Source organism: Micromonospora sp. NPDC023737 (assembly GCF_040639715.1).
Lineage (GTDB): Bacteria > Actinomycetota > Actinomycetes > Mycobacteriales > Micromonosporaceae > Micromonospora.
The window spans coordinates 113,443-171,113 of sequence record NZ_JBFAAL010000001.1; the positions used below are offsets into that span (position 1 = coordinate 113,443).

The 57,671-nt window shown below is 71.1% G+C and carries 46 protein-coding genes and 1 riboswitch (2 of these 47 only partly in view); of the genes, 20 read left to right on the forward strand and 26 right to left on the reverse strand.

Features of this window, described 5'->3' with window-relative positions:
* Both AB0F98_RS00515 and glgB read left to right on the forward strand, forming a co-directional pair.
* Window positions 1–229, forward strand: partial view of a maltotransferase domain-containing protein gene (locus AB0F98_RS00515; RefSeq protein ID WP_357726390.1) — the 3' end only. Its footprint begins 1,868 nt before the window's first position; the window shows 229 of its 2,097 coding nt (coding positions 1,869–2,097); its start codon lies off the left edge, out of view; the stop codon is at window positions 227–229.
* A complete protein-coding gene (gene glgB / locus AB0F98_RS00520; protein ID WP_357726393.1) occupies window positions 217–2,322 on the forward strand; it encodes a 1,4-alpha-glucan branching protein GlgB in 2,106 nt (701 codons plus the stop codon). Before AB0F98_RS00515 ends, glgB begins: the two co-directional genes overlap by 13 nt.
* Before the next feature lie 290 nt (window positions 2,323–2,612).
* On the opposite strand, the gene AB0F98_RS00525 is transcribed toward glgB, so the two are convergent.
* The 4 genes from AB0F98_RS00525 to AB0F98_RS00540 all read right to left on the reverse strand — a co-directional run bounded on the left by AB0F98_RS00525 (window position 2,613) and on the right by AB0F98_RS00540 (window position 5,025).
* Window positions 2,613–3,056, reverse strand: a complete 444-nt coding sequence (locus AB0F98_RS00525; protein WP_357726396.1) for a hypothetical protein — start codon at window positions 3,054–3,056, stop codon at window positions 2,613–2,615.
* 66 nt (window positions 3,057–3,122) lie between these two features.
* Window positions 3,123–3,662: a hypothetical protein gene (locus tag AB0F98_RS00530; protein WP_357726399.1), complete on the reverse strand. Its 540-nt coding sequence runs from the start codon at window positions 3,660–3,662 to the stop codon at window positions 3,123–3,125.
* The gene (locus AB0F98_RS00535) at window positions 3,626–3,865 is read right to left on the reverse strand and encodes a hypothetical protein (protein WP_357726403.1); all 240 of its coding nucleotides are present in this window, start codon (window positions 3,863–3,865) and stop codon (window positions 3,626–3,628) included. The genes AB0F98_RS00530 and AB0F98_RS00535 overlap by 37 nt, the downstream gene beginning before the upstream one ends.
* Before the next feature lie 116 nt (window positions 3,866–3,981).
* Complete coding sequence (locus tag AB0F98_RS00540) at window positions 3,982–5,025, reverse strand: phosphatase domain-containing protein (RefSeq protein ID WP_357726406.1); 1,044 nt, start codon at window positions 5,023–5,025, stop codon at window positions 3,982–3,984.
* Between the two features lie 132 nt (window positions 5,026–5,157).
* Between AB0F98_RS00540 and AB0F98_RS00545 the strand changes: the two genes are divergently transcribed.
* From AB0F98_RS00545 to AB0F98_RS00555, 3 genes are all read left to right on the forward strand, one after another.
* Complete coding sequence (locus tag AB0F98_RS00545; protein ID WP_357726409.1) at window positions 5,158–6,771, forward strand: hypothetical protein; 1,614 nt, start codon at window positions 5,158–5,160, stop codon at window positions 6,769–6,771.
* A 10-nt stretch (window positions 6,772–6,781) separates the two neighbouring features.
* Window positions 6,782–7,579 carry a peroxide stress protein YaaA gene (yaaA, locus tag AB0F98_RS00550; protein ID WP_357726412.1) on the forward strand — a complete coding sequence of 266 codons (798 nt, stop codon included), beginning with the start codon at window positions 6,782–6,784 and terminating at the stop codon, window positions 7,577–7,579.
* 159 nt (window positions 7,580–7,738) lie between these two features.
* Complete coding sequence (locus AB0F98_RS00555) at window positions 7,739–8,413, forward strand: hypothetical protein (protein WP_357726415.1); 675 nt, start codon at window positions 7,739–7,741, stop codon at window positions 8,411–8,413.
* Between the two features lie 9 nt (window positions 8,414–8,422).
* Here AB0F98_RS00555 and AB0F98_RS00560 read toward each other — a convergent pair whose 3' ends face one another.
* A complete protein-coding gene (locus AB0F98_RS00560; protein WP_357726418.1) occupies window positions 8,423–9,388 on the reverse strand; it encodes an SDR family NAD(P)-dependent oxidoreductase in 966 nt (321 codons plus the stop codon).
* Window positions 9,389–9,470: 82 nt separating this feature from the next.
* Between AB0F98_RS00560 and AB0F98_RS00565 the strand changes: the two genes are divergently transcribed.
* Both AB0F98_RS00565 and AB0F98_RS00570 read left to right on the forward strand, forming a co-directional pair.
* The gene (locus AB0F98_RS00565; protein WP_357726421.1) at window positions 9,471–10,382 is read left to right on the forward strand and encodes an AraC family transcriptional regulator; all 912 of its coding nucleotides are present in this window, start codon (window positions 9,471–9,473) and stop codon (window positions 10,380–10,382) included.
* A 128-nt stretch (window positions 10,383–10,510) separates the two neighbouring features.
* The gene (locus tag AB0F98_RS00570) at window positions 10,511–11,461 is read left to right on the forward strand and encodes a TAXI family TRAP transporter solute-binding subunit (protein ID WP_357726424.1); all 951 of its coding nucleotides are present in this window, start codon (window positions 10,511–10,513) and stop codon (window positions 11,459–11,461) included.
* Window positions 11,462–11,501: 40 nt separating this feature from the next.
* On the opposite strand, the gene AB0F98_RS00575 is transcribed toward AB0F98_RS00570, so the two are convergent.
* The 3 genes from AB0F98_RS00575 to AB0F98_RS00585 all read right to left on the reverse strand — a co-directional run bounded on the left by AB0F98_RS00575 (window position 11,502) and on the right by AB0F98_RS00585 (window position 14,111).
* Window positions 11,502–12,953: a HAMP domain-containing sensor histidine kinase gene (locus tag AB0F98_RS00575; protein ID WP_357726427.1), complete on the reverse strand. Its 1,452-nt coding sequence runs from the start codon at window positions 12,951–12,953 to the stop codon at window positions 11,502–11,504.
* Window positions 12,954–12,962: 9 nt separating this feature from the next.
* On the reverse strand, window positions 12,963–13,622 hold the full coding sequence (locus AB0F98_RS00580; RefSeq protein ID WP_357726430.1) for a response regulator transcription factor: 660 nt from the start codon (window positions 13,620–13,622) through the stop codon (window positions 12,963–12,965).
* A gap of 177 nt (window positions 13,623–13,799) precedes the next feature.
* Window positions 13,800–14,111: a hypothetical protein gene (locus AB0F98_RS00585; RefSeq protein WP_076470118.1), complete on the reverse strand. Its 312-nt coding sequence runs from the start codon at window positions 14,109–14,111 to the stop codon at window positions 13,800–13,802.
* A 137-nt stretch (window positions 14,112–14,248) separates the two neighbouring features.
* Here AB0F98_RS00585 and AB0F98_RS00590 point away from each other — a divergent pair, with 137 nt between their 5' ends.
* The gene (locus tag AB0F98_RS00590) at window positions 14,249–14,587 is read left to right on the forward strand and encodes a DUF952 domain-containing protein (protein ID WP_357726434.1); all 339 of its coding nucleotides are present in this window, start codon (window positions 14,249–14,251) and stop codon (window positions 14,585–14,587) included.
* Window positions 14,588–14,752: 165 nt separating this feature from the next.
* Window positions 14,753–15,295 carry an acyltransferase gene (locus AB0F98_RS00595; RefSeq protein WP_357726437.1) on the forward strand — a complete coding sequence of 181 codons (543 nt, stop codon included), beginning with the start codon at window positions 14,753–14,755 and terminating at the stop codon, window positions 15,293–15,295.
* A 99-nt stretch (window positions 15,296–15,394) separates the two neighbouring features.
* On the opposite strand, the gene AB0F98_RS00600 is transcribed toward AB0F98_RS00595, so the two are convergent.
* The 4 genes from AB0F98_RS00600 to AB0F98_RS00615 form a co-directional block, all read right to left on the reverse strand.
* Window positions 15,395–17,140 (reverse strand): CDP-glycerol glycerophosphotransferase family protein, encoded by a 1,746-nt coding sequence (locus AB0F98_RS00600; protein ID WP_357726440.1) that lies wholly within the window; start codon window positions 17,138–17,140, stop codon window positions 15,395–15,397.
* Window positions 17,141–17,342: 202 nt separating this feature from the next.
* Entirely contained in the window at window positions 17,343–18,626 is a 1,284-nt protein-coding gene (locus AB0F98_RS00605; RefSeq protein WP_357726444.1) for a nucleotide sugar dehydrogenase, read from the reverse strand.
* Window positions 18,627–18,630: 4 nt separating this feature from the next.
* On the reverse strand, window positions 18,631–20,199 hold the full coding sequence (locus AB0F98_RS00610) for a glycosyltransferase (protein WP_357726447.1): 1,569 nt from the start codon (window positions 20,197–20,199) through the stop codon (window positions 18,631–18,633).
* Window positions 20,196–21,761: a glycosyltransferase family 4 protein gene (locus AB0F98_RS00615; RefSeq protein WP_357728956.1), complete on the reverse strand. Its 1,566-nt coding sequence runs from the start codon at window positions 21,759–21,761 to the stop codon at window positions 20,196–20,198. The genes AB0F98_RS00610 and AB0F98_RS00615 overlap by 4 nt, the downstream gene beginning before the upstream one ends.
* 282 nt (window positions 21,762–22,043) lie before the next feature.
* On the opposite strand from AB0F98_RS00615, the gene AB0F98_RS00620 reads away from it, so the two are divergent.
* Complete coding sequence (locus AB0F98_RS00620) at window positions 22,044–23,372, forward strand: hypothetical protein (protein ID WP_357726450.1); 1,329 nt, start codon at window positions 22,044–22,046, stop codon at window positions 23,370–23,372.
* A 3-nt stretch (window positions 23,373–23,375) separates the two neighbouring features.
* On the opposite strand, the gene AB0F98_RS00625 is transcribed toward AB0F98_RS00620, so the two are convergent.
* From AB0F98_RS00625 to AB0F98_RS00635, 3 genes are all read right to left on the reverse strand, one after another.
* Window positions 23,376–25,205, reverse strand: a complete 1,830-nt coding sequence (locus AB0F98_RS00625; protein ID WP_357726453.1) for a hypothetical protein — start codon at window positions 25,203–25,205, stop codon at window positions 23,376–23,378.
* A gap of 295 nt (window positions 25,206–25,500) precedes the next feature.
* On the reverse strand, window positions 25,501–26,757 hold the full coding sequence (locus AB0F98_RS00630) for a nucleotide sugar dehydrogenase (protein ID WP_357726456.1): 1,257 nt from the start codon (window positions 26,755–26,757) through the stop codon (window positions 25,501–25,503).
* 154 nt (window positions 26,758–26,911) lie between these two features.
* The gene (locus AB0F98_RS00635; RefSeq protein ID WP_357726459.1) at window positions 26,912–28,471 is read right to left on the reverse strand and encodes a glycosyltransferase family 4 protein; all 1,560 of its coding nucleotides are present in this window, start codon (window positions 28,469–28,471) and stop codon (window positions 26,912–26,914) included.
* Between the two features lie 294 nt (window positions 28,472–28,765).
* Between AB0F98_RS00635 and AB0F98_RS00640 the strand changes: the two genes are divergently transcribed.
* A complete protein-coding gene (locus tag AB0F98_RS00640; protein WP_357726462.1) occupies window positions 28,766–29,938 on the forward strand; it encodes an acyltransferase in 1,173 nt (390 codons plus the stop codon).
* A gap of 128 nt (window positions 29,939–30,066) precedes the next feature.
* Here the strand turns inward: AB0F98_RS00640 and AB0F98_RS00645 are convergent, their stop codons facing one another.
* From AB0F98_RS00645 to AB0F98_RS00660, 4 genes are all read right to left on the reverse strand, one after another.
* Complete coding sequence (locus tag AB0F98_RS00645; RefSeq protein WP_357726465.1) at window positions 30,067–32,640, reverse strand: glycosyltransferase; 2,574 nt, start codon at window positions 32,638–32,640, stop codon at window positions 30,067–30,069.
* Between the two features lie 80 nt (window positions 32,641–32,720).
* Entirely contained in the window at window positions 32,721–33,755 is a 1,035-nt protein-coding gene (locus AB0F98_RS00650) for a Gfo/Idh/MocA family oxidoreductase (protein ID WP_357726468.1), read from the reverse strand.
* A gap of 67 nt (window positions 33,756–33,822) precedes the next feature.
* A complete protein-coding gene (locus AB0F98_RS00655) occupies window positions 33,823–34,932 on the reverse strand; it encodes a DegT/DnrJ/EryC1/StrS family aminotransferase (RefSeq protein WP_357726471.1) in 1,110 nt (369 codons plus the stop codon).
* A gap of 139 nt (window positions 34,933–35,071) precedes the next feature.
* Entirely contained in the window at window positions 35,072–35,707 is a 636-nt protein-coding gene (locus AB0F98_RS00660) for a TetR/AcrR family transcriptional regulator (protein WP_357726474.1), read from the reverse strand.
* 163 nt (window positions 35,708–35,870) lie between these two features.
* Here AB0F98_RS00660 and AB0F98_RS00665 point away from each other — a divergent pair, with 163 nt between their 5' ends.
* The 4 genes from AB0F98_RS00665 (at window position 35,871) to AB0F98_RS00680 (ending at window position 40,997) form a co-directional block, all read left to right on the forward strand.
* Window positions 35,871–36,776, forward strand: coding sequence for an ABC transporter permease (locus tag AB0F98_RS00665; RefSeq protein WP_357726477.1), 906 nt, complete (start codon window positions 35,871–35,873; stop codon window positions 36,774–36,776).
* Window positions 36,777–36,780: 4 nt separating this feature from the next.
* Window positions 36,781–37,566: an ABC transporter ATP-binding protein gene (locus AB0F98_RS00670; protein WP_357728959.1), complete on the forward strand. Its 786-nt coding sequence runs from the start codon at window positions 36,781–36,783 to the stop codon at window positions 37,564–37,566.
* Window positions 37,567–37,756: 190 nt separating this feature from the next.
* Complete coding sequence (locus AB0F98_RS00675; RefSeq protein WP_357726480.1) at window positions 37,757–39,253, forward strand: bifunctional cytidylyltransferase/SDR family oxidoreductase; 1,497 nt, start codon at window positions 37,757–37,759, stop codon at window positions 39,251–39,253.
* A gap of 43 nt (window positions 39,254–39,296) precedes the next feature.
* The gene (locus tag AB0F98_RS00680; protein ID WP_357726483.1) at window positions 39,297–40,997 is read left to right on the forward strand and encodes a CDP-glycerol glycerophosphotransferase family protein; all 1,701 of its coding nucleotides are present in this window, start codon (window positions 39,297–39,299) and stop codon (window positions 40,995–40,997) included.
* Between the two features lie 18 nt (window positions 40,998–41,015).
* On the opposite strand, the gene AB0F98_RS00685 is transcribed toward AB0F98_RS00680, so the two are convergent.
* From AB0F98_RS00685 to AB0F98_RS00705, 5 genes are all read right to left on the reverse strand, one after another.
* Window positions 41,016–41,759 (reverse strand): alpha/beta fold hydrolase, encoded by a 744-nt coding sequence (locus AB0F98_RS00685; protein WP_357726486.1) that lies wholly within the window; start codon window positions 41,757–41,759, stop codon window positions 41,016–41,018.
* A 122-nt stretch (window positions 41,760–41,881) separates the two neighbouring features.
* Window positions 41,882–42,700 carry a C39 family peptidase gene (locus AB0F98_RS00690; RefSeq protein ID WP_357726489.1) on the reverse strand — a complete coding sequence of 273 codons (819 nt, stop codon included), beginning with the start codon at window positions 42,698–42,700 and terminating at the stop codon, window positions 41,882–41,884.
* A 240-nt stretch (window positions 42,701–42,940) separates the two neighbouring features.
* Window positions 42,941–43,083: riboswitch (cyclic di-AMP (ydaO/yuaA leader) on the reverse strand.
* Window positions 43,084–43,389: 306 nt separating this feature from the next.
* Window positions 43,390–44,160 carry a hypothetical protein gene (locus AB0F98_RS00695; RefSeq protein ID WP_357726492.1) on the reverse strand — a complete coding sequence of 257 codons (771 nt, stop codon included), beginning with the start codon at window positions 44,158–44,160 and terminating at the stop codon, window positions 43,390–43,392.
* A gap of 151 nt (window positions 44,161–44,311) precedes the next feature.
* Window positions 44,312–44,761, reverse strand: a complete 450-nt coding sequence (locus AB0F98_RS00700) for a hypothetical protein (RefSeq protein ID WP_357726495.1) — start codon at window positions 44,759–44,761, stop codon at window positions 44,312–44,314.
* A 202-nt stretch (window positions 44,762–44,963) separates the two neighbouring features.
* On the reverse strand, window positions 44,964–46,265 hold the full coding sequence (locus AB0F98_RS00705) for an acyltransferase (RefSeq protein WP_357726498.1): 1,302 nt from the start codon (window positions 46,263–46,265) through the stop codon (window positions 44,964–44,966).
* Window positions 46,266–46,553: 288 nt separating this feature from the next.
* Between AB0F98_RS00705 and AB0F98_RS00710 the strand changes: the two genes are divergently transcribed.
* The 4 genes from AB0F98_RS00710 (at window position 46,554) to AB0F98_RS00725 (ending at window position 51,851) form a co-directional block, all read left to right on the forward strand.
* Window positions 46,554–47,879 carry a polysaccharide pyruvyl transferase family protein gene (locus AB0F98_RS00710; RefSeq protein WP_357726501.1) on the forward strand — a complete coding sequence of 442 codons (1,326 nt, stop codon included), beginning with the start codon at window positions 46,554–46,556 and terminating at the stop codon, window positions 47,877–47,879.
* A gap of 86 nt (window positions 47,880–47,965) precedes the next feature.
* Window positions 47,966–48,601 carry an alpha-ketoglutarate-dependent dioxygenase AlkB gene (locus AB0F98_RS00715; RefSeq protein ID WP_357726504.1) on the forward strand — a complete coding sequence of 212 codons (636 nt, stop codon included), beginning with the start codon at window positions 47,966–47,968 and terminating at the stop codon, window positions 48,599–48,601.
* A 247-nt stretch (window positions 48,602–48,848) separates the two neighbouring features.
* Window positions 48,849–50,174: a polysaccharide pyruvyl transferase family protein gene (locus AB0F98_RS00720; protein ID WP_357726507.1), complete on the forward strand. Its 1,326-nt coding sequence runs from the start codon at window positions 48,849–48,851 to the stop codon at window positions 50,172–50,174.
* Between the two features lie 330 nt (window positions 50,175–50,504).
* Window positions 50,505–51,851 carry a solute carrier family 23 protein gene (locus tag AB0F98_RS00725; RefSeq protein ID WP_357726510.1) on the forward strand — a complete coding sequence of 449 codons (1,347 nt, stop codon included), beginning with the start codon at window positions 50,505–50,507 and terminating at the stop codon, window positions 51,849–51,851.
* A gap of 172 nt (window positions 51,852–52,023) precedes the next feature.
* Here AB0F98_RS00725 and AB0F98_RS00730 read toward each other — a convergent pair whose 3' ends face one another.
* Both AB0F98_RS00730 and AB0F98_RS00735 read right to left on the reverse strand, forming a co-directional pair.
* Window positions 52,024–54,507: a DNA topoisomerase IV subunit A gene (locus AB0F98_RS00730; RefSeq protein ID WP_357726513.1), complete on the reverse strand. Its 2,484-nt coding sequence runs from the start codon at window positions 54,505–54,507 to the stop codon at window positions 52,024–52,026.
* 31 nt (window positions 54,508–54,538) lie between these two features.
* On the reverse strand, window positions 54,539–56,632 hold the full coding sequence (locus tag AB0F98_RS00735) for a DNA topoisomerase IV subunit B (RefSeq protein WP_357728962.1): 2,094 nt from the start codon (window positions 56,630–56,632) through the stop codon (window positions 54,539–54,541).
* A gap of 360 nt (window positions 56,633–56,992) precedes the next feature.
* Here AB0F98_RS00735 and AB0F98_RS00740 point away from each other — a divergent pair, with 360 nt between their 5' ends.
* On the forward strand, window positions 56,993–57,671 hold the 5' portion of the coding sequence (locus tag AB0F98_RS00740; protein WP_357726516.1) for a hypothetical protein. The gene runs 581 nt beyond the window's last position; the window shows 679 of its 1,260 coding nt (coding positions 1–679); its start codon is at window positions 56,993–56,995; its stop codon lies beyond the right edge, outside the window.

A 57,671-nucleotide genomic window follows, 5' to 3' on the forward strand; every position in this document is an offset into this window, starting at 1 on the left:
ACTGACCGGCGCCAGCTACGACTGGGGGCAGCGCAACGCGGTGCGGCTCGACCCGTACCTGCAGCCCGCGCACGTGCTGACCGTGCACCGCCCGGTCCCACCGGAGACGCCGGCCGAGTTCGCCACCGCCCCGGGAGAACTCACCACCGAGTCCGTTCCCGACGACCTTTCCGGCGGCACCGCCCCGACCGCTCCCGCCCAGAAGGACGACCTCCGATGGACCAGCTGATCGCCGGGAACTTCCACGATCCGCACTCCGTGCTCGGCGCGCACCCGGCCGATGGCCGGACCACCATCCGTACGCTGCGCCGCGGCGCGGCCGACGTGGCCGTGCTGGTCGACGGCGAGCGGCACCCGATGAAGCGGGTCCACGACGCCGGGGTCTTCGAGACCACCGTGCCGGGCACCGTACTCGACTACCGGGTGGAGGTCGACGGTACGACGCACGACGACCCGTACCGTTACCCGCCCACCCTGGGCGAACTGGACCTGCACCTGATCGGCGAGGGGCGGCACGAGCGGCTCTGGGAGGTGCTCGGCGCGCGGGTCTTCGACGAGGGTGTGGCGTTCGCCGTGTGGGCGCCGAACGCACGCGGTGTGCGGGTGATCGGCGAGTTCGCGGGCTGGGCGCCGGACGACGGCTGGCCGATGCGGTCGCTCGGCGCCAGCGGGGTGTGGGAGATCTTCGTGCCAGGGGTGTCGGTCGGGGCCCACTACAAGTACCGGGTGCTGGGTGCCGACGGACGCTGGCGCGACAAGGCCGACCCGCTCGCCGCGTACGCGGAGGTGCCGCCGGCCACCGCGTCGGTGGTGCACCGCTCGACGTACGAATGGTCCGACGCCGCCTGGCTCGACCGGCGGGCGAAGACGCAGCCGCACCAGGAGCCGATGAGCGTGTACGAGGTGCACCTCGGCTCGTGGCGGCCCGGTCTCGGCTACCGGGAGTTGGCCGAGGAGCTGACCGAGTACGTCACCGGGCTGGGCTTCACCCACGTGGAGTTCCTACCGGTGATGGAACACCCGTTCGGCGGCTCCTGGGGCTACCAGGTCAGCGGCTACTACGCGCCGACGTCCCGCTTCGGCGACCCGGACGACTTCCGTCACCTGGTGGACCGGCTGCACGCCGCCGGGATCGGCGTGATCCTCGACTGGGTGCCGGCGCACTTCCCCCGCGACGAGTGGGCCCTGGCCCGCTTCGACGGCACCCCGCTGTACGAGCATCCCGATCCGCGCCGGGGCGAGCACCCCGACTGGGGCACGTACGTCTTCGACTTCGGCCGCCGCGAGGTGCGCAATTTTCTGGTCGCCAACGCGCTCTACTGGCTCGACGAGTTCCACGTCGACGGGCTGCGGGTCGATGCGGTCGCCTCGATGCTCTACCTGGACTACTCCCGGCCGGAGGGGCAGTGGGCGCCCAACCAGTACGGCGGCCGGGAGCACCTGGAGGCCATCGCCTTCCTCCAGGAGGTCAACGCGACCGTCTACAAGCACCACCCGGGGGTGCTGATGGTCGCCGAGGAGTCGACGGCCTGGCCGGGGGTGACCCGACCGACCTCGGACGGCGGGCTCGGTTTCGGATTCAAGTGGAACATGGGCTGGATGCACGACACCCTGCTCTACACCTCGAAGGACCCGATCTACCGCCAGCACCATCACCACCAGCTGACCTTTTCCCTGGCGTACGCCTGGAGCGAGAACTACGTGCTGCCGATCAGCCACGACGAGGTGGTGCACGGCAAGGGCTCGCTGGTCGGCAAGATGCCCGGCGACACCTGGCAGAAGCTCGCGAACGTCCGTGCGCTGCTGGCGTACATGTGGGCGCACCCGGGCAAGCAGCTGCTCTTCATGGGCTGCGAGCTGGGCGACGACCGGGAGTGGAGTGAGGAGCGCGGCCTCGACTGGTACCTGCCGCACGACCCGGCGCGGGCCGGCGTGCAGCGCCTCGTCGCCGACCTGAACCGCCGCTACCAGGAGACCCCGGCGCTCTGGGCGCAGGACACCGACCCGGCCGGGTTCCGCTGGATCGCCGGCGACGACGTCGCCAACAACACCGTCTCGTTCATCCGGATCGCCCCGGACGGGCAGACGCTGGTCTGCGTGGCCAACTTCTCCGCGCAGCCGCTGCCCGACTACCGGATCGGCCTGCCCGCCACCGGCAGCTGGCTGGAGATCCTCAACACCGACGCCCAGCCGTACGGCGGCTCCGGGGTCGGCAACATGGGCGAGGTGCGCGCCGAGGACGTGCCGTGGCACGGCCTACCGGCGTCCGCCGCCCTCCAGGTGCCGCCGCTCGGTGTGCTCTGGCTCCGCCCTGCCGCCTGATCTCCGGCTAGTCCATCTCCCGCCGTTGATCGACTCGCCTTCCTGGATGTCGGGGTGTCGCAGGCGCGCGGATACCCCGATTTCATGGAAGGCGAGTTGACCGTCACGTGTGAACCCGAACCGAATCCCTGTCCTTCGGAGCGGATCTGCGTAGGACCTGCTGGACGACGATCGACCGGAACACAGGAGCGAAGCAGACGGCGGCGGCGAGCAGGCCGAGCACATTGAGAAACTCCGCTAGGCCAACGGACATTCAGCCACCGAACCTCTCCGCGGCTCGTCCACCGCCATCACCCGCACTTGAGGAACTTGACGGTGTAGCCCAGGTCCGGGTCGATTTCGTAGCCGTACAACCCGGCGCGCCGCTGGTCGTCACGCCGAGCGGACAGTTCGATGTCCCAAACTTCCTTGGACAGGCCGAGGGATTGGAAGTTCAACCACAAGCCAGGTGAATCGGAGCCCGGGTCGAATTCCCAGGTGCCGCTGCCGGCGGTGGGGACCTCGCCGCCGAAGTCGCGCTTGATGATGAACTCCTCTACGTACCCCTCGTCCAAATCGAAGAGGGTGAAGAACGCGGGTGAGAGATCGTCCAGTGTGAAGTCTCCGGATTCCGCCGGCGACAAGCTGTCGCCCTCATCGGAACACCAGCGACCAGCCATGTCGCCGATGACGATCGGCACGCTCGGCGGCGAACTACAGGCGCCCAGAAGCGCGCCCGCGGTCACACAGACCATCGACATCAGGATCGCAGTGACCCTACTGAGGGCAGACCTCATAACCCCCGCCGACATCATCGATCGTCACCTGTCCCTACGTCGGCGCCAGGGCACCACCAAGACGAACCCAGAGACCAGAAGCGCCGCGGAAGCCGCCAGGAACCCGGCGGGCTCCCGCCACGCCTGACTGTCGCCGCCTTGATAGATCTGGGTCCAGCTACCGGTGTCGCGAGCGGGAACGGCGTCGCCGATCTCCGCACCCGGCGGCAGCCCGCCGGCGAGTTCCCGATGACGTCGCACGACGGAACCGTCGTCGCTGAGGAAGTCGCCGAACCAGCCGCATCGCTGCCGCGGCGTCTGCCGCCTGTCACACGAGATCGGTTCCGTCAGGACGAAACTTCCCGTGCGGCCGCCCTCGTGCGCGGCCCGCCAAGCCGGCACGAAAAGCGTGGTCGCGCCGAACGTGCCGAGGAGCCCGATCAACACGAACCCCACCGCGACAGCACGAAGCCGGCGCAGCTCGGTCCGACCGGTCACGTCGCGGCCACGAGGAGTCCTCGATCGAGTCCCGGTCGATGCCTCGCCATCTAGTCGAGCCGGTAGAAGACGGTCATGCTCGGCCACTCACCGTGCTCGTTCACTTCGTTGTTGCTGTACATCAGGCCGGCGATGTCGACCGGGCCGTACGCGGCGAGATCGTCGATCGAGTTCGCCACGTGCCGCAGCAGCGCGGCCACATCGCCCTGCCCCTCCCCGAACGGCAGGTTGATCCCGTAGTGGTAACAGGTGGCATCCCTGGGCGCGGTCTTGCCGTCCTCGACGTCCATGCCGTCCTCCTCGTCGCCCGCCGACCCGCCAGAGGATACCGAAGATGATCAACCCGGCGGTGGCACCGATGACGGCACGACGCCACGCCACGACGCGCCATCGCCGCACGCGTACGTCAGACCAGGTCCGCCTCGTCCAGCAGTTTCCACAGGCCGGCGCCGTCCGGGGCGGAGAACCACCGCTGCCCCGCCGGCCCGGACGCGTGCGGACGCTCGGCCGGGGCGGGCAGGCTACCGGCGAGCACCGACTGAGCCGGCGAGAGGCGGCGGATCGCCACCCCGGCCACGTTCTCCGGGTGGGCCGCGGCGAACTCGCGGTAGATCTCCTGATCGTGCTGGCCGTCGTCGCCGACGAGCAGCCAGCGCACGTCGGGGAACTCGCGGGCCAGCCGGGCCAGGGTCTTGCGCTTGTGCTCCATGCCGCTGCGGAACCAGCGGTCGGCCGTCGGCCCCCAGTCGGTGAGCAGCAGCGGACCGGCCGGGTAGAGGTGCCGGGACAGGAACCGGGTGAGCGTGGGCGCGACGTTCCACGCGCCGGTGGAGAGGTAGAAGACGGGTGCGCCCGGATGCGCGGTGACCAGCCGTTCGTAGAGCACGGCCATCCCGGGCACGGCGGCCCGGGCGTGCTCGTCGAGCACGAACGTGTTCCAGGCGGCGAGCAGCGGCCGGGGTAGCGCGGTCACCATCACCGTGTCGTCGATGTCGGAGAGGATGCCGAAGCGTACGGCCGGGTCGAGGATGCGGACGGGCGCCTCGACCGGCTCGGCGTCCGGCATGCTCAGCCGTACGGTGCCCCAGCCCGGCGGCAGTTCCGCCTCGACCACGGTGTCGATGAACCCGCTGCGGTCCGTCTGCGTCTCGTGCCGCACCCCGCCCGCCTCGACGGTGACCGTCACGTGCTTCGCCGGGAGCGTGGTGAAGCTGCGCCAGCCACGGACCTTCTCCAGCCGGGCCCGCTGGCGGGTGTCCGGGCGGCCGATCAGCACCCGGCACATCACCCGCACCCAGCCGGGAGCGCCGTAGCAGGTGTACGCGACGATGTTGATCCGCCAGCCCGTGCGCCGCAGCCGGCGCTCGAAGAACTGGTGGACGGCATCCTCGATCCGCGCCGCCCGGTGCAGGCGTGGAACGGCCAGCTGGCCGGTGGGGGTCGGTGGCACGCTGACACCCTGCCACACCGATGTGGCGGCGGCCACGCGGGCGATCGCAGCCCGACGGGTCTGCCCCGATCGACCACGCCCACCGGGGCAGACGTGAAACACTCCGGTCGGGACGACGACGGGGGCGTGGTCGTGTCGCAACCAGTGCAGCACCGCCGGCGTCGGCGGCTCGACCGGCCGGCGCTGGTCGCGCTGCTGCTCGGCCTGGCCGGGTTCGGCTACCGGCTGGTCCTGACGCTGCTCACGGTGCCGGTCTCGAACAGCGACGAGGCCACGTTCGGTCTCGCCGCCCTGCACATCGCGCAGGGCCGGGCGCATCCGGTCTTCCTGTACGGCCAGCGCTACATGGGGATGCTCGAGTCGTACCTCGCCGCTCCGCTGATCGCGCTGTCCGGTCCGAGCTGGCCGGTCCTGCGGCTGCCGATGCTCGTCCTCTACGCGATCTTCCTCTACCTGATCCACCGGCTCATGAGACGGATCTGCTCGCCCTGGTTCGCCGCGTTCGTGGTCGGTCTGCTGGCGCTCGGTCCCGAACGGGTCGTCCGTGACCAGTTGACCGTGGTGGGCGGCCGGGCCGAGGTCAAGGCGGCGGTGTTGCTGATGCTGCTGATCGCGGTGGGGCTGGCCACCGGCACGATCCGGCGCCGCCGGCTGGCCGTCGGGCTCTTCGGGCTGCTCGCCGGCCTGGCGCTCTGGTCGGACTGGTTGATCGTGCCGTACCTGGCGGTGGCCGGACTGCTGCTGCTCTACGCGGCGCGCCGGCACCTTCTCGGTTGGGCCGGGGTGCTGCTGGTCGTCGGCTTCGCGGTCGGCGCCGCTCCGATGATCTGGGACAACCTCGTCGCGCCGCCCGGCGAGGACTCACTGTCGGTGTTCCGGGAGATCAGTACCCGGGCGGGCCCGTCACCGCCGTGGTCGCAGCGGCTGCAGGGCGGCGTGCTGGAGGGGGTGCCGCTGGCCAGCGGCCTCTGCCCGATCGGCGGCTGCACCGCGTCGCAGCGATGGTTCGGGGCGATCTACCCGCTGCTGCTCGTCGTCTCGGCGGCGTTCGCGCTGATCGCGTACCGGCGCACCGCGGGCGGGCCCCGCGCGGTGCGGGTCCGGTGGGTCGCGCATCTCGCACTGGTCCTCGGTGCGGTGCTCACGCTGCTGTCGTACGTGCGCAGCCCGCTCTCCGCCACCGACCCGCTCGCGAACGCCCGGTACCTGGCGGTGCTCCAACTCTCCCTGCCGACGGTGCTCTGGCCGCTCTGGCTGGCGGCGGAGGCCTGCTGGCGGGGGACGGTGGGGGCGCTCGGCCGGTTCACCGGCGCGGTGGCGACCGGAGTGCTGGCCGGGCTCGCGGCGGCCATGCTGGTGGTCACCGTGCAGTTCGCCGCGACCGGTCTGCGGGCGTCCCGCATCGAGGAGCGGGAGGCCCGGGAGTTGGCAACCGCGCTGCGCGCCGACGGTCCCCACGAGGTGTACGCGGACTACTGGGTCTGCAACCGGCTCGTCTTCAACACCGACGAGGACGTGATCTGCGGGGTGGTCGACGCCACCCTGATGCCCGGGCAGAACCGGTACCCGCCGTACTGGCGGCAGGTGGGACGGGCCGACCGGCCCGGCTACGTGGTGGAGGCCGGTTCGCCGGCGGAGCGGCACCTGCGGGGGCTGCTGGGCGACCGGGTCGAAACCACACCGGTACGGGACGTCGGCGACTACCGCATCTACCACCCGGCGACTCCGTTGCGGCCCTGGCGGTAGATTTCACCGGGTGCTCATCCTGCTACCGCCCTCCGAGGGGAAGGCCGACGCCGGCACCGGCCGGCGGCTCGACCTGGACAGGCTCTCCCTGCCGGAGCTGAACCCGGCCCGCGCGGAGGTGCTCGCGGCGCTGGTCGCCCTCTGCGGCGGGCCGGACGAGGCGGCGGCCCGGGCCGTGCTCGGGCTCAGCGAGGGTCAGCGGGACGAACTCCGGCGCAACGCGCGGCTGCCGCAGATCGCCACCGCACCGGCCGCCCGCATCTACACCGGGGTCCTCTACGAGGCGCTGGACCTCCCGTCGCTGCCGCCGGACGCCACCCGCGCGGCCCGCCGCTCGGTGCTGATCAGCTCGGGGCTCTGGGGTGCCGTACGCCTCACCGACCGGATTCCGCCCTACCGCTGCCCCATCGGTTCGAAGCTGCCGGGGCCGGGTGCGCTGGCGGCGTACTGGCGGCGGGTGCTGGGGCCGGTGATGAGCGAGGCGGCCGGTGACCGACCGGTGCTCGACCTGCGCTCCGGCGCGTACGCGGCGACGTGGGCGGCACGTGGTGACGTCGCCGACCGGGCGGTGACCGTGCGGGTGCTGCACGAACGCGAGGTGGACGGGGTGCCGGTCCGCTCCGTGGTCAGCCACTTCAACAAGGCGACCAAGGGGCGGCTGGTCCGCGACCTGCTGCTCGCCGGAGTGCGGCCGCGTACCGCCGACGAGTTGATCGGCGCGCTGCGGGACCTGAAGTACACCGTGGTGGAGCAGCCGGTGCCGACCGGCCGGCCACGACAGGTTGATCTGGTGGTCACGCAGCTGTAAGAGCCTGCCGGGGACCATCGCCGCAGCTGCTGCGGGGTTCCCCCCACGGTCCCTCCGGGCGTGCGCAAGATTTCCTCAAGGCTGGGCCGGATCGGTTCCGTGTCCGGCGCGTACCGGTCACGGTAGGAATACCCCGACTCCGGCAAGGGAGCACCTCCGTTGGCCCGCGAACCCGCCCTACTCGAACGGCCGCGCCGCACGGCGACGCCGCCCCCGCTGGACTGGCTGACCCTGGCCGACGCGTTCGAGGCCGCCTGCCTGCTGCGCTGCATGCCACCGCCGGCCGGATCCCGCCCGCAACGCGCGGCAGGCCGGTTTCCGGCCTCGACGGTGGAGTTCAACCGGGAGGACGCCGCCCAACGGATGCGGCAGCTGCTGGAGCGGCTGGACGTTCCCGTCGAGCACGATATGACCTTCGGTGGCCTGCGCCGCCGCTACGAACTGCACCGGCTCCGGGTGCCGCCGACGCACCGCGTGCGCTACTCGCGTCTGATGGAGGCCGGTTGGTGGCAGGGACGCCGCGAGCTGCTCGCCGCTCCGGTGCCCGGCGCGTCCACTCTGCGCCGGATCTGGGTGCCCCGGCTGGCCGCCGCGGCCTGGCGCTCGGCGCTGCTCGCCGGAGGGCGGCACGTCCGCCGGCACATCCTGGGCGTACGGCTCACCGACCGGGAGTTGGCCGCCGTGCTGATCCGCAGCGCCGCCCTGCTCCGCGTGCCGGCGGAGCTTCGACCGGGCACCGGCTGCTTCCTGGTCAGCGTGGCCGACGGCCCGGACCGGCGCCGGATCCTCCAGCACACCGCGCTGGCGCCGGCGCCGGCCGCCGAGTCGGCCTGACCGGGGCGGTCAGCGGGACTTCAGGGCCTGCTCCGCGTACGCCCAGAGGCGGTCGGCCGCCGCCGGGTCCAACGCGTGCGCGGCCACCCCGTGGGTCGCCTCGGGGCCACCGGCCACCACCTCGGTCTCCTGGTTGTCGGTGAAGTACCGGCCGGTGATCCCTTCGAGCAGTGGGGACGCCGCCAGCAGCACCGTGGTCGCCGCTCCCTGCGCGGGTGTCTTGTAGTACGGCAGGTCGATCCGGTTGCCCGCCTCGTCCAACACTCCGAACGACCGCAGCGTCTCCTCGGTCATGTGGCGCTGGAGGTTGGTGTTGATGAACCCGGGGTTGAGCGCGTTGGCGACGATGCCGTCCGCGGCCCACCGCTTGGCGATGCCCACGGCGAGCAGCACGTCCGCGCTCTTCGACCGGCCGTACGCCGACCACGGGTCGTACGGCTGCCGGGCGAACTGCGGGTCGTCGAAGTCGAACGGCTCCCGCCGGTGCGCGCCGGAACTCACGACGACCACCCGGGCCGAGCCGGCGGCGCGCAGGTTGTCGTGCAGGCCGCGGGCGAGCGCGAAGTGGCCGAGGTAGTTGGTGCCGAGCTGGAGTTCCCAGCCCTGCGGGGCGAGCTGCCGGGTCGGGATCGCCATGATCCCGGCGTTGGCGACGAGCGCGTGCAGCGGGCCCTCCCAGGCCGCGACGAACGCGTCCACCGAGGCCAGGTCGGCCAGGTCGAGGGCGACCGCCCGTACGACGCCGGGGCCGGACCCGGCGAACTCGGCCACGATTTCGTCGGCGCCGGCCGGGTTGCGGGTGGCGACGGTGACCTCCGCCCCGGCCCCGGCCAGGGCGCGGACGGTCTCGACGCCGATACCGGAGGCGCCACCGGTGACGATCATCCGGCGACCGGTGAGGTCGACGCCGTCGAGGATCTCGGCGGCGGTGGTACGGGCGTTGAACGGGGTGCTGAGTCGTGTCTCGGCGGTCATGGTAGCCACGCTACGAACGAACTCTCGGACTGTCTGTATTTTAGAGTCCGCCACCCTTTAGTCAGCGTCCAGAGGAGCGTACGTGGACCCGTTGGAAGACGTGCTCGCGCTCGTCGGCGCGACCAGCCAGCTCTCCGCCGCGCTGGCGGCCGGCGGCCGCTGGGCGGTCCGCTTCGACCCGCCGGCCGGCGTGAAGTTCAACTCCGTGCGGCGCGGCGGCTGCCTGCTACGGGTCGACGGCGTGCCCGAGCCGGTGGTCCTGACCGCGGGCGACTGCTTCCTGCTGACCAGGCCGCGGGCGTTCACCCTGGCCGGTGACCCGGACATCCCACCGGTACCGGCCGGGCCGATCTTCAAGGCGGCCGTCGACGGCGTGGCCCGGGCCGGCACCGGGACCGACGTGTTCCTCATCGGCGGCGCGTTCTCCTTCACCGAACGCGCCCGTACCCTGCTGCTGGACGCGCTGCCACCGGTCATCCACGTGCCCGCCGCGACGCCGGAGGCCGCCACCGTGCGCTGGGCCGTCGAGGAGATCGACACCGAGCTGCGTGGAGCGCCGCTCGGCGGCACCCTGGTCGCCGAGCATCTCGCCCTGGTCATGCTGATCCGGGTGCTGCGCCTGCACCTGGCCCGCACCGGCGGCTCCGGCTGGCTGGCCGGCCTCGCCGATCCGGTGCTCGGCCCCGCGCTGCGGGCGATGCACGCCCGCCCCGCGCAGCCGTGGACCGTGGCCGAGCTGGCCCGGGTCGCCGCGGTCTCCCGGTCCACGCTGGCCGCCCGGTTCAAGGAGGTCGTCGGCCGGGGCCCGTTGGAGTACCTCACCGGCTGGCGGATCGAACTCGCCGCCGACCGGATCCGCCGCGGCGACGACACCCTGGCCAGCATCGCCCGGGCGGTCGGGTACGGCTCGGAGAGCGCGCTCAGTGTGGCGTTCAAGCGCACCACCGGTCTGTCGCCGCGCGCCTACCGCAGCCGTTTCACCCTGGCCGGCTGAGCTTCCCGAGCGGCCGCCGAGCCGGCACCGGGCACGCCGGGTGAGCGCCACATCGAGCCGTACGGCCAGGCGACACCCGGAGCGGCGGGGGTTGCGCCGGCCCGGACGCCCGGCGCACAGTGCAGCCCGTGAGTCGTACCTGGCCCGGGCGCGCCGCCCCACCCGCAGCGCTGCTGGCGGTGCTGCTCGCCGTGACCGTCGGCCTCGCCGGATGCCGGGACACGCCCGGCGAGCCGGTGACGATCCGGATCGCCACGGGCAGCCCGACCGCCGTCTACCACGCGTTCGGTGAGTCGCTGGCCGCCATCCTCAACCGGGAGCTGCCCGGGGTTCGGGCCAGTGTCGTGGTGACCGCCGCCTCGGCGGAGAACGTACGCCTGGTCGGCTCCGGCGAGGCCGAGCTCGGTTTCACCCAGGCCGACGTGCTGCCGACGGAGCCCGGCGCGGACCCCCGGGTGGCGGCGATCGCCCGGGTCTACGACGACCAGTTGCATCTGGTCGCGTCCGGTGTCGGCCCGGTGCACACGATCGCCGACCTGCGCGGTCGGCGGGTCTCCCTCGGCCCGGCCGGCTCCGGGACCGAGATCACCGCGACCCGCCTGCTGAACGTGGCCGGGCTGAGCGGCGATCTGATCCAACGGGCTCGGCTCAACCTGGACGAGTCGGTGGCCGCGCTGCGATCCGGTCGGATCGACGCGTTCTTCTTCTCCGGCGGCCTGCCGGTGCGGGCCATCGCCGACCTGGCGGCGGGCAGCCCCACCCGGATCATCGACCTCGGCGACTGGACCGAACCGCTGCGGGAACGCTACGGGGAGGTCTACGTCTCCCGGGACATCCCGCGCTCGGTGTACGGGGTGGATCCGGTCACCACGGTCGCCGACCCGAACTTCCTGATCGTCCGCACCGACCTGCCCGAGTCACTGGTCCGGAGTGTGACCCGCCTGCTCATGGAGCGACGCTCGGAGCTGGCCGCCGCGCACCCCGCGGCCGGACGGATGAGTCCCCGCTCGGCGATCGCCACCTCGCCGCTGCCGCTGCATCCCGGCGCGGCCGCCTGGTACCGCGCGGCGAAGCCCTGACCCGGCGCCGGTAGCCGCCCGGCGGTCGAGGTCGACCGGCCTACTGCTGCCGCGCGACCGGGACCGCCGTCGGCAGCCGCTGCGACACCGGGTGCGAATCGGGCCCGGGCGGCTTCGGCCCCTCGTCCGGACCGGGAAACCAGAGCCCGGCGACCAGGCCACGGGGCTCTGCCGCCCGCATGGTGAGCCGCCCGTCCGACGCGTCGATCAGCACGGCCGCGATGGCCAGGCCGAGGCCCGCGCCGTCCACGTTCTGCACGTCCGGCGCCCGCCAGAACCGTTCGGTCGCCTGGCCGAGCTGACTCGCCGTCATCCCCGGCCCGTTGTCCCGCACCTCGAGCGCCACTCCCCCGTCGCAGGTCGCCACGGTCACGGTCACCTCACCGCCGGCCCCGCTGAACTTGACGGCGTTGTCGATGAGCGCGTCGAGCACCTGGTCCACGGCGGTCGGGACGGTCCGGGCGTACGCCGGCGCGTCGCGGGTGACGAGGCCGAGCGAGACCGACCGGTGGCGGGCCAGCGGTCGCCAGGCGGCGACACGGGAGGCCGCCACCTCGGCCGCGTCGACGGTGACCCGCTCGTTCTCCTGACGCTCGGCGCGCGCCAGGGTGAGCAGCCCGTCCAGCACCAGCGCGAGCCGGTCGGTCTCCTCCAGGGCCAGCCGGTGCTCGGTCCGGCCCTGCGCGTCGGTCAGGCTCGGGCCCAACTCCTCCACCCTCAGCCGCAGCGCGGTCAACGGGTTGCGGAGCTGATGGCTCGCGTGGGCGACGAAGGCACGCTGGCGGTCCATGACGTCCGACACCGCGTCCGCCATGGTGTTGAAACTGGCCACCAGCCGGCGCAGTTCCGGTGGGCCGAGGTGATGCTGCACCCGGGCGCTGCGATCCCCCTTGGTGATCTCGTGGGTGACCGCGTCCAGCTCGGTGACCGGGCGCAACACCCAGCCGGCCAGGCCGAAGGCCGTCAGTACGCAGGCCAGCACCGCGAGCATGCCGATCCCGGCGAGCAGCAGCCACCAGGTGGTGACGGTACGGCGTAGCGTGGCGGACGGACTGGCCGTGACGACCGCCCCGAGCACCTCGCCGCCGTCGTTGATCGGCACGGCGACGATCACCGGCCCGCGCAGCCACGGCCACACCGACTCCGGGCCGCTGACCTGCTGCCCGGCGAGGGCCGCGTCCCGCGCCTCGGTCGTGCCCGCCGCGGCACGCCAGCTCGTCGAGGCGACCACGATGCCCCGGTCCCGGTCGACGACGACCGCGCCGATGCCGTACAGCTCGTCGTAGCTGCGCAGCTCGCTCCGGAGCGGTCCGGCGCTTCCGCCGCGCAGCGCCGGCCCGGCGAGCGACGCGAACCGGGTGGCGTCGGCGAGACGGTCGGCGCGTACCCGGTCGGTCTCCCGGGTGGCCAGGATGAGCGCGAGCGGGGTCTCCAGCGCGATGAGGACCAGCACCATCAGCAGCAGGTAGCTGATCACCAGCCGACGACGCACCGGTCCACCTCACTCGTTCCGGAGCCGGTAGCCGATGCCCCGTACGGTCTCGACCAGCCGAGGATCGCCGAGCTTGCCACGTAGCGAGCCGACGTGCACCTCGACGGTGTGCCGGTCGGTCCACGTGGTGCCCCAGGCGTCGAGCAGGATGCGGTCGCGCGGCACCGCCACCCCGGGCTGCCGGGCGAGGGAGAGCAGGACGTCGAACTCCTTCCGGGTGAGCGTGACGTCCCGGCCGTCGACGGTCACCGTACGGGCCGAGACGTCGATGCGTACCGAGCCGGTCTCTATCAGGTTGCGTTCCGGCGCGGCCTGCGCCGTACGACGCAGCACCGCCTCGATCCGGGCCTGCAACTCCACCATCGAGAACGGCTTGACCACGTAGTCGTCGGCACCGAGTCGCAGGCCGAGCACCCGGTCCCGCTCCTCGCCCCGGGCGGTGACCGCGATGATGCCGAGCTGGCTGCTGCGCCGACGCAGTTCCCGGCACAGGTCGGTGCCGTCCCCGTCGGGCAGCGTCAGGTCGAGCAGTACCAGGTCGCACGGGGCGGCGGAGAGCGCCGCGGCGACAGTGGCCGCATGTTCCACCTCGTAGCCACGGCGGCCCAGCGCGGACGACAGAGCGGCGGCCACCCGACGATCGTCCTCGACCAGCAGGATCCGCACCATGCCCCCATCCGTCGAACCGTTGGTCCTGGGAATGGTGGCAGATAGGCCGGTGCGGGCGGGAGGGCCGCCCCGGTGGCAGGCCGCACCGGACGGCCGAGGCGTGGGCGCGGCCGGCTCGGCGACGGTCCCGGGGTGGGGCGCCCGGGACAGGTGTGGGCGCCGGTCCCCGGCCGGTGGTCAGAGACCGAAGGTGTCGTCTCCGACGGCGTCCCGTACCCCGTCCAGGAAGCCCCGGAAGGCCGGGTCGTCGTGGCTCGCCGGCACGCTCGTGATGTTCTCCCCGGTGGCCTGGGTGACCGCGTCGACCAGGGGCGGGTAGTCGAGTTCCGCGTCCCCGAGGGAGTCGTCGTCCCCCTCGGCCAGGTTGATCACGTATTGCACGTCGTCGGAGGAGGTGTCCGGGTCCTCGGCCCATTCGCCGCCGGCCTGGTAGCACTCGTCGTACAGCGCACGCTGGCTGTCGGTCCAGTCGTCGTCGTAGTTCCGCATCGCTCACCCCTCCGCGACCCGCTCCGCCTTCGAGCATGCCGGGCCGGGCGTGCGCGCCGGGCCGGTACCGGGGAAACGGGTACCTGGGGCGTCGCCGGCCGGACCTGACCCGCGGGCGTCCCGCGTACGCTGCACAGGTGATCTACAAGCTGCTGCCGACGACCGAGTGGGACGACGCCCGTGCCGCCGGGCACCTGAACGGCACGGCGGTGGACCGCCAGGACGGGTTCATCCATCTGTCCGGACCCGATCAGCTGGTGGAGACGGCCCGCCGGCACTTCGCCGGGGCCACCGGGCTCACCCTGCTCACCGTGGATCCGGCCCGGCTCGGCGACCGGCTGCGGTGGGAGCCGTCGCGCGGCGGGCAGCGGTTTCCGCACCTGTACGGCCCGCTGCCGGTGGCGGCCGTGGTCGAGGCGCGGGCACTGCCGGCGGACGTGCCGGCCGTGGACGCGGTGGCCGCGCTGATCGGTTGACGGCCCGCTATGCTACGCCGGGTCCCGCGCCCCGGCCCGCACGCTGCGTCCCGCCGGGCGCGCGGCTGCCCCGATCCGCGCGGCCGCCGACCGGTTCCGGCGCCCGCCGGCGCGGCTCACCGACGGCGCCACCGGCGCACCCTGCGACCCGATGCGAGTTGAAGGATGACTGACAACACTTCCCCGGCACCCTCCGTCTTCGTCCACCCCACCGCCGACGTCGAGGAGGGCGCGCAGGTCGGCGACGGCACCAAGGTCTGGCACCTGGCGCACATCCGGTCGTCGGCGAAGGTGGGTGCCGGCTGCGTCATCGGCCGCAACGTGTACGTCGACGCGACCGTCACCGTCGGCGACCGTGTCAAGATCCAGAACAACGTCTCGGTCTACCAGGGTGTGACCCTGGAGGACGAGGTCTTCGTGGGCCCGAGCGCCGTCTTCACCAACGACTTCCGGCCCCGGGCCCAGAACCCGGACTGGACGATCACGCCGACCGTGGTGCGGAAGGGTGCCTCGATCGGCGCGAACGCGACCCTCGTCTGCGGTGTGGAGATCGGCGAGTACGCGATGATCGCGGCCGGCTCGGTGGTGACCAGGGACGTGGCACCGTACCAGCTGGTGGCCGGCAACCCGGCCCGGCCGAAGGGCTGGGTCGACGAGAAGGGCGAGGTCATCTCCCGCGACGTGGCGAACCCGCCGCGGCGGGACTGAGCCCGACGACGACGGCCGGCGATCAGCTCACCGGCCGCCAGATCACGAAGACGCCGGCGGCCGGTGAGCGACAACGCTCACCGGCCGCCGGCGTGACGATCAGGCGCAGAGGCGGACGATCTCCATCCGGAAGCGCTCCATCGGGTTCGGCTCGTCCGGGCCGAGCAGGTAGGCCTTCAGCTCACGCCGCGCCTCGGCCATCGGGTCGTCGCCGGAACGGGTCTGGTCGAGGATCTTCCCCAGCTCACCGCAGTCCGCCGAGAGCAGGTAAGCCGCGCGAGCCGTCGGGAACGAACGGCGGAACTCGTCCTCCGGCAGGCCCGCCGGGTTGGCGACCACGTACGGCCGCTGGCTCTGCACGAAGTCGGAGACCACACTGGACACGTCGCTGATCAGCAGATCGGTGACGTTGAAGCAGTCGAACAGGGCCGGTACCCGGCCGGTGACGACGAGGTGGGCGTCGCCGGCCAGCGACGTGGCGTCCGCCTGCCCACCGGCCGCCCGGATCATGGCGACGATCCGGTCGTTGGCCGCCTGCGCCTTCTTCCAGCGGCTGCCGGTGAGCGGATGCGGTTTGTAGATCACCCGGACGTTCGCGGCGAGCAGGCCCGACACGATGCGCTCACCCATCGCCACCAGCGACGTGTGGTACGGGTCGTCGTCCAGCCAGCCCTCCCAGGTGGGCGCGTACAGCACGGTGAACCGGCGGCCCGTCGCGCCGGAACCGAACGTGTGGACCCCCGCCAACTGCGGCCGGCCGACCTCCACGATGTCCCGGTCGAGCACGCCGACATCGGCCCGTGCGTACCGTTCGCGGCCGGCGGGGCCGGCCACCCACACCTCGTCGTACACCTTGCTGTAGGGGTTGACGCTCGCCTGCTTGTCGCTGTCGCCATGACCCACGAAGACGTGCTTGACACCCGGCTCCCGGAGCAGGTGGATGTTGGCACCCACGTTCGCGGCGTAGAGGGCGACGCGGACGGAGCTGAAGTCGAGGTTCATGAAATCGACCCCGGCGGGGACGCACACCACCGGCAGCCGAGTTTCGGCGAGCGCATGGAAGGCGTCCTCGTGCCGGAGCAGCACCACGGCGCGACGGCCCGTGGCCTCCACGGGAGCGAGCCACATGTTGGCCTGGTACACGTCCTTCGCGGGGCCGGCGAAGTAGAGCGCGACCTCGGGGCGCTCCCGGTCCATCCACGCGTGCACCACCGGCAGGATCCCCGGCGCGCGGCCACGACCGCGCACCAGGGCGAGCGCCAGTACGGCCCCCGCCACGATCCCGGCGACCAGGGTCACCAGGCCGGCCACCAGCACAGGCGAGACCCGGTCGACGAGCGCGGCCACCACGGCCGCCGGCAGGAGCAGGAAGTTGAGCAGTGGCATCCGCAGCCCGGTGACCCGAGTGGCCCAGCCGGGCGGGACCGGCACCCGCTGCACCGAACCGAGGTCGATGTTGCGGGTGAAGGCGGGCGTGGCGGCCCGTCCGTCGACGACCCGGCCCAGGGTGGTCGTGCCGACCGCCACGGTCCAGAGCGCCGCCGGCAACAACAGGACCCCGACTGTGGCGGCGACTCCGGGGCGTACGGCGGTGACGGTCAGCAGAACGGCGGAGAGGTCGCGGACGATCCACCGCCAGACCGAGCCGAGACCGGCCTTCTCCAGCAGCTCGCCCGTCTCGGCGAAGCGGACGGCCAGGCCGAGCTCACCGGCCAGCACGATCAGCGCGGCGACCGCGAACGGGATCACCCAGCCCAGAGCCCCGGAGAGAATCATGATCCCGTAGGCCAGCAGGGTCACGCCGACGACGGCTACTCCCTGCTGGCTACGTACTCTGCTGAACAACGACACACTCCCCTGTCTGCTCATCATGAGATGAGGTCCGATACGGGTCGCTGCGACCTTAAACGGGGCAAGTGCCACAGGTATTACCGGGGTGTCCGACGGGTGGATGACGAGTGACGGCCGTCGCGCCGGGTGCGCCGGAAGTCACGCAACGCGACGGGCCCCGACCGAAAGGTCGGGGCCCGTCGACGGGTCCGTCAGGTCAGCCGCCGATTACCACCCGGCGCACACCCTCCCAGCGGGAGGGGTCGGTGACCCGGCGACCGTCCACCAGAACGGTCACCCCCGGCAGGTCGGCCGCGGTGAGGCTGCGGTACTCGGTGTGGTCGGCCTGGATCACGGCCGCGGCCACCGGCTCGCCGTCGTACGCGGGCAGGCCGTGCGCCACCAACTCCTCGTTCGTGTACATCGGGTCGGAGACGTACGGCTTCGCGCCCCGCCGACGCAGCGCCTCGACAGTCGGGAAGACGCCGGAGAAGGCGGTCTCCTTGACGCCACCGCGGTAGGCCGCCCCCAGCACGAGCACGCCCACACCGGTCAGGTCGCCGTACGCGGCGGCGAGCAGGTCGACGGCGTACTCCGGCATGGCCGCGTTGGCCTCGCGGGCGGAGCGGACGACCGTGGCCGACGGGTCGTTCCAGAGGTACATCCGCGGGTAGATCGGGATGCAGTGCCCGCCGACGGCGATGCCGGGCTGGTGGATGTGGCTGTACGGCTGCGTGTTGCACGCCTCGATGACCTTGGTGACGTCGACGCCGACCGTGTCCGCGAAGCGGGCGAACTGGTTGGCCAGACCGATGTTGACGTCCCGGTAGGTCGTCTCGGCGAGCTTCGCCAGCTCCGACGCCTCGGCCGAACCGAGATCCCACACACCGTTGGCGCGGTTGAGGTCGGCCCGCTCGTCGAAGTCGAGGACGGCCTCGTAGAAGCGCACGCCGTGCTCGGCCGACGCCTCGTCGATGCCGCCGACCAGCTTCGGGTAGCGGCGCAGGTCGGCGAAGACCCGGCCGGTGAGCACCCGCTCCGGGCTGAAGACCAGGTGGAAGTCGGTGCCGGCGGTGAGGCCGGAGCCCTCCTCGATCATCGGGGCCCAGCGGTTGCGGGTCGTGCCGACGGGCAGCGTGGTCTCGTAGCTGACCAGGGTGCCCGGCTTGATTCCGCGGGCGATGGCCCGGGTGGCGTCGTCCATCCAGCCGAAGTCCGGAACCCCGTCGGCGTCCACGAAGAGCGGCACGACCACGACGACCGCCTCGGACTCGGCGACCGCGGCGGCGGTGTCGGTGGTGGCCGACAGCAGCCCGGCGGCCACCACCTCCTTCAGCTTGACGTCCAGGTCGGTCTCACCGGGGAACGGCACGGCACCGTCGTTGACCAGCTGGACGACCCGCTCGGAGACGTCGGCCCCGATTACACGGTGCCCTTTCGAGGCGAACTGCACGGCGAGCGGCAGGCCGATCTTTCCGAGCGCGACGACGGAGATGTTCATGGAACTACTTTCCTCCAGAGGGCCAGATTCGGCGCAGGCGGGCAAGGACCCGGCGGGGAGTCACCGGCGTGATAACGACGATCACCTGGCCCTTGTGGTTCGTGCTGGGCGTGACGAGGTGGACCCGGACGCCGCGGCGAACGAGCAGTCGAGGCGCACCGACCCGCCGGTCGGTCCGCATCGGCGCGGAGCCGGTTCCGCCCATGGCGGTCACCTCGACCCTCGCCACCCGACGCTCCCCGTTCGGCGCGACGTCCGCGAGCAGCCGGTCCAACGCAACTTCCGTCCGTACGACGGTACCGGGCCCACCAGCGGCGACCGACGTCACACCGGCGACGTCACCGACGTTGACCCGAACCGCCTCGGCGGGCAGGTCGGCCAGCTCCGCCCAGCGGCTCTGCGCGTTGATCACGAGCGTCCGCTCGCCGGCGGTGTTCCGCCTCCACTCCAACCGGGTCGCCGTGAGCGTGGCCAGCACCTTCGCGGAGTCGTCGGTCACGTCGTACCACTCGTCGGGGTAGCCGAGCGACGGGTCGCGGAAGCCGACGTAGTGGGCGTACCAGCGGCCACCCTCGACGCTGATCTCTGGTGGTGTCTTCTCGGCCTGCTGCCGGATCAGGTCACGCAGCCGGTCGAGCTCGGCGTCACGGGCGACGGCCAGCCGCAGGCGCAGATCGGGTGCCAGCCGAGCCAGGATGTGATCGGTGAGGTACGCCTCGGCGAGCTTGCGGATCCGGTCGTGGACGCGCTCCTGGACGTCGGCACCGAGGTCGAGCAGTTCCGGCCGGAGGAGCTTCGCCACCTCCCAGCTGAAATGGCGCAGCAGGACCGCGTCCCGCCGCGGCCCCGGCTCGATCAGACCGGCGACGAAGCCGACCAGTTCCTCGGCGCAACGCACCCGCTCCTCGAAGCGGCTCGCGTAGGTGATGTTCTGTGCGTTGTCCCGTTTGACCGCGTAGTAGTACTCGTAGTCGGCGAGGACGGAGATCTTCTTCGCCCGGAAGCAGGCCTCCAGCGTGAACGGCTGGTCGCTGCCCATCGGCATGTCGGTGCGGTAACGCAGGCCGTGCTGCTCGATCAGGTCGCGGCGGAACAGCTTGGTGTTCGACAGCGACCACGGCAGCTGACTGTCGAAGAGGTCGACCCGCTCCTGCGTCTGCGCGTAGACGGCCTGGTGCACGTAGCGCTTGTTGGTGCCGACCATCCGGCCGAGCACCACGTCGGAGTCCCACCGGTCGGCCGCGTCCACCAGACGCTCCAGCGCCTCCGGGCCGAGGTGGTCGTCGGAGCCGATGAAGAAGACGTACCGACCGCGGGCGTGGTCGAGGGCACGGTTGCTGGGTGCCGCCGGGCCACCCGAGTTGGGCTGGTGCAACACCCGGATCGTGCCGGGGTAGCGGTCGGCGTACCGGTCCAGCTCGACTCCGCTGCCGTCGGTGGAACCGTCGTCGACCGCGACGACCTCCAGCCGATCCAGCCCGATGCTCTGACCTACCAGCGAGTCCAGGCAGGCCGTCAGGTACGGCATGGTGTTGTAGACCGCGACCACCACGGTCACGTCGGGCGCGGTCATCCGCCCACCGCCACCGAGGTCGGTGCCGGGCCCGCGGCGGGCGCGGCCGGTCGGGGCGGGGCGTCGGGCAGCAGCCGGGAGTAGACGGCGTCGAGCACCTCCGCCTGTGCCTCCCAGGTCCACCCGGCCAGCAGTCCCGGCCGGTCGTACGCGGCCCTATAACGCGAAGGGTCGGCCAGCACCGCGCTGACCGCCCGAACGAAGTCCGCCACATCCTCGGCCATGAACACCTCACCCTGTCCGGTCTCGCGGACAGTCTCGGCCATGGTGCGCACGTCGGAGACGACCAACGGAAGCCGCGCATGTGAATACTCGAAGAACTTGGTGATCAGGGCGATCTCGTGATTCGGCCAGTGCTGGATCGGGATCACCCCTACCTGCGCCCCGGACAGGAACGGCACCACCTGGTGATGCGGCACGTACGGCAGCAGGTGCACCCGCTCGGCCACGCCGAGCTCCTCGGCCCGGCGGACCAGGCCCTTGACGTACGCCGACTGCGGCTTGTTGATCACGAACGCGACGTGCGCCTCCGGCAGCCGAGGCAGCGCCTCGACCATCACCCCGAGTCCCCGCTTGGCCGCGGCCACCCCGCTGTAGACGAGCAGCGGGGTGCCCGGCCCGATTCCGCAGAGCGCGCGGATGTCCGGTACCGGCTCGGCGGAGTCCACCGGCGCCGGCTCCAGCGCCGGCGCGTTGAGTACGACCGCGGGACGCTCCGCCAGCCCGTGCTCGTGTTGCAGCAGATCGGCGAGGCCGCCTGAGACGGTCATCGCGGCATCCGCGTACGGCACGTACTCCCGCTCGTGGCCGACGTTCCCCGGCAGCCACCGGGCGTTGTCGCGCCACGGCTGCACACCGGGCAGGTACTCGTGGGCATCCCAGACCAGCGCGATCCGCCGGCCCTTGGCGGCGGCCCGGATCTTGGCACGGGCTCCGACGCCGATCATGCGGAAGTCGTTGGCATGGATCAGGTCCGGTGCCAACTCGTCGACCACCGGACCGTAGGCGAGCTCGTAGTCCCACAGGCCCGGCTCCAGGCGGCGCCAGGCGCCGTCGCCGCGCAGCTGCTGCCAGAGGCGGGTGTAGGCCCGGTCCCAGGGGCTGGTGAGCTTGCGGCTCTTACGGGCCTGGGCGAGCTGACGGTTGCGGAATCCGACCCACTTCCTGGTCAGACCGGCGAGCTTCTCCTCCGCGCGGAGCAGGTTCCAGGAGAGCCCACCGGGAGCCGCGCCCTGCTCACGGGCAGCGGTGTTGAGCAGGGCCCGCCGAACCTGCAGGTCGGCACGCCAGGCCTTCATCGCCTGGGCACGGTGCGCCGCGATACCGGTGGCGGGATAGGCGAGCGGCCGGCGCAGCCAGACGCGCCGGAACTCGTGCCGGCGAGTCGCCAACGGCTCCGGCATCGGAACAAGTCGGACCTCGGCGTCGCCGAGCCGCCAGCTCTGCGGCTGCCCACCGGCCGGCGCACGCCCGAGCAGGACGACGTCCCAGCCGGCGGCGGCAGCGGAGCGAGCCGCCTTCTGCACTCGGGAGTCCCCATTGACGCCGTTGTCCACCAGCATGACGACCCGCCCCCGGGCACCCGGAATCCCGGCGCCACCGTTGAGCTCCATCGTGTGCTTCTCCGCCTCTCCCCAACGGGCCGGGGCACCGGTCCGAGATCCCGAGCGATTGTACGAGAAGAATGCCCCGAGACCGCTCGCGTCGTACCCGTGTGCGGGGGGCAACCCCGGCCGGGCGATCCGGAGCGTACCCTCCCGGCAGACGTTCCGACGCGCACGTGGTTTGGGTGGTTCACGAGCGCCTCGTGCCCTTGTCCCAGCCGGTAGGGGAAGTGTGGCCAGATGTCCGAGAAGTTGACCCCTGGCGAGCCGCGGTCAGGCCCGAGCAGGCCGGGTCCGCGCCCTGTCCGCCACGCCCTCACGCGGCTGACCCGCCCCCGCCACGTCCTGTGGCTGCTGACCGTCGTCGTCCTCGCCGGCCTGCTCTGGTGGGTCCGCTGGGAGACCTCTCCCCAGCACGCCTACCCCGACACCTACTGGTACGCGCGTCAGGCCGCCACGATCTCCGGCCGGTCGACGCCGGAGGCCGACAACTTCGCGGCCGAGCTGGTCTGCCGCTACGGCATGCCGAGCCCAGGGCCCGCAGCCTGCGCACCGGAGACCCGGCGGTGGGCGGACGGGATGCCCGCCCGGTACCAGCGGATCTTCACCACCCGTCCGGGGTACTCGTTCGTGGCGGCGCCGCTCGTCCGGTTCTTCGGCGAGCGCGGCCTGGTCGCGGCCACCGCGCTGCTCGCCGTGCTGGCCGGCGTGCTGGCCGCGCTGGCCGTACGGCTGCTCGGCGGCGGAGCGGTCAGTTCGCTCTTCGCGACGCTGCTGCTGTTCCTGCTGCCGACCGGATTCTGGCTGACCCGGCTGCTGGGCGAGGCGGGTGCCACCGCGTTCGCGCTGGCCGCGCTCTGCGCCGCCGTACCGCTGCTGCGGACGACCTCGACAGGCGGCACTCGCCGCGTCGCCGCCATCGGGATGCTGGCCGCGCTGCTCGCGGCAACCGTCACCAAGCCGGCCACCGGGCTGCTGCTGTCGCTGGCGCTGACGGCCGCGGGCGCGGTCCTGCTTCTCTGGCGACGCGGAGCCGGTCGGAACGGGGGGCTACTGCTCTTCACCGCGGCCACGGCGGCGGCCTCGGTGGTGTGGCTGGGACTCAGCGCGGCGCTGCACATCCCGGGCGCGTCAGAGACCCTTCAGGACAAGTTCACCGTACATTTCACCCGTCCCGACGTCCCTGACCCGTGGAGCCGGTTGCTCCAGCTCAATCAGGAGTTCTGGCCGACGCAGCTCAACGACTGGTGGAACGCCGGCGCGCCGTTGCAGGCATCCACCGTCCTGGCGGTGCTGGTGATCGGCTACGCGGCGCTGTTCCGCGCGCTTCCCGTACGAACGGCCGTGCTGTGGGCGACGACCGGCGCGACCGGCCTGCTCACCCTGGTGGCGCACCCGAAAGCGTCGGAGGCCGACCGCCTTGCCCTGATCATCTGGCTGCCGGTGGTGATCGGCGTGGCGCTGCTGATGGGAGCCCGTTCCCGAGCGCCGCGGCCGGACGCCGAGCGGGTCGCGGAGCCCGCAGCGACAGGGGCGACGGCGACGACCGTGAAGGCCGGACCGGTCTGAGGATCAACGGGTCAGCGGCCGGACGTCCCACACCCAGACGTCGTCCGCCCGCCGGCCCGGCCCGAAGCAGGCGTCCAGCACCGCCCGCAGCGCGTCCTGCCGGCGGTGCCGGGGCAGCACCACCGCGTCCGCCTTCCAGTAGCGAACGTCGGAGACCGCCTGCTCCCGCTCCGCAGGGGTGACCGGGCTTCCCGCGGGACGCTTCCCTTCGGCGACCTCGCTCCACAGCACCGCGCTCGGGCGCGGATCGACGCCCCAGCGGCCGGTGTCGTCGGTCGGCGAGGTGGGGCCGAGGAAATAGCCCTGCGGCACGGCGAAGCCCACTTTCGAGGCGGCACCCCACTGCACCGACGTCATGTTGTCGACCGGAACCGGCACCAGGGTGCGACCGGGAGCGACGTACTCCCGCCATCCGCCGGCGGTCACGAAGTGCGGCACGTACGGACGCCCGGTGGCCGGCAGCGGCAGCGGCAGCAGCGGCACCAGGGCCGCCGCCAGCGCCAGCGCCAGCACGGGGCGGAGCGGAACCACACCGAGCCGACGTCGGATCCGACCGGTGAGCAACCTGTCCACCGCGATGGCCACCAGCACCCCGAGGACCACCGTCGTGATCAGCGCGAACCGGGCCACCACCATCGCGTCGACCACCGGCAGCCCGTGGAGCAGCCGGAATGGCCCGGGCAGGCCGGGACCACGTACGGCCCAGTTCACCGTGTTACCCAGCGAGAGCAGCGCCGACAGCACGGCGGTGAACGCCAGCACCCGGACCAGGTGCTCCCGGCGCAGCCACGCCACCACGGCAGCCACGACGAGCAGGAGGGGCCAACCGTAGAAACTCGACTCCTCGGTCACGTTCGCGGCCAGCCGGCGTGGGTCCGGCGATCCGCCACCCAACGACTGCGTCGCGTAGTTGACGTACGACGCGAGGCGGAGAGCGTAGTTGTCGGGATCGATCGGATGACCGCTGCGATGCCCCGGACCGAACCACTGCATCCACAGCGGGTATGCGGTCACCGCCAGGGTGAACAGGCCGGCGACGGCGAGCACCAGGCATGCGCGGGGCGCGGTGGCGAAGGTCGCTCGCGGCCGGAACAGCACCTGGGCGAGAAGCGCCATGACACAGCCCAACGCGAGAATGAAGAGGATCTCCACGCTCACGAAGAACTGGAGCGAGACGAGGACACCGAGGATGAGCCCGTCCCGCAACGGCCGGCCGGCCTGACCGACGAGCCGGACGACCCGCCAGAGGATCAGCGGCACGAGCCACTGGGCGGTGATGTGGGGGTGCCCGTTGCTGTGCGAGATCATCGCCGGGGCGAAGGCACAGCAGGCCGCACCGACCGCCGCCGCGAGGCGACTCGCGACCACATGCCGCGCGAGCACCCAGTACCAGGCGAAGGCGGTGCCGGCGAGGTTCGCCGTGATCAACAGGAGATACGACAGCGGCGCGCCGGCGAGCAGGGTGATCGGCGAGAGCAGCACGCCGGGCAACTGGATGCCGACATTCGTCATCAGGTTGACGCCGTCCGGCGCGTTCTGCAACGTCGTGAAGAACGGATTCTCCAGGTGAGCCACCGCGTGCGCCGCGTGGGCCAGCATCCATTCGTTGAAGTCCTGGTCGAACGGCTGCCGGCCGAGCACCCGGCCGGACACGTCGCGCCAGCCTCGGGCGGTCACCCAGAATGCGCCGGCCAGGAAGAAGAGCAGAGCCAGCAGATCCGCCCGTCGAGTGCCTGGTCGGCGTGCAGCGGCGGGCAGAGCGCCATCGTCCGATGTGGCCATCTCGTCGTTCGCGTCGGTGTCGCCGGTCGCGGACGCATGGGTGGCAGTCACGGGCGAGATCCTATCGAGACAAATTACTGCCGCGGGGCAGCACCCGGTCGGACCGTCAGGTGTTGTGCGACCTCACCACCGGTGCGGGGCGGCGCCTCCGGCAGGTGCCGCGAGCGGGGCACTGGGTGAGACCCTCCGTGTGGGTGTTCGGGTCGCGGCGCACCCGGCGCAAGCCGGGTCCACCCGGCAGCCTGTCGAGATCACCTCGACGAGTCAGCCGGCAGATCGGTGATCGCGCCGCGCCGGCCCGACCGACGGATTCGTCCCTCCGTCAGGGGCCGGCGCGGCCGGCGAGTCAGAGCCGATAGGCGTCGTCTCCCGTGGTCACACCTCGGGTGTCGAAGAATCGCTTCGCCTGGCTGGCAAGCTGGTCGACGTCGTACGACCGGTGACTCTGCACCAGGATGACCAGGTCCGCCTGAGCGACAGCCGACTGCAGGTCGTCGACCCGGGGGACGCTGCCACCGAAGGCGTCCCAGTGCTCGACATGGGGATCGTGGTAGCTGAGCTTTGCGCCGAGCCCGTGCAGGAGTCGCGCCAACGGTACGGCCGGAGACTCGCGCTGGTCGGCGATGTCCGGCTTGTAAGTCACACCGAGCAGGAGGATGGTCGAGCCGTTGGCGGCCAGCCCCGCGTCGTTGAGGATGTTCTGCGCCCGCCGGGCCACATAAGCCGGCATCGTGGCGTTGATTTCCTGCGCCAGCTCGACGAAACGGAATGGATAGCCCAGCTTTGCCCGGACGTTGTGGCTGAGATAGTTCGGGTCGATCGGGATGCAGTGCCCCCCGACGCCGGGGCCGGGATAGAACGCCTGGAAGCCGAAGGGCTTGCTGCTGGCCGCCCGGATCACGTCCCACAGGTCGATGCCCAGCTGGTGACAGAACCGGGCCATCTCGTTGACCAGGGCGATGTTCACGTGCCGGTAGGTGTTCTCCAGCAGCTTGGCCATCTCGGCCTCGCGCGTGCCCTTCGTCCGTACGACCGTGTCGACGAACCGGCCGTAGAACTTGACGGCCAGATCAGCGCAGGCTGGCGTGTGTCCGCCAACCACCTTCGGCGTATTGCGCGGCCCGAACTGGGAGTTGCCCGGGTCGATGCGCTCCGGGGAGAAGGCGAGATGGAAGTCGACTCCGGCCCGCAGCCCTGAGGATTCCAACAGCGGCCGGACGACCTCGTCGGTGGTGCCCGGGTAGGTGGTCGACTCCAGGATGACCAACATGCCGGGGCGAAGGTTGCGCGCCACGGTCCGCGTCGCCGCCTCGACGGCGGTCAGGTCGGGGCCGCCATCCTCTGACAGAGGCGTGGGTACGCAGATCACCGCAGTCGCCGCCGAGGCGATCTGGGTCTCGTCGGTGGTTGCTGTGAAGCCACCGGCACGCATCTCGGCCACGTCGGCGTCGGTCAGGTCATCGACGTGTGACCGACCGGCGTTCAAGTCGGCCACGATGCCCTCGTTGACGTCGAACCCGCAGACGGAAGCGCCGGCGCGTACGGCTTCCCGGGCCAGCGGAAGCCCGACGTAGCCCAGGCCGAGAATCACGACATCTGTCATTGTTTATCCCTTGAGCGTGGGTGGTCGGGGCGAAGGGCAGGCGACCTTCGCCCTCGACGGCCCTGCGGATGTTACCCGGAACGTTCGCCTGCCTGTCGGCCAGCAGGGATCCACGCTTCCCCCGAGCCGGGTCAGGTTGAATACGCAAACCGGATTATTCGGACGGCGAGGAGGCGGGATGCCGATCCTGCGGAACCAGCCGCCGGTAGATGCTGTTCTGCACCTTGGCCTGCTCCTCCCACGTCCATGCCGCCAGGTCGATCGCGTCGTACGCCTTGCGATACCGCTCAGGGTCGTTCAGCACCGCGTCGACCGCCCTGACGTACTCGTTGACGTCGTCGACCCGGAAGACCTCACCCTGCCCGGTTTCGCGCACCGTGGCCGCCATCGTCTCGACGTCACTGACCACGATCGGCAGCCGCGCGTGGGAGTACTCGAAGAACTTGGTGATGAGTTGGATCTCGTGGTTGAGCCAATGGTGAATCGGGATAACGCCCACGGTCGCGGTGGACAGGTAGCTGACCACCTCGGCCGGCGTGACATACGGCAGCACGTGCACACGGTCCGCCACGCCGAGTTCCCGGGCGCGGGCGACCAGGCTGTTGAGGTAGGGCCCGGTGGGGGCGTTGACGACGAACGCCACATGCGCCTCGGGCAGGCGGGGCAAGGCCTCCACCATCACACCCATGCCACGGTGCGCGGCCGCCGCGCCACTGTAGACCACGAGCGGGACCTCCGGGCCGAGCCCACAACTGGTGCGCACATCCGGAGCACCGGCGTCCCGGACGCTCATCGCGTCGGCCGCGTGCGGCGTGTTCAGGACGATCGACGGCAGCTCCGGCAGCCCATGGTCGCGCTGCAACAATTCGGCCAGCCGCTCGGAGACCGTGATCACCACGTCGGCCCGCCGTGCGTACTCGTTCTCGTGCGCCCGGTTGGCGACCATCCACCGGACGTTGTCGGCCCGCGGCTTCACTCCGGGCAGGTACTCGTGGACATCCCAGATCAACTTGATCTCGCGACCCGCCGCCGCCGCTCGGATCTTGGCGCGCGCGCCGACACCCAGCATTCGATAGTCGTTGGCGTAGATGATGTCCGGCTTGAGCCGGTCGACGGTCTCCGCGTAGGCGAGTTCGAAATCCCACAACTGTGGTTCGAGCCTGCGCCACGCACGGTCGCCGTGCAGACGCAGTTGCAGCCAGGTGTAGAGACGGTCGGACGGCGTCGTCAACCTGCTGCGCTTCTCCTGCCCAGTGGTCAACTGCCGCTGCCTGAGGGAGACCCACTTCCGGGTCACCCGAGCGGCGAGCTCCTTCGCCCGCAGCCCCTGCCAGGCCAAGGGTGAACCGCCCTCCGAGGTCAACAACGCCCGGCGCACCCTCAGATCGGCTTGCCAGGCACGAACCTCCTGCTGCCGACGAGCGGCCACACCGGTCGGTGGATACGCCAACGGCCCACTGATCCATCGCCGACGCAGCTCGTGCCTGCGCTGCTTCAAGGGGCTGGGCATGCGCACCAGCTGCACCTTCGCGGAACCGATCTGCCATTTCTGGGGCCGCCCGTTCGGGGAGTAACCGAGCAGGGTCACGTCCCATCCGGCGTCAGCCGCCGAACGTGCTGTCTTCTGCACCCGCGAGTCACCGTTGACGCCGTTGTCGACGAGTATCACGATCCGGGCGGGCGCCTTCGGCGCGCCTTCCCCCGACGCAGTCATCGCTGCCTTCTCCTCTATGCCGATGCCCAGCCGCTGACGGCGAGGGCGATCTCTGACATCGGACGGGGGACTCCTGCGCGATGCCGCTCAGTCGCCATCCACCCCGCTGGGACCACGCCCGCAATCACCTGGTTGAACTGGTGTCTGATTCGCCATCAATCGTCAAGTCCACTCCCATTGATGAGCGCGCGAGTGACTCGGGCGTGGGTGAGTGTACGGCAGCCGGCTCGGGGCGCCACCCGACGCCGGACGCGGTGGAGAGCAGCCAGCGGCCCGACCCTCTAGCATGTCCCGGTGACTGCCTCACAGCCTGTCAACCTGGCCCCCGTGCCGGCGACCATCCCGGGCTCGGCGACCAGCCCCGGGGCGACCACCACCAGCCGATCCGACCAAGGGCCCACCGTACCCGCCGCCCGGCCACCCCGCGAGTACGGCTTGGATGTGCTGCGGGTCGTCGCGATCTGCGGCGTCGTCGCCATCCACGTCTTCGGCGCCATAGTCGGGCAGGACGATCTGCGCGGGAACCTCGGCTGGTCCATCGCCACCGTGATCGACATCGGCGCGATCTGGACCGTACCGGCGTTCATCATGATCAGCGGAGCGTTCGTGCTGGACCCGCGGGCGCACCGGGCCGGACCGCTCGCCTTCTACCGCAGGCGGTTCGCCCGGATCCTGCCAGCGATGATCGTCTGGCACGTGCTCTACGTGGTCGTGGTGCGAATGGCGATGCGCGGCGAGGAGGTGACCGCGAGTGGCCTGGCCCGGCAGCTGATCGACGGCAAGGTGTACACCGCGCTGTACTTCCTCTGGCTGATCGCCGGTCTCTACGTGATCGCCCCGGTGCTGGCACCGTTCCTGCATGCCGGGGGCCGACACCGTGCTTTGATCACGGCCGGTGTGGCGCTGGGCTGGACGATGGTGGCGTACATGATCCCGGGCTGGGCGCTGCTGCTCGGTGACTCCCGGCCGAACACCCTCACCAGCTGGAACCGCTGGTGGCCGTACGTCGGCTTCTTCATCGCCGGCTGGGCACTTCGCAAGGTGGTGCTCAACCGGCTCTGGACCACGGTGGCGCTGCTCGGCGCCGGGCTGCTGCTGGCCGAGGTGATCTGGCAGTACGCGGTGGCGCCCCGGCACCGGCTGCTCCAGTCCACCTTCCCGGTGATGGCCACCGGCACCCTGGTCGCCGCAGCCACCCTGCTGATCTTCCTGGCCGCGGTGAGCATCGGAGCCCGCATCACATGGCGACCGGTGGTCGCGCGGACCGTCGTCCGCCTCTCCGACGCCTCCTTCGGGGTCTTCCTGATCCACCTGCTGGTCTTCGAGATCTTCCGCCAGCTGATCCCGGACGTCGCGGCCGGCCGATCGCTGGAGGTGATCGGTCTGGTGTACCCGGCCGTTCTCGCCATCTCGTTCGGTGTGTCGATGGTGGCTGCGCGCATCCCGTACGTCCGCGCCGTCTTCTGAGTCCGGACGCACAACGGCCCGCCGACCTTCCGGTCGGCGGGCCGTTGTCCTGGGCCTGTTTCATGACACCGCGCCCGGCTGCGCCGAGGCTTGCTCGGGCGAGCCTGATCGAACAGGCCTCGGCAGCGTCAGCTGTTGAGGAACGAGGCGAGCTGGCGAGCCGTCCAGGTGCCGTCGTGGTACGTCTGGGCGTACTGCACGGAGGCAAGACCGATCTTGGCGGTGGCGTCCCGGTCGTCGAGCAGGGACTCCATCACCTCGGTCAGGTTGGTCGGCGAGGCGTTCACGATCGGCAGATCGGGACCGACCGTGTTGACGACCTGGTCGCTCAGGTACGCCACCACCGGCTTGCCGGCCGCCATGGCCTCGACGGAGAAGGTGCCGAAGCTGCCCGTGGTGAACTGGTCGAGCACGATGTCGCACTCCTTGACCAGCCCAGGCATATCGGACCAAGCGACGCCCTCGGCCAGGCGCAGTTCGATGGCACCCTTGTCGTGCAACGCCTGCATGGCCGGCAGGATCCGGTCCGTGCCCTTGGTCCAGCGCTTCGACGGCGCGTGCAGCACCAGCGGCCGGGCCCGCTCCATCACCGGGCGGTCGGACGCCCAGTACTCGACGTCCACCACGAGCGGCGCCCAGGTCGCCCAGGGCAGATCCTCCAGCAGGTCCGGCGTGGTGACGAAGGTCGGCAGGCCGGTTTCCTCGGCCACCCGACGGTTTCGCTCCGCCTTCAGCTGCAACTTCTTCGCGATACCTTCCGGGGCGTCAGCGAAGAGGGAGAACTCGTGCCGTGCCCGGTGCCGCCCGGGGTGGCGGATCTCGCTGCCATGCGCCAGATGAGCCACCTTGATCCCGGCCTTGTGCAGGGCCGCCAGGTCGCCCTGGATGGTGTCACCGTTGAGGTTGCCGAAGAGCGGGATGAAGGCGTCCACCAGCAGGTGGGTGTACCCGGCGCTGAGCACCCGCCGAAGCTGCTCCAGCTGGAAATCCAGGTCGCGGTAACGCTGTGCGTCGAGGTAGATGGTGGCCGGATATTCACGCGAGTTCGGCTGCATGTTCATCACCACCTCTGCCGACACGTCCGGGTTGTCGCGGCAGATCGCCTGGGCGAACGCCGCCGCCTGCCCGGCATAGTTCGCCGGGCCGAGGCCGAGCCGGACCCGGGTCGCACCGAGCGGGCGCCACGCCTCCAGCTCGCGCCGCTCGCTGCTCTTGCCGGGCAGCAAGGACAGCGGGCCTTCCTTGACGGTCCACGGGACGTCCGTTCGCGGGGCGGCCGGCGCGAGACCTGAGATGTCCCGGTAGAGCTGGAGCAGCTTGCGGCTCTGTCGCTCCCAGGAGAGGTCGTCGAGGATGTGCTCGCTGATGTGCGCGGACAGCTCCTGCCGCCGAGCGGTGGCCCGCTTGACCGCAGCGACGAAGGCATCCGGGTCACCGGAGGTGAACACCTCGCCGATCTCGTGCTGCTTGACGTACTCGCTGACCACCTGCACGTCGCTGGTCACCAGCGGCAGCCCCGCATGCAGGTACTCGGAGACCTTGGTCGGCAGCGACAGCTCACAGTTCGGCGTCCGCTGGAACGGGATCAGGCCCAGGTCGGCCGAGCTGAGATAGTCCGCCACCTCGTACGGTGGCACGTAGGGCAGCAGGTGCACCCGGTCTCGGACGCCGAGTTCCTCCGCCTTGGCGAGCAGTTCCTCCAGCAGCGGGATCATCCGCCCGGTGACCAGCGCCAAGTGATGCTCGGGCAGCTGCGGCAGGCCCGCGATGACTGTGTCCAGGCCGCGCTCCGGGCCGATCCAGCCGCCGTACACCATCAGCGGCACGTCCTCCGCCAAGCCGGCCCGGGCCCGGACCGAGGCGGCGACGTTCCCGCTGCGGATGCCCTCCCGCACCGGTGAGTTGCCGACCACGAGTGGGGTCTTCGCCAGCCCGTACGCGGTGCGCAGCCGCTCGGCGATCTGCTCGGAGACGGTCACCACCGCGTCGGCGCGGGTGATGAACTCCCGTTCGGCCGCCTTGACGCCGCTGGCCTGCTCCGGCTTGGGCCACGCCAGACCCTGGACGTACTCGTGGGCGTCGTAGAGCCAGACACAATTCTTGCCCCGGGCGCGCAGCCGGGCCGCGCTCATCGCGGCGGTGGGGATGGTGTTGATGTCGTTGGCGTGGATGACGTCCGGCTCCAGCTCCTCGAGCACCGGACCGAAGGCCAGATCGATGTCGAGCAGCACCGGCCAGTCGTCACGCCAGTCGCCGGTCAGCCGCCCCGGCTTGCTGCCGTGGAACTGCTCCCAGCCCCAAGCGCGGACGCGCAGTTCGTACAGCGCCTGGTTGGCCTTGATCCAGGCCTCCGGCGGCGGATTGGGCTTACCGGTCTGCTTGCGCAGCCACGCCTGGTGGCGGGCCCGGTACTGGGCCAGGGCCGGCTTGTCCGGGATGCGGAACTGGGTCAGCGCCCGGCGGATCTTGTGCCGGCTGCCCTTCTGCGCGGACAGCAGTGGCTTGACGGGGACCCGGATCACCTCGATCGGGCCCATGGCCGAGCGGTCGAGGCGCTTGCTCTTCTGGAGGCTGCGGCCCACCAGGACGACGTCCCAGCCGTCCCGGGCCGCGGCGATGGCGGTCTTCTGGACCCGGGAGTCCCCGGTGATGCCGTTCGCCACCAGGACGACGAGTCTCGGCGGACGGGAGGGCGATGACATTCGCTGTCCTTCGATGAAATGAGCGGCTGGCGGGAACGGCCCGGCCGAGGCCCGCTCGAAGCGGGCCCCGGGGGCCCGAGTCAGCGAGCGGAAGCGACCTCGGCGGGAGACGCGTGCCGCGCGCCGACGCTGATGGTGCTGCCGTCGGAGGCGGAGCGGAGCAGCGCACCGGCAACCTCGACGGTGCGTAGACCCTGGCGGAGGGTGACGATGTCACTCTCCTTGCCGTCCATCGCGTCACGGAACCGCTCGTGCTCGACCAGCAGCGGCTCCCGCTTCGGGATGGCGTAGCGGACCATGTCGCCCTCGGCCACGCCCCGGAAGGCGCGCAGCGCCTCCCATTCGGTGTCGATGGCGCCGTTGGCGTAGAAGGTGAGGTCGGCGGTGAGGGTGTCCGCGACGAAGCAACCCTTGTCACCGGTGATCACGGTGGACCGCTCCTTGAGCGGGCTCAGCCAGTTCACCAGGTGGTTGACCATCGTGTCGTCGGCGAGCTGACCGACGACGGCGACCATGTCCTCGTGCAGCCGGCCGCTGCGGGAGACCGTGCGGGCCGACACCGAGGAGTATTCCTGACCGGTCACCCAGCTGGTCAGGTCGATGTCGTGGGTGGCCAGGTCCATCACCACGCCGACGTCGGCGATCCGGTGCGGGAAGGGACCCTGGCGTCGGGTCACGACCTGGTAGACCTCACCGAGCTCGCCGGCCTCCAGCCGGGTGCGCAGGCTCTGCAGCGCCGGGTTGTAGCGCTCGATGTGCCCCACACCGGCGACGACGCCGGCGGCCTCGAACGCCTCGACCAGCCGGGTGGCCGCCTCGACGGACTGGGCCAGCGGCTTCTCGATCAACGCGCCGACACCGTTGGCGGCCAGCTCCAGGCCGATCTTCTCGTGCAGCGCGGTCGGGCAGGCGACCACCGCGTAGTCGATGCCCATCGCGAGCAGGTCACCGAGCTCGGGAACCACGGGCGCGCGCAGCGTACCGGTCGTGTCGCCGGCCGGGTCGACGACGCCGACCAGCTCCACACCGTCCAGGTTGGACAGGACTCGGGCGTGGTTACGTCCCATGGCACCCAGGCCGATAAGGCCGGCGCGCAGCTTGCGACCTCCGCTCATGCCGACACTCCACTCCGCTCCGTGGCGCCGTGCGGCACCTTTGCACTGTGCTTGATGATTCGCTGGCTCACCGGGCACCTCCGGCGAGGTTCGCGCCCTCGGCGATGCGCTCGAGGTCGGCCTGGGTCAGCGACGGGTGCACCGGCAGCGAGATCACCTCGGCGGCGGCGCGCTCGGTCTCCGGCAGCTCCCACGGGCCCGGCTTGCCGTCCTCGGTGAGGAACGGCTTGAGCCGGTGGATCGGCGTCGGGTAGTAGACCGCGTTGCCGATGCCCAGCTCGGTGAGACGCTGCTGCGCGGCGTCCCGGTCACCCCGGGTACGCACCGTGTACTGGTGGTAGACGTGCCGGGCGCCATCGGCCACCGGCGGGGTGAGCATGCCGGTGATGGCGGAGTCGAGGAACTTGGCGTTCGCCTGGCGCTGCTCGGTCCACTCGGCGAGCTGGGTGAGCTGCACCCGGCCGATCGCGGCCGCGACGTCGGTCATGCGCATGTTGGCGCCCACGATCTCGTTGGCGTACCGCTGCTCCATGCCCTGGTTGCGCAGCAGCCGCAGGGTACGGGCGAGCCCCGCGTCCCCGGTCGTGATCATGCCGCCTTCGAGCGAGTGCATGTTCTTGGTCGGGTAGAAGCTGAAGCAGCCCGCGGTGCCGAAGGCGCCGACCGGGGTGCCGTGCAGCGTGGCGCCGTGCGCCTGCGCCGCGTCCTCGACGACGGCGAGGCCGTGCCGCTCGGCGATGGCCATGATGCGGTCCATCGCGGCCGGGTGGCCGTAGAGGTGCACCGGCATGATGGCGACGGTGCGCGGGGTGACCGCGGCCGCGACCGCCTCCGGGTCGACGCAGAAACTGCCCGGCTCGATGTCGACGAAGACCGGCTCGGCCCCGACCAGGCGGACGGCGTTGGCGCTGGCCGCGAAGGAGAACGAGGGCACGATGACCTCGTCACCGGGGCCGAACCCGAGCGCCATCAGGCTCAGCTGGAGTGCCGAGGTGCCGGAGTTGACGGCGACGCAGTGCCGCCCGGCGACCAGCTGGCCGAACTCCTCCTCGAACGCCGCGACCTCGGGCCCCTGAACCACCTTGCCGCTACGCAGCACCCGCACAGCCGCTTCGATCTCGGCTTCGCCAATGATCGGCCGCGCTGGTGGAATGAAATCTGGGTGCTGCCCAGCCATGGGGGGTCCTCCTGGGTCTAGATGGTGCCGGCGGGGGTTCGGGTGGCGATACTAGCCGGTCTCCATTTGCGGGGAACTGACACGACCACAAGGTTCACGTGCCGGTCCGATCCGGTTCAGATCGGTGCGGGGATGAATGTCAGATTGCCCCTGACACCTGATCCGCCAAACCAGAACAGGTTACTCGCAGGGCCGCCACTATCGCCGTAGCCATGTCATCGAGCTGATCGGCTTCCAGAGGCGTCCGGGAGATCGCCAGCCGCCAGTAGACCGGCCCGACGATGAGATCGATGACGCTGGACGGGTCGGCGCCGGCGGGCAGCTCCCCGCGGGCCACCGCCTGGCCGACCACGAGCTCGCCGATACGGTTCTGGTAGTCGCGCAGCGCCCCCTGAAGGGTCTCCGCGATCTGCGGGTTGCGCGCGGCCTCGGCCAACAGATCGGGGATGATCTGCGACGCCAGCGGGTGCCCGAGCGCGCCGGACGCGACCATCAGCAGCAGTTGTACGTCGCCGTGCAGGCTGCCCGTGTCCAGCAGCGGGAGTTTTCGTCCTGCGGCAGCGGTCACCATGTCGAGCACCAGCTCGAGCTTCGAACGCCACCGGCGGTAGATCGCCGTCTTGCTGACACCGGCCCGTCGGGCGATCGCCTCGATGGAGAGCCGGCCGTAGCCGACCTGCGCGAGTTCCCTCATGACGGCGCGACGGATGGCCGTGGTGATGTCGTCGCGAAGAACGGCCGCACCGGCTGGAGCACGCCTCTTCTCGGTCTTCACGTGGGATAATGTAGCGCAACGACGGTACGGTTGCGTCCCGACGTCTTTTCCACTACCTTCCACGCAGCAGCGCGGCAGCCCTCCCCGTACCGGCCACGCCAGATTTCATCGCCGCGACACTCTCACTGCTCCCCATCGGCACTAAAGATCGGAGCGCCTGACAATGGCCAACACCGCGCTGGCCGACCCCGAATCCGGGCTGACCCGCGCTCAGCTCGCGCAGCGGTACGGACTACGGGTCGCCGGGGAACGCCCGTCCCTCGGTGAATACACGCGCAAGCTGTGGGCGTACCGGCACTTCATGGCCACATATTCGCGGGCCAAGGTCGCGTCGTCGTTCAGCAAGACACAGCTCGGCCAGCTGTGGCAGGTGCTGACCCCGCTCACCAATGCGGCGGTCTACTACCTGATCTTCGGCGTGATCATTTCTCAAGATCGGGACGTGCCGAACTTCATCGCGTACCTCTGCACGGGCGTGTTCGTCTTCATGTTCACGCAGAGCGCCGCACTGCAGGGCACCAGCGCCATCACCAGCAACCTGGGCCTGATCCGGGCGCTGCACTTCCCCCGCGCCGCGCTGCCGATCACCGTCACCCTGGTGCAGCTCCAGCAGCTGCTCATGTCGATGCTGGTGCTGGCCGTCATCGTGCTGGTCACCGGCGAGCCGATCACCCTCCGCTGGCTGCTGATCGTACCGATGCTGCTGCTCCAGTCGATCTTCAACATCGGCCTGACCATGATCGTGGCTCGGCTCGGCTCGAAGATCACCGACCTCAAGCAGGTCATGCCGTTCGTCATGCGGACCTGGCTGTACGCCTCCGGCGTGCTCTACAGCGTGAAGCTCTTCGAGGAACGGCTTCCCGGCTGGGCGTCGACCGCTCTGGAGGCCAACCCGGTCCTGGTCTACATCGAGCTGGCCCGGTACGCCCTGCTCGACTCGGCCTCCCCGGAGCACATCGCCTCGTCGCCGATGCGGCTGTGGCTCCTCGCCGTGGCCTGGGCCGCGATCGTCGGCTTCGGCGGTTTCGTTTATTTCTGGCGCGGAGAGGAGGAGTACGGCCGTGGTTGAGCAGATGCAGCCGGCGGTGGGCACCGTCGGGACGGACCCGGGACGCGTTCCCACCGTCGTCGTGGACGACGTGCACGTGATCTACCGGATCCACAAGGGTGCCGCTGGTGGCAACAGCCCGGTATCCGCCCTCAAGCGCATCATGTCGCGCACCAACGCCCCGAACATCCGGGAGGTCCACGCGGTCAAGGGCGTCAGCTTCACCGCGTATCAGGGCGAGGCCATCGGCCTGATCGGCAGCAACGGCTCCGGCAAGTCGACCCTGCTGCGGGCCATCGCCGGCCTGCTCCCGCCGGCCCGGGGCGCGGTCTACACCCTCGGGCAGCCGTCGCTGCTCGGCGTGAACGCGGCCCTGCTCAACGACCTCTCCGGCGAGCGCAACGTGGTGCTCGGCTGCCTGGCCATGGGCATGCCGCCGGAGGAGGTCAAGCGGCTGACCCCGGAGATCATCGAGTTCTCCGGCATCAACGAGCGGGGCGACTTCGCCTCACTGCCGATGCGCACCTACTCCTCCGGCATGGGCGCCCGGCTGCGCTTCGCCATCTCCTCGGCGAAGAAGCACGACGTACTGCTCATCGACGAGGCGCTCGCGACCGGCGACCGGAAGTTCCGGGCCCGCAGCGAGCAGCGGGTCCGGGAGCTGCGCGACAGCGCCGGCACCGTCTTCCTGGTGAGCCACTCGCTCGGCTCGATCCGGGACACCTGCGAGCGGACCATCTGGTTGGAGGGCGGCGTCCTGAAGATGGACGGCCCGACCAACGAGGTCTGCAACGCATACGAAGGTAAGTAGTGCGTGACTGAGCGCATCGACCGGGTCCGCTGGCCCGGCCGGTGCGCTCAGTCATAGGCGCTAAGGTTCTCTGGGCGCCACCCCGTGGTTCATGGCACGCCGGGTTCGAGGCCTCGACCTACCGGCCGTCGCCGAGCCATCCGGTCACCCGGACACAGAGCACGTCATCAGGCAGAAGCGAGGGACGGTAATGACGCAGGGCCACACCACCACGACGGACGCCACGCCGGCGACGCCGGCACCCTGGCGGCCCTCGCGGACGGTGGCTGTGATCCTCGCCGGGGGGACCGGGACAAGACTGGGACTCGGTATCCCCAAGCAACTGTTGAAGATCGCCGGCAAGCCGATCATCGAACACACCCTCGCCGTCTTCGAGGCCGCGCCGGAGATCGACGAGATCATCGTGCTGATGGCCGCCGGACACGTCTCCGACGCGAAGGAGATCGTCGAAAAGGCCGGACTGCGCAAGGTCAGCAAGGTGATCGAGGGGGGCGACACCCGCAACGAGACCACCCGGATCGCGCTGGAGGCCATCGGCGAGGCGGACTGCAACGTCCTCTTCCATGACGCGGTGCGCCCCCTGGTCAGCCACCGGATCGTCCGCGAGTGCGTGAACGCCCTCTGGACCTACTCGGCCGTGGACGTGGCCATCCCGTCGGCCGACACGATCATCCAGGTGGACGAGGACGAGTGCATCACCGACATCCCAGTGCGCTCCGCGCTGCGGCGCGGCCAGACTCCGCAGGCGTTCCGCTCCGGCACGATCCGTGAGGCCTACCGGCTGGCCGAGGGCGATCCGAACTTCGCCGCCACCGACGACTGCGGCGTGGTGCTGCGCTACCTGCCCGGCACGCCGATCAAGGTGATCGACGGCTCGGACGAGAACATCAAGGTCACCCACCCCGTCGACGTCCACCTGGCGGACAAGCTCTTCCAGCTCGCCGCCGCGCGGGCGCCCCGGCTCGCCGACCACCGCAGCTACCGGGAAGAGCTGACCGGGCGGACCGTCGTCATCTTCGGCGGCAGCTACGGCATCGGCCACGACCTCGCCGATCTCGCCACCCGCTACGGCGCGCAGGTCTTCCCGTTCAGCCGCACCAGCACCGGCACCCACGTCGAGCGACCCGAAGACGTCGAGGCGGCGCTGAAGACGGCGTTCGAGGCGACCGGCCGGATCGACCACGTGGTCGTCACCGCCGGCGTTCTGGAGAAGGGCAACCTCGCCGAGATGGACGAGGAGAGCATGGACCGCGTCCTCCAGGTCAACTTCGTCGGGCCGGTCACCGTCGCCCGCCTGGCCCTGCCCTACCTCGAGCAGACCAAGGGCCAACTGCTGCTCTACACCTCCAGCTCGTACACCCGGGGTCGGGCGCGCTACGCGCTCTACTCGGCCACCAAGGCCGCGCTGGTCAACCTCACCCAGGCGCTGGCCGACGAGTGGGCGGAGGTCGGGGTACGGGTCAACTGCATCAACCCGGAGCGGACCGCGACTCCGATGCGCACCCGAGCCTTCGGTGAGGAGCCGGAGCACACGCTGCTCTCCGCGGGGGCGGTGGCGCAGGCCTCGCTGGACGTGCTGATCTCCGAACTCACCGGGCAGGTCATCGACGTACGCCGGCCGCAGGGCGAGACGCCGCAGGCGGTGCCCGCCCAGGCGGTGCGGGCCGGGGCCGACGCCGGGGGCTGACGGCCCGCCTGCTCACCTTCGAAACGGCCGTGAACGGAGCGACATGCGTGGTGACCTGGTCCGTAAGCTGATCGCCCGGTGCCTGAGCATCGGGCTGGCCGTGCTGGCCTTCCTCGTCGCCGCGCTGACCGGCGACACCGGCTGGGGACTCGTGCTGGCGGTCGCCGCCCTCGGCGCGGCCGCGACGGAGCGGCGGATCCGCCCCGGCGCGGACACCGCCGCCGAGACGACGTTGATCGCCGCCGCCGTGCTGGTCGCGTACGCACGTCGGCTCGACGGAGGGTTCGACCCGGCGCTGGCGGCCACCGCGCTGGTCCTGCTCGGGCTGGTGCTGCTGGTCGAGCCGCTGCGGCAGGCCGGCGGCCTGGAGGTCCGCACCGAGAACCTGCCGGTACGCTCCTGGGTCCCACTGGTCGCCGCGCACCTCGGCGGCGCGCTGCTCGGCTTGATCGCCGTGGTGGCGCTGGCCGCCGCGGTGACCCTGCCGGCGCTGGTGGCGCTGGTCCTGGCCCTGTTGGTCGCGGCCGGTGCCGGCGCGGTCGGATCGGACCTGGCCCGGCGGCGGTTCCGGCCCCCCGCGTCGGGCGGCGCGGTACGCCGGGCCCTCCAGGCGCACAAGCCGGAGTTCGTCCTGTACTTCTCCGCCCCACCCGGCTCGGAGTACCAGGTCACCATGTGGCTGCCGTACCTGGAGCGGATCGGCCGACCGTTCCTGGTGGTGCTGCGCGAGCCGGAGTTCCTGGCCCCGATCGCCGCGGCCACCACCGCCCCGGTGGTCTACTGCCCCACCCTGCGGGCCCTGGACGAGGTGCTGGTGCCGAGCCTGAAGGCGGCGTTCTACGTCAACCACGGTGCCAAGAACAGCCACTTGATCCGGTTCACCCAGCTCACCCACGTCCAGTTGCACCACGGCGACAGCGACAAGGCGCCGAGCGCCAACCCGGTGTCCGCGATCTTCGACCGGATCTTCGTGGCGGGACAGGCCGCGATCGAGCGGTACGCACGAGTCGGCGTGGACATCCCGGCCGAGAAGTTCGTGGTGGTCGGCCGCCCGCAGGTCGAGTCGATCGAGGTACGCCCCGAAGGACTGCCTGCGGCCGCCCCGCGCACCGTTCTCTACACCCCGACCTGGACCGGTCACCACGCGGACGCCGACTACTGCTCACTGCCGGTGGCCGAGCCGCTGCTGCGCCGGCTGCTGGACCGGGGCGTGACGGTCATCCTGCGCGCCCACCCGTACACCATGCAGAACCCGGCGTCCGCCCGGCAGCTCGGCCGGCTGACCGAGTTGCTGGCCGCCGACCGGACCCAGACCGGACGGCAGCACCTCTGGGGCACGGCGGCCGGCCGGGATCTCAACCTGGTGGAGTGCGTGAACCGATCCGACGCGCTGATCTCCGACGTCTCCGGGGTGATCTCGGACTACCTCTACTCCGGCAAGCCGTTCGCGGTGACGGACATGGGCACCGACGGCGACTCGTTCACCGAGCGGTTCCCGCTGGCCGCCGCCGGTTACGTGCTGCGCCGGAACATGACCAACCTGGACGAGGTGCTGGACCAACTGCTCGACACCGACCCGCTGTCGGCGCGGCGTTGGGAGACCCGGCGGCGCTACCTCGGCGGCTTCCCGGCCGAGTCGTACGCGGAGGCGTTCCTGGAGGCCGCACGGCGGGAACTCGAGCCTGCCGGGAAGCCGCTGACCCCGCGGTCGCCGCAGGCCGACGCCGTCTCCACCACCGCCTGAGGCCGCTTCGGTTCCGGCTCAGCGATACGTCTCGACCAACGCCAGCACCGCCTCCGGGTCCTCGACGTGGGCGTTGTGGCCGAGCCCGGAAAGCGCGGCGACGGGCACCCCGTAGCGCCGGAGCTGCCCGTCGGTGACCAGCGGGTCGTGTTCGCCGCGCGCCAGCAGGACCGGCACGTCGGTGGCAGCCACCAGCGCCGCCAGGTCCGGTTCGCCGACCGCGAACGCACCCGGGTCCATGGCCAGTCGCCAGCGCCCGTCCACCTCACGCAGCCCGGCCGTCACCCTCGGATCGTCGGGAGCGACCAGACCGGCCAGCCCGGAGACCCGCAGGTAGCGCTGAGCGGCCTCGTCCCGGGTGGGGTACCAGGCGACCGGGCGGGCGGCCAGCTCGCGCGTCTTCGCCAGTTCGGCGTCGGACCAGACCGCCTTGATGCCGAGCCCGACGACAGCGGCGACGGGCAGCCCGGCGCCGCGCGCGGCGAGCGTCAGGCCGACCACGCCGCCGAGTGAGTGCCCCAGCACGATCAGGCGGTCACCGGGCGCGAGCGCCGCGACCACCTGCTCGGCCAATGCGGCGAAGGAGTACCTGGGCAGCGGCGGCGACGTGCCGTGACCGGCCAGATCCGGCGCCAGCCAGCGCCCTTCCCAGCGGCGCCGCAGCAGTGGCGCCCAGGGCAGCCACACCTCACTGGTCGCACCCATGCCGTGCAGCAGCAGGAGGGTGGGCCGGCCGGCCGTACGCGCGCCACCGTCGTTCATGGACGCAGTGTGCCACCGGCGGCGTCGGCACGGCGAGCGTGAACATCCGACAGCCGCCCTGAACGACAACGGGCGCCGGCCCCCTCGCGTCAGGGTGCCGGCGCCCGATGTGAGCGCGGTCGTCAGGCGGAGTAACCGCGGGTGGTCATCCAGTTGGCCAGGTCGATCGTGGTGATCCAGTACGACGGCACCGCCGGGTTCGCCGAGTCGGCGATCTTCACGGTACGGCCCTGGTCCCGGTAGCCGACGACGGCGATGTAGTGCCCGCCGCCGAAGGAGTGCCAGCCACCGTCGGTGTCGACGGCGTCGCCGACGATGTTCGCGACCACGCCGCGCCCGTCGGTGATGGCCCGGACGATGTCGGCCTGGAGCTGGTCCATCTGGGCGGGACGCGGCGCGCTCGGGAACATGGTGGTCTTGTACGGGTTGCCCTTGACCACCGCGTTCAACACCCGCGTGGTGTCCTCGGCGGAGTTGGTGCCCATCTCGGTGGTGCCGAGCTGCGCGGCCAGGTCGTCCTGGCTGCGTTCGATGCCGGTGGCGCTGAGCGCGTTCCGGGTGGCGGCCGGCCCGCAGTAGAAGTAGGTCGTCTGCGCCTGGTAGTCGTAGTCGAGGACCTTGCTCGCCGGCGGCTTGGGCGCTGCCGGCTTGCGGGTCAGGTCGGGGTTCGCGGCCTTCTTCGCCGCCGGCGCACTGGTCGTGGGCGAGCTGGTCGCCGGTGTGGTGAGCTGCTGGTCGTCGAGCGGGGCGATGCGGGCGTCGCTGCGCAGTTCGGCCGCCACCGCGGCGGAGCCGCGCTGTGCGGCGGGCGCGTCGTCGGCGCCGCTGAGCAGGGCGCCGGTGGTGGACGCCAGCACCACGGCTGCGGCGGACGCGGCGGCGATCTGGTAGGGGCGCTGGGTGGCCAGCCGACGGAGCTGACGCTTCAGGGTGTGCTTCACGGTTCCTCCACGGTTCGGGGGGTGAGCGACCGGCGGCCGGACCGGAGTCCGGGCAGGCGTCACCGCGCGGACCTGGTCCGCGGGCGGCTGGTGGATCGCTCAGGGAACGCCCGGTGGGTCGGGCGGAAAGACGCGGGTGCCGGAGTCAGCTCGTCGCTACGGGACGGGCGAGCACGGGCACCGTGGCGCCGTGGAGGGTCGGGGAGGACCGAGGGATGGGTTCGTGCACCACAGAGATGGAACTCCTTCCGGCACCGCCTACCGGGTTAGCTGACGGATTCGGGCGGGAAGATCGCCCTACCGCGGGCCGTGGCTCGCGGATTCACCCCGGACGTGCATGTGGGTCCCCGGCTCGTGGAATCACGATTAGGCGGGTCGGCGCGGCGTCGCCTCTTGCGATCGGTTACCGCACCGGACGCGCCGACACTACTGGTCGACAGAGGGCCTGCCAACCCTTCACCACCTGCTCAAACCCGTTTCGGCGAACAATTTTTCCGGGCGTTTGGCCGCTGACGTGACTCAATGGGACGAGCAGATCCGGCGGCACCTTGGGTACGCAACGGGACAGGCCGAGGGAGACCTTGCCAAAAGGCGGGGATGATTCGGGCCGACTGTTCCCGCTGACCGTTTCCCCATTCATGTGACCGGGCTCACGCAGATGCCGGGCAGAATTCGGCCCGGCATCCCGCTCAGCCCACCCTGGCCGGCTGCCAGCGGGTCACCACCTGGGCGGGGGCGGTGGAAGCGGGCCGAGTCGCCGGCAGCCGGCCCGGCCGGAGGCGGGCCGCCGCCGCGTACGCCTCGGTGGCCAGGGCACGGGCCGCCTCGGCGGCGAGTTCGGCGTCCCGCCAGGTACTGCGCTCCCGCTCCTGGGCCGTCCGGTAGCCGGCCAGCCGGCCGTCCCGGACCACCCGGGCCAGGTGCACCTCCTGCTCGACGGGGTGCAGACGGGGATCCCAGCCGTCGCGGTACCCGAAAACGTCGCCGAGTTGGCGCAGGGTGAGGTCGCCTCGCCAGTACGCCGCCGTGGCCGCCCGATGCAGATACCGCTCCCGGGCGGCGTACTCGGCCGGAGTGTGGGGAGTGCGGGGTGGCGGCAGAGCGCCGGCACCGCAGTACCGGCGGGCGGCGCTCTCGGCCTCGTCGTACGCCGCCCAGGCCCGGTCCAGGTCAGCCTGGGCGGCCAGCCACTCGTCCCGTCGACGGCGCGCGGTCTGCGCCGCACCGGCCGCGGCGACAGCCACCTCGTCGGCGTACCGCCGTAGGTCGGCAGCCTCGGCTGCGGCCAACTCCCGGTCGGCCGGCCCGGCCGAGGCGGACCGGCCGTCCTCCGGCCGGTCGCGCTCCGGACGGGCGACCAGCACCGTGAGCACGATCAGGGCCAGCACCAGCAGAGCCGACCAGATGGCGGCGGCCTGCGGCACCTCGACGAGAAACTGGTAAAGGACGGTCTTCTCCATGTCGGTACCTCACGGCGAGCAGACGCGATGCGGGAGAGCCGCACTCGGCACCCGGTGCGAGGCCTTGTCGGTCACGCCGGGCGCCGGGAGCGGGCGCGGAAGACGGGTTCGGCGAGCGCGGCGGCGGAACGCTCTCGCGTCGCCGGCGGCGTCAGGCGGCGGGGGGAGCTCGGGGAGAGCGGACAGCTGCCACCACGCCGCGAGGGAGCCACATCTCGCCCGCCTGGATGGTGACCGGGTCGGCAACCGGTGCGGCCGAGGCGAACACCTCGTGGGTAACACCGTGCGCGGCCGACGGGGCGACCCTTGAGCCTACGGATTCGACGGCGGTCCGGAGCGCGACGGCGAACTCCGCGGGCGCGTCGTCCGCGACGACGATGGCCAGGAAGCTGGATGTGCCGGCCGACGCGGTGGCACAGGCGCAGGCCCGCGATTCGGTGCACGCCACCGGGGGCTCGACCACGGCCCGGGTGTGCGGCGGGGCCCCCAGCGTCGAGAGCGACCCGAGGGTCAGCGCGCCGACGACCGCGAGGCTGGCCAGTAGCCGGGTAGCCCATCGCGCCACCCACCACAGAGGATCGGTGAGGGCGAACGAGGGCATGCGGCAACGCTACCCTCGTCGTCACCGGGTCGCAGCAAAGCCGGGCGTGTCGGACCGCCACGCCGGTCGCACCACCCACGGTGGACGCTTCGGCGGGAGCCCAGCTGGCTGATCGACTCGTGTTCGGGGAAGTCGGGCCGTCCCGGGCACGACGGCGCCCCGACTTCATCGACACCGAGTTGATCCAGGCGCGACCCCGCTCTCAGCGCGGGTCCACGTGCAGCTGCCGGCCGTCGGGGGCACCAGCGTCGCGGCCCGGCTGGTCACCCGCCTGTACGGACGGGCGCTGACGCGGTCGCGGAACGGGCGGCGAGTCGCGGACACGTGCCGGCTCGACGGCAGCGTCCGGGGCCGGACCGGTGACGGCGGAGCGGGTCTGCGTACGGACCCTGGCGTCGGCCACGGCCGGGCGGGTGCGGCGTGGGCCGAGCCGGCGCATCATCGGCGTCTCGACCCAGCGGTGCAGCAGCCCGGCCAGGGCCAGGTTCAGGAGGAGGAGCCCGAGCACCACGGCCGGTCCCCGCCACCCGGGCAGGCCAGCACCCCAGTCGCCGGTCAGCCGCAGCACGGTCGTCATGACGAAGACATGGACCAGGTAGAAGGCGAACGAGACCTCACCGAGCCAGACCATGGGGCGGGAACGCCACGGCGAGCGGAGGTTGCGCACGTCGGCGTCGGCCGCGGCGGTGATGACCAGGACGTACGCCGCAGCCAGCAGCGCGGCCCAGAACTCGGCGCGGATCCACCCGGCGGCGGCCACCCAGACGGCGACGAAGAGGACGCTGGCCAGCGGCAGCCGAGGGCCGCGCCACCGGCCGCGCCGCATCAGCTCCGCGGCGGCCACCCCCATCCAGAACTCCAGGGACCGGGTCAGCGGGAAGACCTGGGTGAACCACCAGCGGCTCTCCTCGGGCACCAGCAGCTGGGCCGGCCAGAGCGCCAGGATCAACAGCGGCACCGCGACGACGACCGCCCAGAGCAGCCAGGGCCGTGCCCGACGGACCAGCGGCAGCGCCAGCGGCAGACACAGGTAGAAGAAGAACTCGCAGGAGAGCGACCAGCTCACGTTGTTGACGCTGTAGAAGTGCCCCTCCCGGAAGTCCCAGGCCTGCAGCAGGAGGAGGTTCTCCACCGCGACACCGAGCCGCACCGGGTCGGCGAACCAGAGCGCCGCCAGCAGCGCCAGCGCCCAGAGCACCGCGTGGTTCGGCCAGATCTTGGCGAACCGGCGACGCCAGAAGGTCCGCCGCCGCTCCCCCGGCCGAGCCGACCAGACCAGCACGAACCCGCTGAGGATGAAGAAGAACTCCACCCCGGAGAGGCCGAGGCTGAACACCTTGCTGACCACGCTCTGGTACTCGGGCTCGGCGATGATCCGCATGGTGCCGACGTGGAAGCCGAAGACCAGCAGCGCCGCGATCCAGCGCAGCCCGGTGAGGGAGGGCAGCCGGCCCGCCGGGCCGCCGGACGGTGCGGCCGGGACGACAGTCGGAGCAGTCGTCATTCCCGGGCTCCCAGCGGCACCAGCACGCACCTTTCCTCCCCCCGGCCGCCGGGTTCGGGCGGCGCGCGCCACTGCTTGTGCCAACCCGGCCGTACCGGCCGTTCGGGCACCCTACCCCGCCGACCGGACCATGCCCGGACCGCCCGGTCGGTGACGGCGACGATCTGCGCGCACTCCCCGGTGGCCTAAAATCGCGGGGCCTGGATGGGGCGGATGTTTCGCTCACCAGGGCCCAGCCCGGCACGATCTCCAGACGCCGCCGGGGACGGACGACAGGTGGAGCGAGCGATGCACCAGCGGATCCTCATGCGGGCCAAGAAGGGCCCCTTCGACGTGTACTCGCCGGAGGAGACCTTCGAACGCAACTGGATCGGCGAGAACGCCGGGAACCTGGTGTTCAGCCACGCCGCGCACAAGTTGCTGCGTACGTCCACCACCGAGATCACCTCGACCGAGTTCAAGGTCGACCTGCGCGACGCCGACCGGATCAACGAGCAGTACGACGTGTACGTCATCCCGCTGGCCAACGCGTTCCGTCGCAGCTACGCGCACCGGGTCGCCACGATGACCCGGCTCATCGAGCGGCTGAAGATCCCGGTGGTGGTGCTCGGGGTCGGCGTACAGACCAACATCCACGGTGACCGGGAGTACCTGCGCCCCATCGACGACGTGGTGAAGGGCTTCGTCAAGGCCGTCCTCAACCGCTCGCACACCATCGGCGTACGGGGCGAGATCACCGCGGACTACCTGCGCACGCTGGGCTTCTCCGCGGTCGACGTGATCGGTTGCCCGTCGATGTTCCTGCACGGCGACAGCCTGCGGATCGACAAGCGCAAGGCCACCCTCGACCCACACGACCGGGTGGCGATGACCATCTCGCCGTACGTCAAGTCGATGGCGTCGGTGGTGGACAACCACCACCGGAAGTACCCGAACCTGCGCTACGTCCCGCAGGACCTGAAGACCCTCGGCACCCTGCTCTTCGGCGACGCGCCCGCCGACCGCGGCAAGACCAGCCCGATCCCGATTCACACCTCGCATCCCCTCTTCGTCGAGGACAAGGTGCGGATGTTCGTGGACCCGTGGACCTGGATGGACTACCTCTCCGGGTTCGACTTCAACTTCGGCACCCGGATCCACGGCACCATCACGGCGCTGCTCGCCGGCACTCCCGGCTACCTCTTCGCGCACGACTCGCGCACCCTCGAACTCGCCCGCTACTTCGACATCCCACACCGCGTGATGCCCGACGTGCCGGCCGACGTGGACGCCGCCGACCTGTACGCCGAGGCGGACTACACGGCGATGAACAACGGACACAAGGCCCGCTTCGAGACCATGCTCGCGTTCCTCGCCAAGCATGACCTGGGGCACACATTCGCCGACGGGGACAGCGCCGCCCGCTTCGACCAGGAGGTCCGGAGCATCACGTTCCCGCCGGGCGTGCGGCCCGCCAACGCGGTGGAGAGGGACGAGTTGCTGACCCGCATGCAGTGGCTGCGCGACCGCGGCGACAAGCTGCAGAGCACGCTGGAGGCACAGCGGGACGTGCGGCTGCGCACCCGGGTGCGGCGAGCGGTCGGCGGGCGGGTACGTGGCCTGTTGAACCGCTGACGCCACCTCGCCCGCACTCCCCCACCCGCCGCGGACGACCCAGCGCCATCGTACGGGTGTACTAATCTCCTGGTAGGGTCGGCGACATGCCGCAGGTCGCCTATCAACCGTCGATGCTCGATCTCACCGACGCCGGCCCCTCCATCGAGCCGCTGCCCGGCAGGCTGCGCAGGCACCGGCTCAGCCGGGGCGCATGGGTCGACCACCTGCCGGGCTGGGTGCACGGCTCCGACCAGGTGCTCGACACCCTGTCACGCGACGTGCCGTGGCGGGCCGAGCGGCGCACGATGTACGACACCGAGGTCGATGTGCCGCGCCTGCTCTGCTGGTACGACGGCGACCGGCAGCTGCCGCACCCGGTGCTCACCTCGGCACGCACAGCGCTGAGCCGGCACTACGCCGCCGAGTTGGGCGAGCCCTTCGTCACCGCGGGCATGTGCCTCTACCGCACCGGGCGAGACAGCGTCGCCTGGCACGGCGACACCATCGGTCGCTCGGCACACAGCGACACGATGGTCGCGATCGTCTCGTTCGGCTCGCCCCGGCCGCTGCTGCTTCGCCCACGCGGCGGTGGCGAGAGCCTGCGCTTCCCACTCGGGCACGGCGACCTCATCGTGATGGGCGGCAGCTGCCAACGCACCTGGGAGCACGCCGTCCCGAAGACGTCCCGCCCTGTCGGGCCGCGGATCAGCGTGCAGTTCCGCCCGGTCGGCGTGGCCTGACCGATCCCGCACGGAGAAGCGCCGCCCCGGCGCGCGTCGCGGCCGCATCCGGGCAACGACCTCGACCGCCGGCCCGGAGCCCCGGCTCGTTTCGAGCGGTGGACGGCCAGTGGTGAATATGCGCCGCGCCTCCGGTGACCTAGTATCGCCGGGGCCCCGGAGGCGGCGGACGCGCCGCCGCCCGGGTCCGTTATCGGCCGATCTCCGGGGTCGGACGCCGTCGTCGACGGACGAGAGGTGGAGCCACATGCATCAGCGGATCCTGCTGCGCGCCCGCAAGGGGCCCTTCGACGTCCTCAGCGCCGAGGAGACCTACGAACGGGACTGGATCGGCAAGAACACCGGCAACCTGGTCTTCAGCCACACCGCGCACAAGCTCCTGGCCACCTCGACAGCGCAGATCACCGCCTCGCGCTTCCGTGCCGACCCGCGCGACGCCGACGAGATCAACGAGAAGTACGACGTCTTCGTGATCCCGCTGGCCAACGCGTTCCGTCACGACTACGCGAACCGTCTGGCGTCGACGACCCGGCTGATCGAGCGACTCAAGATCCCGGTGGTGGTGCTCGGCGTCGGGGCGCAGACCGACGTGGACGGCGACCGGGAGCACCTGCGTCCGCTCGACGAGACGGTGAAGGCCTTCTGTCGTGCGGTGCTGGACCGCTCGCACAGCATCGGCGTACGCGGCGAGATCACCGAGGACTACCTCCGTTCTCTGGGTTTCTCCGCCGTGGAGCAGATCGGCTGTCCCTCGATGTTCCTGCACGGCGACACGCTGCGCATCGAGAAGTCGAAGGCGACCCTGAGCGCCGAGGACCGGCTCGCGTTCGTCATCTCGCCGTACGTCCGCGCACTCGCCCCGCTGGTACGCCATCATCACCGCCGCTACCCGAACCTGCGCTACGTGGCGCAGGACCTGTACACGCTCGGCACGTTGCTCTATGGCGACGCCCCGAAGCTGCGGGGCAAGACCGACGACATGCCGATCCACACCTCGCATCCGCTCTTCGCCGAGGACAAGATACGGATGTTCATGGATCCGTGGCCCTGGATCGACTACCTGTCCGAGTTCGACTTCGCGTTCGGCACCCGGATCCACGGCACCATCACCGCGCTGATCTCCGGCACCCCCGGCTATCTCCTCGCACACGACTCACGGACCCTGGAACTGGCCCGCTACTTCGACATCCCGCACCGGATGTTGCGTGACGTGCCGGCCGACGTCGACGCCGCCCAGCTCTACGAGGAGGCCGACTACACGGCCCTGAACGAGGGCCACAAGGAGCGGTTCGCGCGGATCACCACGTTCCTCGCCAAGCACGACCTCGGGCACTCGTTCGCCGACGGGGACAGCGCCAGCCGCTTCGACGAGCAGGTCCGCCAGACCACCTACCCGCCCGCGGTCCGACCCGCCTCGGCGTACAGCGCGGAGGAACTGCTGACGCGCCTGCAGTGGCTGCGGGACGAGAACCGGACGCTACAGCAGAAGCTCAAGACACGCCGTACGGAGCCGCTGCGCGAGCAGATCAAACAGGCGGTGGGTAAGCGGGTCCGCCGGATACTGGGCAGCTGATCGGCGTACCTCTCCGCCGGTGCTCGCCGCGCTGACGGTGGCACGCGGTCGGGATTCCGGCCGCGGGGGGCTGGCGCCGATCGGGGAGGCGGCGCCAGCACGGCTGCCGGCGGTCGGGCTCCGCGTCGGCGCCGCCGGTCGGCCAGCGCGGGCAGCGCGGACGGATCCGGCCGGGGCACCACGAGCAGCAGCACACCGCTTCCGGTGGTCTCGCCGAGCCGCCCGGGCATCAGACGACAGCCCCGGCGGTGCGAAGGCGCAGACCGATCATGCTAGAAACGACGTCCAGGGTCGTCACCGCCCCCGTCATCCCTCCGACGAAGGGCCGCCATGACCCAGACATCCACCGAACCCGCGCACCGGTTCTCCTGGTCCCTGCACGGCGACGGACGCTCCGTACGCCCCGGCGACGTGGTCCACCCCGATGAACGGCTCTCCTGGCCCCGGACGCTGGGCATCGGTGTCCAGCACGTGGTGGCGATGTTCGGCGCGACCTTCACGGTCCCGCTGATCACCGGTTTCCCGCCGGCCACCACGCTCTTCTTCTCCGGGCTGGGCACCCTGCTGTTCCTGCTGATCACCGGTAACCGGCTGCCGTCGTACCTCGGCTCGTCGTTCGCCTTCATCGCGCCGGTGCTGGCGGCGAAGGCCGGCGGGGACCTCGGTCCCGCCCTCGGCGGCATCATCGTCGCCGGGGTGGCGCTCGCGCTGGTCGGCCTCGTCGTGCAGCTCGCCGGGTCCCGCTGGATCGACGCGCTGATGCCGCCGGTGGTCACCGGCGCGATCGTCGCGCTGATCGGGCTCAACCTGGCCCCGGTCGCCTGGGACGGCGGCGGCGCCGGCACCGGCGTGAAGGCCCAGCCGCTCATCGCGGTGGTGACCCTCGTCGCGATCCTGCTCGCCACCGTGCTCTTCCGCGGCTTCCTGGCCCGGCTCTCCATCCTGCTCGGTGTGCTGGTCGGCTGGCTGCTCGCCGCCGCACTCGGCGAGCTCGACCCGGCGGCGGTGACCGGACTGCGGGAGGCCGCCTGGGTCGGCCTGCCCGACTTCCACGCGCCCAGCTTCAGCCTGCGGGCCGTGGTGCTGGTCATCCCGGTGATCCTCGTGCTGATCGCGGAGAACGCCGGGCACGTCAAGGCGGTCGCCGCGATGACCGGCCGCAACCTCGACCGCGACATGGGCCGGGCCTTCCTGGGTGACGGCCTCGCCACCGTCCTGGCCGGCTCCGGTGGCGGCTCCGGCACCACCACGTACGCGGAGAACATCGGCGTGATGGCGGCGACTCGGGTCTACTCCACCGCCGCGTACTGGGTGGCCGGGCTGACCGCGGTGCTGCTCGGGCTGAGCCCGAAGTTCGGCGCGCTGATCCTCACCGTGCCGGCCGGGGTGCTCGGCGGCGCCACCACCGCGTTGTACGGGCTGATCGCCATCCTCGGCGCCCGGATCTGGATCGAGAACCGGGTGAACTTCCACGATCCGGTGAACCTGATGACCGCGGCCGTTGCGGTGATCATCGGTGCGGCGAACTACACCCTCACCGCCGGGGACCTCTCCTTCAACGGCATCGCCCTCGGCACCGGCGCCGCCCTGGTGATCTACCACGGCATGCGCCTGATCGCCCGCCTCCGCGGCACCACCGCCGACCAGTCCCGCCCCTCCCCCGAACCCGAACTCTGACCCCCTCCCCCCTCCCCTCCTGCCCTCCCACCCTCCCGGCCTTACCGAGCGTTGATCATGAAGTTATTGCCCGGACACGCCGGTCGCAGGGGCAACAACTTCATGATCAACAGGGTGGGGGGGTGGGGGGCGAACCCGGGGGTTTGGGGCCGGGGGCGCTGTGGGGTAGGGGTCAGTCGCGTTCGATCTGGTGGCCGATGACCGTTGGGCCGAGCATCACGGCAAAGCCGGAGCCGTCCCGGCGTGGGTCGGCCGCGGGCAGCTCGACCGGCTCGCCGTTCGCGGTGGAGCCGACCGGGCGCGGGCCGATCCAGGCGACCACCACTTCGGTCTCCCCCTTGAGGAAACGCTGAGCGCGGACGCCGCCCGTCGCCCGGCCCTTGGCCGGGTACGCCGCGAAGGGCGTCACCTTGACCGTGGCGCCCGTCGAGGTGACCACCATCGGCTCCCCGTGCGTCGGGTCGTCGGTGCGTACCCCGCCGAAGAAGACCACCTGGGCCGTGCCGGGAAGACTGATGCCGGCCATGCCGCCACCCCGGATGCCCTGCGGGCGGACCAGCGTCGCCGGGAAGCGCAGCAGGGACGCCTCAGAGGTGAGGAAGGTCAGCGCCTCGGCGCCGTCGGTGAGCCAGGTCGCCCCGACCACCTCGTCGCCCTCGCGGAGGCCGATCACCTCGAACTCGTCGGCGCGTACCGGCCATTCCGGCGCGCAGACCTTGACCACACCCTGCCGGGTACCGAGCGCCAGCCCCGGTGAGCCCTCCGCGGCTGAGCCGAGCGGCGCCAGCCCCACCACGGTCTCCCCCGGCTCCAGGGGCACCAGCTCGGCGGCGGACATCCCACCGCGCAGCGACAGCGTGCCGGCCTGCTCCGGCAGCACCGGCAACGGCAGTACGTCGATCTTGAAGGCGCGCCCGGCGCTGGTGATCAGCAACACCCGACCGCGGGCGGTGGAGGGCACGCTGGCGCGTACCACGTCGTGCTTGACCCGGCCGTGCCGGCGACGCACCTCGGCGGTCTCCTCCGACTCGGCCGCCGTCCGGGCCACCAGCCCGGTCGCGGAGAGGATGACCTGGCACGGGTCGTCGGCCACCTCGAGCGGACCGGCCGGCGCGGACGCGGCCAGCACCTCCTTGAGGTCGCCGTCGATCAGGGTGGTGCGGCGCGGCGCGGCGAACTGCTTCACCACTGCGGCCAACTCGTCCGAGACGAGCTTCCGCAGCACCTTCGGCTCGTCGAGGATCTTCGACAGCTCGGCGATCTCCCCGCGGAGCTTCTCCTGCTCGGCCTCCAGTTCCAGCCGGTCGTACTTCGTGAGCCGGCGCAGCGGGGTGTCCAGGATGTAGGTGGCCTGGATCTCGGAGAGCTTGAACTTCTGCATCAGGGCGTCCTTGGCCGCCTGCGCGTCCTCGCTGCCCCGGATCAGCTTCACCACCTTGTCGATGTCGAGCAGGGCGATCAGCAGACCGTCGACCAGGTGCAGCCGCTCCTCGCGCTTACGCCGGCGGTACGAGCTGCGGCGGGTCACCACTTCGTAGCGGTGGGCCAGGAAGACCTCCAGCAGCGCCTTCAGCCCGAGGGTCTGCGGCTGCCCGTCGACCAGCACCAGGTTGTTGACGCCGAAGGACTGCTCCAGCGGGGTGAGTCGGTAGAGGTCGGCCAGGAGCGCCTGCGGATTGACCCCGACCTTGCACTCGACGACCAGGCGGGTGCCGCTCTCCCGGTCGGTGAGGTCCTTCACGTCGGCGATGCCGCTCAGCCGCTTGGTCTTGGTGACCTCGTTGGTGATCGCCGCGATGACCTTCTCCGCGCCGACGCCGTACGGCAGCTCCACCACGGTGATCGCCTGCCGTCCGCGGCTACCCTCCAGCGGGCCGATCTCGACCTTGGCACGCATGCGGACCACACCACGCCCGGTCTCGTACGCCCGGCGGACCTCGTCCAGGCCGAGCAGCAGGCCACCGGTGGGCAGGTCGGGGCCCGGGACGAACTCCATCAGCTTGTCCAGGGAGGCGTCCGGGTGGTTGATCAGCCAGCGCGCGGCCTGGACGACCTCTGCGAGGTTGTGCGGGATCATGTTGGTGGCCATCCCCACCGCGATCCCGGACGCGCCGTTGACCAGCAGGTTGGGGAAGGCGGCCGGCAGCACCGTCGGCTGGGTCAGCGAGCCGTCGTAGTTCGGCTCGACGTCGACCGTGTCCTCGCCGAGTTCGCCGACGAGCAGCATGGCCTCGCGGGACATCCGCGCCTCGGTGTAACGGGCGGCCGCCGGGCCGTCGTCCGGGCTGCCGAAGTTGCCGTGCCCGTCGATGAGCGGAACGTTGAGCGAGAAGTCCTGCGCCAGCCGCACCATGGCGTCGTAGATGGCCGCGTCGCCGTGCGGGTGGTACTTACCCATCACGTCGCCGACGATGCGTGCCGACTTGACGTGCCCGCGGTCCGGGCGGTGCCCCTGCTCGTACATCGACCAGAGGATGCGGCGGTGCACCGGCTTCAGGCCGTCGCGTGCGTCCGGCAGTGCCCGGGAGTGGATGACCGAGAAGGCGTACTCCAGGTAGGAGTCCGACACCTCGGTGACCAGCGGGTTGTCGAAGACCCGTGCGCCGGCCTGGTCGAACGCGGAGAGGTCGACCTTGGTTTCCTTGCGGCGTGCCATGCTCAGTTTTCCCCTCGGGTGGACCCGGTGCTCATGCGTCGATCGCCTCGCGGTCGACCCGGTCGGCGGAGTCGATCAGCCAGTTGCGGCGTGGCTCGACCTTCTCCCCCATCAGCAGGTCGAGGATCCGCTCGGCGGCGTCGACGTCGTCCAGGGTGATCCGGCGAACGGCGCGGGTCGCCGGGTTCATCGTGGTCTCCCAGAGCTCGTCGGCGTCCATCTCACCGAGACCCTTGAAGCGCGGGATGGGCGTGACGATCTGCTTGCCGGCCTTCTCCAGCCGGCGGACCGTCGTCTCCATCTCGGCCTGGGTGTAGGTGTAGATGGTCTGCGGGCTCCGCCCCTTCGTAGTGATCTTGTGCAGGGGTGGCATGGCGGCGTAGAGCCGGCCCGCCTCGATCAGCGGACGCATGTAACGGGCGAAGAGCGTGATGAGCAGCGTCCGGATGTGCGCGCCGTCGACGTCGGCGTCCGCCATGATCAGTACGCGGCCGTAACGCAACGCGGAGAGATCGAACGTACGGCCCGAGCCCGCGCCGAGGACCTGGACGATCGCGGCGCACTCGGCATTGTCCAGCACCTGCTGGAGATTCGCCTTCTGCACGTTGAGGATCTTGCCCCGGATCGGCAGCAGCGCCTGGTATTCCGAGGAGCGGGCCATCCGGCTGGTCCCGAGCGCGCTGTCACCCTCCACGATGAACAACTCGCTGCGGTCGATGCCGGTGGCACGGCAGTCAACCAGCTTGGCCGGCATGGAGGCGCCCTCGAGCGCGGTCTTGCGGCGCGCGGCGTCCTTCTGCTGCTTCTGGGTCAACCGGACGCGGGCCGCGTCGACGATCTTCTGGAGCACCGTACGCGCCTCGGCCCGCGTCCTGCGATCCTCCAGCCAGGACTTCAGGTGCTGCTCCACCAACTGCTGGACCACCTTGGTGATGCCGGCGGTGGAGAGTTCGTCCTTGGTCTGCGAGGTGAACTGCGGCTCGGGGATCCGCACGTGCACGACGGCGGTCATCCCCTCCAGCACGTCGTCGAGGGTGGGCGCGTCCTCCTTGGCCTTCAGCAGGCCACGGGTGTTGCGGGCGGCGTCGGCCAGGGTACGCACCAGGGCCCGCTCGAAGCCCTTGCGGTGGGTGCCGCCGTGTGCGTTGCGGATCGTGTTGCTGAAGCACTCGACGGTGCGCTCGTAGCCGGTGCCCCAGCGGAGGGCGATCTCGACCTCGGCCCGGCGCTGCACGTTCGACTGCATCACGCCGTTCGCGTCGGCGGCGTTCTCCCGGTACGTGCCCTCGCCGTTGACCAGCAGGGTGCCGGAGACCGGGCGGTCGCCGGCCGGGGCGAGGAAGTCCACCATGTCGGTCAGCCCGTTGGGGAAGTGGAACGTCTCCTCGGCCGGCTCGTCGCCGGTGAGGTCACGCAGCAGGTAGCTGACGCCGGGCACCAGGAAGGCGGTGTTGCGCAGCTTCATCCGGACGGCCTCGACGTCGAGGGCCGCGCCGGTCTCGAAGTAGCGGGCGTCGTGCCACCAGCGGATCGAGGTGCCGGTGCGCTGGTTGCGCTTCATCGCGCCGACGACCTGGAGGCCCGGACCAGCCGTGAACGAGGCGTCCGGCCCGTCGCCGTCGAAGATGCCGGGTACGCCGTGCCGGAACGACATCGAGTGGATCTTGCCGCCACGGCGGACGGTGACGTCGAAGCGCCGGGAGAGCGCGTTCACCGCCGACGCGCCGACGCCGTGCAGACCGCCGGAGGTCTTGTAGCCCGAACCGCCGAACTTGCCGCCTGCGTGCAGGCGGGTGAGCACCAGCTCGACGCCGGAGAGGCCGGAGCGGGCGTGCACGTCGGTGGGGATGCCGCGGCCGTCGTCGTCGACCTGCACCGACCCGTCGGCGTGCAGCGTCACCTCGACGCGGCTGGCGTGACCCGCGACACCCTCATCCGTGGAGTTGTCGAGGATCTCGTTGACAAGGTGACCCACGCCACGGCTGTCGGTGGAGCCGATGTACATGCCGGGCCGCTTCCGGACGGCGTCCAGCCCCTCCAGATGGGTGAGGTCGTCGGCCCCGTACAGGGTCTCAGGCTCTGCGGTCAACTCGTCGTACTCCCCGGTCTCGGCGATGTGGTGCAGCTCACCGGCGTCTCGCGCCGGCGCTGCGCGCCGCAGCGAGCCTAGCCGGATGCCCCGACAACGCCTCGGCACCCCGCGCGACCCGCCGCGCAGTCGATCGGACCCGCGTCTCGCACCGGCGTTTCAACACACCTCGTCCCCGGCGGATTCCACCCGGCCACCCCGATGGGCCAGGTGATCAGGAGGTTCGGGTCAGGAACGACCCGGATCCTGGCGGAGACCTTCTGATCATCGCGTACGGCGGATCGGCGCGTCACACGCACCCGACCACCGTCGGGGATTGACGTTCATCACACCGAAGTGGTCTGATCGCGGCCTCGAAGAATCTTTCATATTTCGATGGGCAGATGGAGGACTCGTATGTCCAGCTTCCGTCGTACCGCCCTGGTGGCGGCGCTCGCCGTCACCACGGCCGCACTGTCGACCGCCGTCGCGCTGCCGGCTCCGGCCTCGGCCGCGCTGCCCACCGCCGCGGTCGCCATCGGAGACAGCTTCATCAGCGGTGAGGGCGCCGGGTCGTACACCCCGGTGGTCGACGTCAACGGCGTCGCTCAGGGCTTCCCGGGCTGGACGGCGCCGAACAGCAACGCGTACTTCTGCCACCGCTCGGCCAACGCCTCCCTGCACCAGGCGAACCTGCCAGGCATCCAGGCCCGGTTCAACCTGGCCTGCTCCGGCGGGCAGCCCCACGACATCGCGACGGCGTCGGCGGCACGGACGAAGGGCCGCCAGGTCGCCGCCCAACTCGACCAGCTCCGGGCGGTGGCCCAGACCCACGACATCGACCTGGTGCTGGTCGGCCTCGGCTCGAACAACAGCTCGTTCACCTTCGGGAACGTGGCCGAGAAGTGCGCCAACCGGTTCATCGCCGACGCGTGGACCGGCTGGTGGGAGTTCTGGGCCTACCTCAACGGCCCGGTTCCCCAGCAGCCGTGCGACGACGCCGACCTGGCCACCGCGGCACAGTTCGACGCCGCGACCGCGGAGACCGTCGCAGCCGCACGCCAACTGCTGACCACGCTCGACCAGGTCGACGCGG

Bases quoted from the DNA above. Each gene is read 5' to 3' on its own strand.
- glgB (WP_357726393.1), top strand. From the start codon at position 217: ATGGACCAGCTGATCGCCGGGAACTTCCACGATCCGCACTCCGTGCTC.
- AB0F98_RS00525 (WP_357726396.1), bottom strand. From the start codon at position 3,056: ATGGTCTGTGTGACCGCGGGCGCGCTTCTGGGCGCCTGTAGTTCGCCG.
- AB0F98_RS00535 (WP_357726403.1), bottom strand. From the start codon at position 3,865: ATGGACGTCGAGGACGGCAAGACCGCGCCCAGGGATGCCACCTGTTAC.
- AB0F98_RS00560 (WP_357726418.1), bottom strand. From the start codon at position 9,388: ATGACCGCCGAGACACGACTCAGCACCCCGTTCAACGCCCGTACCACC.
- AB0F98_RS00580 (WP_357726430.1), bottom strand. From the start codon at position 13,622: ATGGTGCGGATCCTGCTGGTCGAGGACGATCGTCGGGTGGCCGCCGCT.
- AB0F98_RS00585 (WP_076470118.1), bottom strand. From the start codon at position 14,111: ATGCGGAACTACGACGACGACTGGACCGACAGCCAGCGTGCGCTGTAC.
- AB0F98_RS00595 (WP_357726437.1), top strand. From the start codon at position 14,753: ATGACTGACAACACTTCCCCGGCACCCTCCGTCTTCGTCCACCCCACC.
- AB0F98_RS00605 (WP_357726444.1), bottom strand. From the start codon at position 18,626: ATGAACATCTCCGTCGTCGCGCTCGGAAAGATCGGCCTGCCGCTCGCC.
- AB0F98_RS00610 (WP_357726447.1), bottom strand. From the start codon at position 20,199: ATGACCGCGCCCGACGTGACCGTGGTGGTCGCGGTCTACAACACCATG.
- AB0F98_RS00615 (WP_357728956.1), bottom strand. From the start codon at position 21,761: ATGCTGGTGGACAACGGCGTCAATGGGGACTCCCGAGTGCAGAAGGCG.
- AB0F98_RS00620 (WP_357726450.1), top strand. From the start codon at position 22,044: ATGTCCGAGAAGTTGACCCCTGGCGAGCCGCGGTCAGGCCCGAGCAGG.
- AB0F98_RS00630 (WP_357726456.1), bottom strand. From the start codon at position 26,757: ATGACAGATGTCGTGATTCTCGGCCTGGGCTACGTCGGGCTTCCGCTG.
- AB0F98_RS00635 (WP_357726459.1), bottom strand. From the start codon at position 28,471: ATGACTGCGTCGGGGGAAGGCGCGCCGAAGGCGCCCGCCCGGATCGTG.
- AB0F98_RS00645 (WP_357726465.1), bottom strand. From the start codon at position 32,640: ATGTCATCGCCCTCCCGTCCGCCGAGACTCGTCGTCCTGGTGGCGAAC.
- AB0F98_RS00650 (WP_357726468.1), bottom strand. From the start codon at position 33,755: ATGAGCGGAGGTCGCAAGCTGCGCGCCGGCCTTATCGGCCTGGGTGCC.
- AB0F98_RS00655 (WP_357726471.1), bottom strand. From the start codon at position 34,932: ATGGCTGGGCAGCACCCAGATTTCATTCCACCAGCGCGGCCGATCATT.
- AB0F98_RS00665 (WP_357726477.1), top strand. From the start codon at position 35,871: ATGGCCAACACCGCGCTGGCCGACCCCGAATCCGGGCTGACCCGCGCT.
- AB0F98_RS00670 (WP_357728959.1), top strand. From the start codon at position 36,781: ATGCAGCCGGCGGTGGGCACCGTCGGGACGGACCCGGGACGCGTTCCC.
- AB0F98_RS00675 (WP_357726480.1), top strand. From the start codon at position 37,757: ATGACGCAGGGCCACACCACCACGACGGACGCCACGCCGGCGACGCCG.
- AB0F98_RS00680 (WP_357726483.1), top strand. From the start codon at position 39,297: ATGCGTGGTGACCTGGTCCGTAAGCTGATCGCCCGGTGCCTGAGCATC.
- AB0F98_RS00685 (WP_357726486.1), bottom strand. From the start codon at position 41,759: ATGAACGACGGTGGCGCGCGTACGGCCGGCCGGCCCACCCTCCTGCTG.
- AB0F98_RS00695 (WP_357726492.1), bottom strand. From the start codon at position 44,160: ATGGAGAAGACCGTCCTTTACCAGTTTCTCGTCGAGGTGCCGCAGGCC.
- AB0F98_RS00700 (WP_357726495.1), bottom strand. From the start codon at position 44,761: ATGCCCTCGTTCGCCCTCACCGATCCTCTGTGGTGGGTGGCGCGATGG.
- AB0F98_RS00705 (WP_357726498.1), bottom strand. From the start codon at position 46,265: ATGACGACTGCTCCGACTGTCGTCCCGGCCGCACCGTCCGGCGGCCCG.
- AB0F98_RS00710 (WP_357726501.1), top strand. From the start codon at position 46,554: ATGCACCAGCGGATCCTCATGCGGGCCAAGAAGGGCCCCTTCGACGTG.
- AB0F98_RS00715 (WP_357726504.1), top strand. From the start codon at position 47,966: ATGCCGCAGGTCGCCTATCAACCGTCGATGCTCGATCTCACCGACGCC.
- AB0F98_RS00720 (WP_357726507.1), top strand. From the start codon at position 48,849: ATGCATCAGCGGATCCTGCTGCGCGCCCGCAAGGGGCCCTTCGACGTC.
- AB0F98_RS00725 (WP_357726510.1), top strand. From the start codon at position 50,505: ATGACCCAGACATCCACCGAACCCGCGCACCGGTTCTCCTGGTCCCTG.
- AB0F98_RS00730 (WP_357726513.1), bottom strand. From the start codon at position 54,507: ATGGCACGCCGCAAGGAAACCAAGGTCGACCTCTCCGCGTTCGACCAG.